Annotated in this window: 52 protein-coding genes (2 of these 52 only partly in view); 28 read left to right on the forward strand and 24 right to left on the reverse strand. The window is 69.1% G+C overall.

Annotated elements, in window-relative coordinates:
• The 8 genes from tssK to C8261_RS10285 form a co-directional block, all read left to right on the forward strand.
• Nucleotides 1–824 carry the 3' portion of a type VI secretion system baseplate subunit TssK gene (gene tssK / locus C8261_RS10250; protein WP_107493611.1) on the forward strand. It extends 520 nt beyond the left edge of the window, so the window shows 824 of its 1344 coding nt (coding positions 521–1344); its start codon lies off the left edge, out of view; the stop codon is at nt 822–824.
• Nucleotides 821–1615, forward strand: coding sequence for a type IVB secretion system protein IcmH/DotU (gene icmH, locus C8261_RS10255; protein ID WP_107493612.1), 795 nt, complete (start codon nt 821–823; stop codon nt 1613–1615). Before tssK ends, icmH begins: the two co-directional genes overlap by 4 nt.
• A 15-nt stretch (nt 1616–1630) precedes the next feature.
• Entirely contained in the window at nt 1631–4330 is a 2700-nt protein-coding gene (locus C8261_RS10260; RefSeq protein ID WP_107493613.1) for a type VI secretion system Vgr family protein, read from the forward strand.
• Nucleotides 4327–7254, forward strand: coding sequence for a T6SS effector BTH_I2691 family protein (locus C8261_RS10265; RefSeq protein WP_107493614.1), 2928 nt, complete (start codon nt 4327–4329; stop codon nt 7252–7254). The genes C8261_RS10260 and C8261_RS10265 overlap by 4 nt, the downstream gene beginning before the upstream one ends.
• Before the next feature lie 12 nt (nt 7255–7266).
• Nucleotides 7267–8154, forward strand: a complete 888-nt coding sequence (locus C8261_RS10270) for a hypothetical protein (protein WP_107493615.1) — start codon at nt 7267–7269, stop codon at nt 8152–8154.
• Nucleotides 8155–8309: 155 nt separating this feature from the next.
• A complete protein-coding gene (locus C8261_RS10275; protein ID WP_107493616.1) occupies nt 8310–9656 on the forward strand; it encodes a hypothetical protein in 1347 nt (448 codons plus the stop codon).
• On the forward strand, nt 9653–10633 hold the full coding sequence (locus C8261_RS10280) for a hypothetical protein (RefSeq protein ID WP_107493617.1): 981 nt from the start codon (nt 9653–9655) through the stop codon (nt 10631–10633). Before C8261_RS10275 ends, C8261_RS10280 begins: the two co-directional genes overlap by 4 nt.
• A 92-nt stretch (nt 10634–10725) precedes the next feature.
• Complete coding sequence (locus C8261_RS10285) at nt 10726–12936, forward strand: IgaA/UmoB family intracellular growth attenuator (RefSeq protein WP_107493618.1); 2211 nt, start codon at nt 10726–10728, stop codon at nt 12934–12936.
• 143 nt (nt 12937–13079) lie between these two features.
• Here the strand turns inward: C8261_RS10285 and C8261_RS10290 are convergent, their stop codons facing one another.
• From C8261_RS10290 to C8261_RS10305, 4 genes are read right to left on the reverse strand one after another with little or no spacing between them, the layout of a single operon-like run.
• Nucleotides 13080–14486, reverse strand: coding sequence for an MBL fold metallo-hydrolase RNA specificity domain-containing protein (locus tag C8261_RS10290; protein ID WP_107493619.1), 1407 nt, complete (start codon nt 14484–14486; stop codon nt 13080–13082).
• Nucleotides 14487–14506: 20 nt separating this feature from the next.
• Complete coding sequence (locus tag C8261_RS10295) at nt 14507–14962, reverse strand: DUF411 domain-containing protein (protein WP_107493620.1); 456 nt, start codon at nt 14960–14962, stop codon at nt 14507–14509.
• Between the two features lie 11 nt (nt 14963–14973).
• Nucleotides 14974–16395 (reverse strand): heavy metal sensor histidine kinase, encoded by a 1422-nt coding sequence (locus C8261_RS10300; protein ID WP_107493621.1) that lies wholly within the window; start codon nt 16393–16395, stop codon nt 14974–14976.
• Nucleotides 16396–16397: 2 nt separating this feature from the next.
• A complete protein-coding gene (locus C8261_RS10305) occupies nt 16398–17078 on the reverse strand; it encodes a heavy metal response regulator transcription factor (RefSeq protein ID WP_107493622.1) in 681 nt (226 codons plus the stop codon).
• A 630-nt stretch (nt 17079–17708) separates the two neighbouring features.
• Here C8261_RS10305 and C8261_RS10310 point away from each other — a divergent pair.
• Together C8261_RS10310 and cueR are read left to right on the forward strand one after the other, a co-directional pair.
• Nucleotides 17709–20204: a heavy metal translocating P-type ATPase gene (locus C8261_RS10310; protein WP_107493623.1), complete on the forward strand. Its 2496-nt coding sequence runs from the start codon at nt 17709–17711 to the stop codon at nt 20202–20204.
• The gene (gene cueR, locus C8261_RS10315) at nt 20201–20641 is read left to right on the forward strand and encodes a Cu(I)-responsive transcriptional regulator (protein ID WP_456238935.1); all 441 of its coding nucleotides are present in this window, start codon (nt 20201–20203) and stop codon (nt 20639–20641) included. The genes C8261_RS10310 and cueR overlap by 4 nt, the downstream gene beginning before the upstream one ends.
• Here cueR and C8261_RS10320 read toward each other — a convergent pair whose 3' ends face one another.
• The 5 genes from C8261_RS10320 to C8261_RS10340 all read right to left on the reverse strand — a co-directional run bounded on the left by C8261_RS10320 (nt 20642) and on the right by C8261_RS10340 (nt 22805).
• On the reverse strand, nt 20642–20941 hold the full coding sequence (locus C8261_RS10320) for a type II toxin-antitoxin system RelE/ParE family toxin (RefSeq protein WP_107493624.1): 300 nt from the start codon (nt 20939–20941) through the stop codon (nt 20642–20644).
• Nucleotides 20941–21222: a CopG family ribbon-helix-helix protein gene (locus tag C8261_RS10325; protein ID WP_107493625.1), complete on the reverse strand. Its 282-nt coding sequence runs from the start codon at nt 21220–21222 to the stop codon at nt 20941–20943. The genes C8261_RS10320 and C8261_RS10325 overlap by 1 nt, the downstream gene beginning before the upstream one ends.
• Before the next feature lie 143 nt (nt 21223–21365).
• Entirely contained in the window at nt 21366–21638 is a 273-nt protein-coding gene (locus C8261_RS10330; protein WP_107493677.1) for a CopG family ribbon-helix-helix protein, read from the reverse strand.
• Nucleotides 21639–22020: 382 nt separating this feature from the next.
• Nucleotides 22021–22518, reverse strand: coding sequence for a GNAT family N-acetyltransferase (locus C8261_RS10335; protein ID WP_107493626.1), 498 nt, complete (start codon nt 22516–22518; stop codon nt 22021–22023).
• A complete protein-coding gene (locus C8261_RS10340) occupies nt 22518–22805 on the reverse strand; it encodes a type II toxin-antitoxin system TacA family antitoxin (protein WP_107493627.1) in 288 nt (95 codons plus the stop codon). The genes C8261_RS10335 and C8261_RS10340 overlap by 1 nt, the downstream gene beginning before the upstream one ends.
• Before the next feature lie 254 nt (nt 22806–23059).
• Between C8261_RS10340 and C8261_RS10345 the strand changes: the two genes are divergently transcribed.
• The 6 genes from C8261_RS10345 to C8261_RS10370 all read left to right on the forward strand — a co-directional run bounded on the left by C8261_RS10345 (nt 23060) and on the right by C8261_RS10370 (nt 30673).
• The gene (locus C8261_RS10345) at nt 23060–23338 is read left to right on the forward strand and encodes a type II toxin-antitoxin system RelB/DinJ family antitoxin (protein ID WP_107493628.1); all 279 of its coding nucleotides are present in this window, start codon (nt 23060–23062) and stop codon (nt 23336–23338) included.
• Nucleotides 23310–23630, forward strand: a complete 321-nt coding sequence (locus C8261_RS10350) for a type II toxin-antitoxin system YafQ family toxin (protein WP_107493629.1) — start codon at nt 23310–23312, stop codon at nt 23628–23630. The genes C8261_RS10345 and C8261_RS10350 overlap by 29 nt, the downstream gene beginning before the upstream one ends.
• A 425-nt stretch (nt 23631–24055) precedes the next feature.
• Nucleotides 24056–24403: a copper-binding protein gene (locus C8261_RS10355; RefSeq protein ID WP_107493630.1), complete on the forward strand. Its 348-nt coding sequence runs from the start codon at nt 24056–24058 to the stop codon at nt 24401–24403.
• A 146-nt stretch (nt 24404–24549) separates the two neighbouring features.
• On the forward strand, nt 24550–25779 hold the full coding sequence (locus C8261_RS10360) for a TolC family protein (protein ID WP_235864892.1): 1230 nt from the start codon (nt 24550–24552) through the stop codon (nt 25777–25779).
• A gap of 95 nt (nt 25780–25874) precedes the next feature.
• Nucleotides 25875–27347, forward strand: coding sequence for an efflux RND transporter periplasmic adaptor subunit (locus tag C8261_RS10365; RefSeq protein ID WP_408003214.1), 1473 nt, complete (start codon nt 25875–25877; stop codon nt 27345–27347).
• A 161-nt stretch (nt 27348–27508) separates the two neighbouring features.
• Entirely contained in the window at nt 27509–30673 is a 3165-nt protein-coding gene (locus C8261_RS10370) for an efflux RND transporter permease subunit (protein ID WP_107493632.1), read from the forward strand.
• A gap of 16 nt (nt 30674–30689) precedes the next feature.
• Here C8261_RS10370 and C8261_RS10375 read toward each other — a convergent pair whose 3' ends face one another.
• From C8261_RS10375 to C8261_RS17180, 3 genes are all read right to left on the reverse strand, one after another.
• The gene (locus C8261_RS10375) at nt 30690–31079 is read right to left on the reverse strand and encodes a hypothetical protein (protein WP_219905185.1); all 390 of its coding nucleotides are present in this window, start codon (nt 31077–31079) and stop codon (nt 30690–30692) included.
• Nucleotides 31076–31393, reverse strand: coding sequence for a DNA polymerase III subunit beta (locus C8261_RS10380; RefSeq protein ID WP_107493633.1), 318 nt, complete (start codon nt 31391–31393; stop codon nt 31076–31078). Before C8261_RS10380 ends, C8261_RS10375 begins: the two co-directional genes overlap by 4 nt.
• Before the next feature lie 389 nt (nt 31394–31782).
• On the reverse strand, nt 31783–32715 hold the full coding sequence (locus C8261_RS17180) for a LysR family transcriptional regulator (RefSeq protein WP_146161674.1): 933 nt from the start codon (nt 32713–32715) through the stop codon (nt 31783–31785).
• 63 nt (nt 32716–32778) lie between these two features.
• On the opposite strand from C8261_RS17180, the gene C8261_RS10385 reads away from it, so the two are divergent.
• Both C8261_RS10385 and C8261_RS10390 read left to right on the forward strand, forming a co-directional pair.
• On the forward strand, nt 32779–34032 hold the full coding sequence (locus C8261_RS10385; RefSeq protein WP_181358925.1) for a YbfB/YjiJ family MFS transporter: 1254 nt from the start codon (nt 32779–32781) through the stop codon (nt 34030–34032).
• On the forward strand, nt 34029–34631 hold the full coding sequence (locus C8261_RS10390; protein ID WP_107493635.1) for a carboxymuconolactone decarboxylase family protein: 603 nt from the start codon (nt 34029–34031) through the stop codon (nt 34629–34631). The genes C8261_RS10385 and C8261_RS10390 overlap by 4 nt, the downstream gene beginning before the upstream one ends.
• A 9-nt stretch (nt 34632–34640) precedes the next feature.
• Here C8261_RS10390 and C8261_RS10395 read toward each other — a convergent pair whose 3' ends face one another.
• From C8261_RS10395 to C8261_RS10410, 4 genes are all read right to left on the reverse strand, one after another.
• Nucleotides 34641–35114, reverse strand: coding sequence for a DUF2269 family protein (locus C8261_RS10395; protein ID WP_107493636.1), 474 nt, complete (start codon nt 35112–35114; stop codon nt 34641–34643).
• Nucleotides 35111–36358, reverse strand: coding sequence for an SDR family oxidoreductase (locus tag C8261_RS10400; RefSeq protein ID WP_107493637.1), 1248 nt, complete (start codon nt 36356–36358; stop codon nt 35111–35113). Before C8261_RS10400 ends, C8261_RS10395 begins: the two co-directional genes overlap by 4 nt.
• Nucleotides 36355–36780, reverse strand: a complete 426-nt coding sequence (locus C8261_RS10405; RefSeq protein ID WP_107493638.1) for a thiol-disulfide oxidoreductase DCC family protein — start codon at nt 36778–36780, stop codon at nt 36355–36357. The genes C8261_RS10400 and C8261_RS10405 overlap by 4 nt, the downstream gene beginning before the upstream one ends.
• 93 nt (nt 36781–36873) lie before the next feature.
• On the reverse strand, nt 36874–37404 hold the full coding sequence (locus C8261_RS10410; protein ID WP_107493639.1) for a GbsR/MarR family transcriptional regulator: 531 nt from the start codon (nt 37402–37404) through the stop codon (nt 36874–36876).
• A 240-nt stretch (nt 37405–37644) separates the two neighbouring features.
• Between C8261_RS10410 and C8261_RS10415 the strand changes: the two genes are divergently transcribed.
• A complete protein-coding gene (locus C8261_RS10415) occupies nt 37645–38973 on the forward strand; it encodes a hypothetical protein (RefSeq protein ID WP_181358926.1) in 1329 nt (442 codons plus the stop codon).
• A gap of 9 nt (nt 38974–38982) precedes the next feature.
• Here C8261_RS10415 and C8261_RS10420 read toward each other — a convergent pair whose 3' ends face one another.
• From C8261_RS10420 to C8261_RS10450, 7 genes are all read right to left on the reverse strand, one after another.
• On the reverse strand, nt 38983–41046 hold the full coding sequence (locus tag C8261_RS10420; RefSeq protein WP_107493680.1) for a YgiQ family radical SAM protein: 2064 nt from the start codon (nt 41044–41046) through the stop codon (nt 38983–38985).
• A 111-nt stretch (nt 41047–41157) separates the two neighbouring features.
• Nucleotides 41158–41538 carry a DUF2784 domain-containing protein gene (locus C8261_RS10425; RefSeq protein ID WP_107493641.1) on the reverse strand — a complete coding sequence of 127 codons (381 nt, stop codon included), beginning with the start codon at nt 41536–41538 and terminating at the stop codon, nt 41158–41160.
• A 10-nt stretch (nt 41539–41548) separates the two neighbouring features.
• Nucleotides 41549–44638, reverse strand: coding sequence for an efflux RND transporter permease subunit (locus C8261_RS10430; protein ID WP_107493642.1), 3090 nt, complete (start codon nt 44636–44638; stop codon nt 41549–41551).
• The gene (locus tag C8261_RS10435; RefSeq protein WP_107493643.1) at nt 44635–45612 is read right to left on the reverse strand and encodes an efflux RND transporter periplasmic adaptor subunit; all 978 of its coding nucleotides are present in this window, start codon (nt 45610–45612) and stop codon (nt 44635–44637) included. Before C8261_RS10435 ends, C8261_RS10430 begins: the two co-directional genes overlap by 4 nt.
• 64 nt (nt 45613–45676) lie before the next feature.
• Entirely contained in the window at nt 45677–46585 is a 909-nt protein-coding gene (locus tag C8261_RS10440) for an adenylate/guanylate cyclase domain-containing protein (RefSeq protein ID WP_107493644.1), read from the reverse strand.
• A gap of 280 nt (nt 46586–46865) precedes the next feature.
• Entirely contained in the window at nt 46866–47447 is a 582-nt protein-coding gene (locus C8261_RS10445) for a DNA-3-methyladenine glycosylase I (protein ID WP_107493645.1), read from the reverse strand.
• Nucleotides 47444–47821 carry a hypothetical protein gene (locus C8261_RS10450; protein ID WP_181358927.1) on the reverse strand — a complete coding sequence of 126 codons (378 nt, stop codon included), beginning with the start codon at nt 47819–47821 and terminating at the stop codon, nt 47444–47446. Before C8261_RS10450 ends, C8261_RS10445 begins: the two co-directional genes overlap by 4 nt.
• A 191-nt stretch (nt 47822–48012) precedes the next feature.
• Between C8261_RS10450 and C8261_RS10455 the strand changes: the two genes are divergently transcribed.
• The 9 genes from C8261_RS10455 to C8261_RS10485 all read left to right on the forward strand — a co-directional run bounded on the left by C8261_RS10455 (nt 48013) and on the right by C8261_RS10485 (nt 55872).
• On the forward strand, nt 48013–48288 hold the full coding sequence (locus C8261_RS10455; RefSeq protein ID WP_107493646.1) for a phosphopantetheine-binding protein: 276 nt from the start codon (nt 48013–48015) through the stop codon (nt 48286–48288).
• On the forward strand, nt 48288–48944 hold the full coding sequence (locus C8261_RS17645) for a COG4648 family protein (protein ID WP_235864894.1): 657 nt from the start codon (nt 48288–48290) through the stop codon (nt 48942–48944). The genes C8261_RS10455 and C8261_RS17645 overlap by 1 nt, the downstream gene beginning before the upstream one ends.
• A 14-nt stretch (nt 48945–48958) precedes the next feature.
• Nucleotides 48959–50296 carry an AMP-binding protein gene (locus C8261_RS10460; protein WP_235864895.1) on the forward strand — a complete coding sequence of 446 codons (1338 nt, stop codon included), beginning with the start codon at nt 48959–48961 and terminating at the stop codon, nt 50294–50296.
• On the forward strand, nt 50296–50610 hold the full coding sequence (locus C8261_RS17480; RefSeq protein WP_219905187.1) for a hypothetical protein: 315 nt from the start codon (nt 50296–50298) through the stop codon (nt 50608–50610). The genes C8261_RS10460 and C8261_RS17480 overlap by 1 nt, the downstream gene beginning before the upstream one ends.
• Nucleotides 50607–51518, forward strand: a complete 912-nt coding sequence (locus tag C8261_RS10465) for an LpxL/LpxP family acyltransferase (RefSeq protein WP_107493647.1) — start codon at nt 50607–50609, stop codon at nt 51516–51518. Before C8261_RS17480 ends, C8261_RS10465 begins: the two co-directional genes overlap by 4 nt.
• Nucleotides 51515–52153: a LolA-related protein gene (locus C8261_RS10470; RefSeq protein WP_107493648.1), complete on the forward strand. Its 639-nt coding sequence runs from the start codon at nt 51515–51517 to the stop codon at nt 52151–52153. Before C8261_RS10465 ends, C8261_RS10470 begins: the two co-directional genes overlap by 4 nt.
• Nucleotides 52150–54486 carry an MMPL family transporter gene (locus tag C8261_RS10475; protein ID WP_107493649.1) on the forward strand — a complete coding sequence of 779 codons (2337 nt, stop codon included), beginning with the start codon at nt 52150–52152 and terminating at the stop codon, nt 54484–54486. Before C8261_RS10470 ends, C8261_RS10475 begins: the two co-directional genes overlap by 4 nt.
• Nucleotides 54483–55145 carry a hypothetical protein gene (locus C8261_RS10480; protein ID WP_107493650.1) on the forward strand — a complete coding sequence of 221 codons (663 nt, stop codon included), beginning with the start codon at nt 54483–54485 and terminating at the stop codon, nt 55143–55145. The genes C8261_RS10475 and C8261_RS10480 overlap by 4 nt, the downstream gene beginning before the upstream one ends.
• 115 nt (nt 55146–55260) lie before the next feature.
• A complete protein-coding gene (locus tag C8261_RS10485; protein WP_107493651.1) occupies nt 55261–55872 on the forward strand; it encodes a DUF502 domain-containing protein in 612 nt (203 codons plus the stop codon).
• Between the two features lie 193 nt (nt 55873–56065).
• On the opposite strand, the gene C8261_RS10490 is transcribed toward C8261_RS10485, so the two are convergent.
• A protein-coding gene (locus C8261_RS10490) for a hemolysin family protein (RefSeq protein ID WP_107493652.1) crosses the window boundary here: on the reverse strand, nt 56066–56762 show its 3' portion. The gene runs 638 nt beyond the window's last position; the window shows 697 of its 1335 coding nt (coding positions 639–1335); its start codon lies off the right edge, out of view — the gene reads right to left on this strand; its stop codon occupies nt 56066–56068.

Genomic DNA, 56762 nt, shown 5'->3' on the forward strand with positions numbered 1-56762 from the left:
CCAACGCCACCAACGCCTTCGAGCTCGACCCCCTGTTCATGCCGCCAACAGTGGCGCTGCGCAGCTCACCGGTACTGCTGCTGCGCCTGCAGCGCCTGCTCGACACCCTGCAGGCCAAGGCCGCCGCGCTGTACGGCTTTCACCGCGAACCGTCGAAGAACGTCATCGAATTCCGCTCCGGCGACATCGCCTCCTTCTGGCTGCTGCACACCGTCAGCAGCGCCTACGGCGCCCTCGTCCACATTCACCAGAACCCCGCCCTGCACCCCGAGCGCCTGTTCCAGGAACTGCTGCGCCTGGCCGGCGGGCTGATGACCTTCTCCAAGATCCTCACCCTCGACGACCTCCCCGCCTACGATCACGGCAACCCCGGCCCGAGCTTCGCACGCCTCGAACAGATCCTCCGCGACCTGCTCGAAACGGTGATCTCCACGCGCTATTTCTCCATTGCCCTCACCGAACCGCGCGCCGGCTTCCATGTCGGCCGCCTCGACAGCGACAACGTCGACGAACAGACCGCGCTCTACCTCGCCGTCTCCGCCGCCCAGCCGCTCGCCGAACTGATCGAATCGGTGCCCCTGCGCATGAAGGTCGGCGCCCCCGACGACGTCGACAAACTCGTCCTCTCGGCCATGAGCGGCGTCAAGCTCGTCCATGCCGCCCAGGTCCCGCCCGCCATCCCGGTCCGCCCCGGCGCCTGCTACTTCGCCCTTGACTCGCGCGGCCCCCTCTACGAGCGCATGCTCAAGGCGCGCAGCATCACCATCTACGCCCCCAACGGCTACCAGGACCTCAAACTCGAACTCATCGCGGTGATGCCATGACCTCCGTGCCCGCTCCCCCGCCCACCCTCTTCGGCAGCGCATCGGCGCCCCCCCAGCCCGCCACCTCTGCCGCCGACGCCGGACGCCACGCACCCTCGCTCGCCGACCTCCTCTACGACGGCTTCTACCTCGTCTTCCTGCTGCGCAGCGGCAAGGGCCCGCGCGACGCCGAAGCCTTCCGCAAGAGCATCGTCGCCCTGCTCACCGATTTCGAACGCAACGCCAAGCGCGAAGGCTTCGAGGCCGAGGACATCTACGACGCCAAGTACGCCTTCTGCGCCACCGTGGACGAAGCCATCCTGTCCTCGCGCTACGCCGTCCGCGACGACTGGGAACGCCGCCCCCTGCAGCTCTCCATGTTCGGCGACCAGCTCGCCGGCGAAGCCTTCTTCGACAAGCTCGAAGAAGCGCGCAACGTCGGCAAGCGCCGCCTGCCCGCGCTCGAAGTCTTCCACATGTGCCTGCTGCTCGGCTTCAAGGGCCGCTACATGCTCGAAGGGCAGGAAAAACACACCTACCTCACCGCCCAGCTCGGTGAGCAGATCGCCCACATCAAGGGCAAGCGCGCCCCCTTCGCCCCGCACTGGGCCGCCCCCGACCAGGTCAGCCACACCCTGCGCCGCGTGCTGCCGGTATGGGTGGTGGCCGCCACCCTGGCGCTCTTCGGCCTGCTCGCCTACATCGGCATCAAGCACCACCTCGACGACCAGACCCGCCTCGCGCTCGCCGACTACAACAACCTCGTCAGCATGCCGCCGCGCGCGCCGCACGTCGTCATCACCCTGCCGTAAGCGACCGTCGCAGCCATGGACCTCGCCGACTTCCCCGTCCTGCTCTCCCAGCACGCCCGCCTCGTCGAGCTGCACACCGCGCTGCCCGGCACCCTGCTCGCCGTCGAGACCATGCACGGCACCGAAGCCGTCTCCGCCCCCTTCAGCTTCGAACTCATCTGCGTCTCGCCCACCGTCGCCATCGACTTCCACGAACTCGTCGGCGAGGAGCTCACCCTGCGCCTGCTGCAGGCCGACGGCAGCCTGCGCAGCTGGCACGGCCACCTCACCGCCACCGCCAACCTCGGCGCCGACGGCGGCCTGGTGCGCTACCGGCTCAGCCTGCGCCCCTGGCTCGCCTGGCTCGATCTGCGCCACGACAGCCGCATCTTCCAGGACCTCGACCTGCGCGGCATCTGCGATGCCGTCTTCGCCGCCTACGGCTTCGCCCACTGGCGCTTCGACGTCAGCCAGCCCCTGCGCCAGCGCAGCATCTGCGCCCAGCACCGCGAGACCGACCTCGCCTTCATCACCCGCCTGCTCGCCGAAGAAGGCCTGTCCTGGTACTTCGAACACGACCAGCACGCCTGCGCGGGTGACGACAGCCCCCACACCCGCCACACCCTGGTCATCTTCGACCGCGACGCCGAACTGCCCGCCGGCACCCAGGCGCAGATCCGCTTCCACCGCGCCGACGCCCCGGAAGCCGACGACACCGTCCAGCGCCTCGGCGACGCCCGCCGTACCGCCCCCAACGTCCTCACCCTCGCCGGCTGGGACTACAAGCGCCTGCACGCCACCGCCGCCGAAGCCCACAGTGCCCTCGACAACGGCACCCAGCCCGAGCTCGAACTGTTCGACGCCGCCGCCCAGTACCGCTTCGAATCCGACGACGCCGCCACCCTGCGCACCGCACTCGCCCTCGGCGCCCACGAAGCGCGCTACCGCCGCCTGCGCGGCCACGGCCGCGTGCGCCAGCTCGCCGCCGGCACGCGCATCCGCATCGCCATCCACGACACCTACGACGGCACCGACGACGCCTTCACCGTGCTCAGCGTCGAACACCGCGCCGCCAACAACCTCGGCGCCCAAGCCGCCCGCCTCGACGACGCCGAGCACATCGAACCGGGCACCTACCACAACCACTTCATGCTCCAGCCCGCCGCCATCCCGGTGCTGCCGCTGCCCCTGCCCAAGCCCGTCGTCCCCGCGCAGAGCGCCCTCGTCGTCGGCCTGCCCGACACCCCGCTGGACACCGAACGCGATCACCGCATCCGCATCCAGTTCCACTGGCAGCGCGGCGAACAGCCCAACCCCGGCGGCCTGCCTGCCCCCGAACCCCACCCCCACCGCGCCCCCGGCGACCACCGCTGCGCCGCCTGGGTGCGGGTCACCGAGTGGCTCGCCGGGCCCGACTGGGGCAGCCACTTCCTGCCCCGCATCGGCTCCGAGGTCCAGGTCGCCTTCGACGGCGGCGACATCGACCGCCCGCTGGTCGTCGGCAGCCACTACAACGGCGCCGACCCGCCCCCCTTCGCCGCCGGCCAGGACAGCGCCGCCAACCACCCCGGCGTGCTCTCCGGCTGGCATTCGCACAACCACCAGGACGGCTTCAACCAGTGGGTGGTCGACGACGCCCCGGCGCAGCTGCGCACCCGCCTCACCGCCCACCCCCTGCGCAGCGAACTGGGCCTCGGCCACCTCATCCACCACAGCCCGGGCAGCGCCCAGCGCGGCGCCTGGCGCGGCAGCGGCTTCGAACTGCGCACCGACGGCTGGGCCGTGCTGCGCGCCGGTGAAGGCCTGCTGCTCTCGGGCAGCACCCGCGCCCACGGCGCCTCCACCCAGCTCGACATCGCCGAGGCGGTCGGCCAGCTCCACGCCGCTCGTGAAGCCGCCGAGCGCCTGTCCGATGCCGCCGCCGCCCACCACGCCCGCCCGCTGCAGGCCAACGCCGAACAACGCCGCTTCATCGCCGGCCTCGACCCACAGGACGAAGGACGCTACAGCGGCGAACCCGGCGGCCAGCCCGCCCTCAAGGCGCAGCCCGGCAGCCGCCAGCCCGGCGACCCCACCGAGCGCTTCGCCCAACCCGTGGTGCTCGCCGAAGTGCCCGGCGACATCGGCCTGAACAGCCGTGCGGCCACCCTCATCCACGCCACCGGGCACCTCCACGCCACCGTCCACAACGACGCCCACTTCGCCGCCGCCCACACCTGGGCCGCAGCCGTCGGCCACGCCGCAAGCTGGTTCTGCCACCGCGGCGGCATCCGCGCCGTAGCCGCCGCCGGCCCCTTCTCCGTGCACGCCCACACCGACCGCGCCGCCGCCCGCGCGCGCACCCACATCACCGTCACCAGCTCCACCGACGAGATCCACATCCACGCCAAGGACCGCATCCGCATCGCCGCCGGCAGCACCGACCTCGTCCTGCACGGCGGCAACATCACCTTCCGCTGCCCCGGCAAGTTCTGCATCAAGGGCGCCGGGCACGTCTTCAAGGCCAGGGCGAAGGAAAGCATTGCGCTCGATCAGCTGCCCGACTCGCGGGTCAAGCTCCTCGACGAAGGCTTCATCATCCGCAACCAGGAAACCGGCGAACCGATGGTCGGCGTGCACTACCGCATCCAGCGCGCCGACGGCACCTGGGAACCCGGCGTTACCGACTCCGAAGGGCGCACCCACGTCGTCATGGCCCCGGAAACGGAGCAACTCAAGATCGAACTCGACCCATGAGCGCCCAGCCTCCCACCACTCGCGCCGAATCGCCCCCGCCCATCGTCGCCCATTCGGTCACTTCGCCGATCAGTAACACGCGCCGCAAGGAAGTACTGGTTCGCGACAGCCGACACGTCGATCGCCCGCCTGCCGACCCGCACGTTGCCCTGCTCCCGGTCCGCTACGCCGTCGCACAGCGCACCGTCAGGGAGAGAGTCACGCGCTACACTGCCCCTACGCTCAAGCGCAATCTGCCTGCCATCAACCGCGCCAGCTACGTGCTGCGCCACTTGCGCGCCGGCATGGTCTACGTATTTGCGCGTGGCAAGCTGCACGACTTCGCCGTCACCGCCGGTGGCCACCTTCGCCCTCACGGCGCCGAGGCCGAGAGCAGCGGCATCCTGATCGAGTTCGCCGCACTGCTCTTTCCGCAGTCCTGGGGCGAAATTTATATCGCCTTCTCCGATCACGAGTGGAGCCCCGCTCAGCGCCGGCGCGCCATAGCCGACGTCGACGGCGCTCGTACCCGGGGCATGCAGCGCTTCAGCCTCGCCACCCCCCAAGACGATGCCTTTGGCCTAGACGCCCTTGGCACCGAGGTTGAGGAATACGCAGGTCGCGCCAGCCAATACACCTGGAGCGACCACCCTGCGGCCCCGCGCCGCACTGAAGACTACCAGCGCCTCCCAGAACTCGCCCGTGGCGGCGCCCACGTTATCGCCCTCGACGACCCCATCGGCATCAGCCACGATCTTGCGGCGCTGGTCGAAAACGCTCTCAAGGAACTGGCCGACTATGTCCAGGACCCGGATGAACCTGAGCCCGGCGAGGGCGAAGAGGCCGCCGCCAAACAAGCAGAGAGCAACAGCGCAACAGGCATCCCATCGCTGGTAACCGAAGAGCCGGCACCGAATCCCGCACTCGACGCCCGGCGTGCACGCTACCGCCGCAAGATCATCGCCGACACCATCGGCCGTCTCTACGAGAACAGCTACAGCGCGCGCAGCGACCCCGACACCCTCGCCCGGATGCGCCTCGAGCACTGGCGTGGCGAACCGGCCAACCGCGGCAAGTCCGAGCCCACTCTGGCCGAACTGCGCCGCGACGTCGTCACCGGCGCCAGCACCAACCCCGCTGCGGCGCGCCTGATCAAGCACGTCGACGAAGCGGCCCGGCGCAAATTCCTGCGTGAGTTCGATGCCGAAGTCAGTCGGCTGAACCGCGAGCTCAGCCAACACCGCCAAGATCGCCTCGCCTGGCTCCACACCTGGGCGCACACCACCCGCCCGGATACCCTCAAGGCCGCCTGGGCGCGCTTCGACATGGATGACGAACAGGACTGGAGGCAGTTCGAGCTCAGCTTTGCACGCTCGATGGCCGCACTGGGCATTTCGCCGGACGGGCGTACGGAGAACGTCTTCGATGGCGAAATGGCCCTCTTCGGCCAATGGTTGGCCACCGCCGTCGACGACAGCCCGCTATACCGCGCACTATTCGGGCATACCCCGCTGCGCCAGCATGTCATTGCATCTGCGACCAACATTGCCAGTGGTGCAGAAGGTGCGGCAAATGCCATCGAGGCCATCTACAGACTGTTCCCCGCCACCGTAGGTACCGATGAGATCGTGCACGTGATTACGGTCTACACCATCACTCGGTCCCAGCGGTGGCGCGGCGCGGTACTCGGCACCATCGACAACACACTGGATCGAATCGCTGGGAGCACGGCCCCAAAGGAGCTCGGCGGAGTGCTGCAAGGCCGCTATGGATCCCAGATCTCCGTCGAGGAACTGCCCCCACAGACACAGCGCACGCCCTACCCACAACACCGCCCCGGCCCCACACCACCCTCAACACGCTGGGATCCCCCCGCTCGAACCGGAACCCTGCATGCGGAAGGCAGGGTGCAGTACCGAGTCACAGAGGTGCATACCACCCGGCATGCACCTACAGCTCGCCCCAGCCCACTGCGGGGTTGGGGCACAGCTGGTGTCAGCGCCCTGGCAGGGCTGGTATATATGCTCAACATGAAGCGGGCTCTGGAGAGCTTTGATACAAACGATGCAGCCAGCTATGCCGATATCGGCGCTGCAGCATTCGCTGTTGGCAGTGGTATTCACGGCGGGCTGCACGCCTTCAGGGGTGCAGCCCCAGTTGCGTTTGATCGAGGCACAAGGGCCTTGGCTACACGCTATGCAATAGTTGCTGAGAGAGATCTCGTCAACAGGCTCATGGGTTTGAAAACGTACCGCTTCTTTGGTTACGGCGGCGCCTTTTTAGGTGGCGCGGTGTTCGGCATTGACAGCTATCGGCGTCTGCGTGCAGGCGACACCGATGCAGGGCTTTGGTACGCAGGAGCGGCCGTCACGGCTGTAGCCGGTGGCTCGGCCATGACGCACGGCGGCGCAATGCTGGTCGCAGCCAAAGGAATCACCGTCGCAGCCACATTGATACCTGCGGGCTGGCTTATCCTAGGCGTCGTGCTCATTGGTACGGCCTTGGTGTTTACCGTAGCAGGCGACAACGACGAAGACACCCCTGTCGAACGCTGGCTGGACAGCTCATCGTTCGGCCTCCATTCCCTGTCTGGCAGTCTCCAGCATGAGGGCCTGAGGGAGGAGCTCGACGTCCTCAGCGCAGCACTCTACGCGCCCCAGATTGTCAATAGCGAACTTTCAGGGGGCTTCGCCGCCCCCTTCCGCACCGCCCGCGCCACCGTACGCATGCCCGGCTACCACCACGGCATCAGCCACATTGCCGTTACCGTCAACGGCCACTATGTTGACCCCGAACCAGCACAACCAGGAGACAACCCGGAATTGCTGCGTTTCGCCGTGCGCCTGCCGAAGAATGGCGCCACCCAAGAGGCTCACTTCAATGTTCGCTACCAGCCTTCCGTCGAATACGATGCCATGCTTGAACTTGATTTTGTCGTCCGCTAGTCAACATCACAGATGCCCACCTCCTCGCACCAGCGCCGCGCTGCCCAGCGTATTGAGCCTGCAGCCAATAACGTCATTGAACGCGTGACCGAGTGCTGCATGGACGTAAATGTCAAAAGCGCCTATATCGCCAAGGGCCGAAGTGGGATGGCGTGGTGGCTGATTTGGGGGACGATGATGTGTGCGGTCCTCGTAGCAGGTGTCGCCGTCTTCAGCGGAGAGCCCCTTGCGGCGCTTAGCGGGGGAGTTCCGTTTTTGCTCATTGCCGCATCGGGCTTCGGCGCCACCCTCTACATCTGGCCCCTGCGCGTCTGGCGTACCCACCTGCCCCTACGTTTCAATCGCAAAAACCGAAAGGTCTATTTCCACTGGAAGGGGGAGACCTACATCGAGGACTGGGACACCCTGCAGATCCAGTTCAAGGAGCAGTTCGTTTTCTCTCCAATAGCCCCGCCGTCCGGAGAGCCGCAGATCAATGTCCGCTTTCACGACAGAACAGGCAAGCCATTTGACGTACTGATCGTCACCGAACTCCACCACCTGCCACTGACCAAGGTCGAGCAGGCTGCTGCCCTTGCCGAGTACATCCGCTGCTACATGGACGAAGGCCCCGAACACCTGCCTCCCGTGCACAGGAATCGTTTTGAAGCCGACCTGAAGCTCGCAGAAATCGTCAAAGAGTTCCGCCTGCCGAAGCTATGGAGAAGGGATCATTCATTTACCACCAACGTGCTGAACCTCTTCACCCTACCGGTCGTCATCCTGTGGGATCTCATCACCTGCCCCACCGAGATCATCTTTTACTACCTCACCCGCAACATCAGGACCGATCCGTTTCCGCCGGAAATGGAGGCGCCCTGCCGTTGTGACGGAGAACCGGCACAGCACGGCAGCGAGTAGTTGCTGCGCAGACTATTCGCGCAAGGATGGCGCCAGCCTGATGCTCGAGTTCATCGACTACGCTCTCGGACAACGCACTCAATCCACCCGTGCTCCCGGCGGATCCCGATCAACCCGATGGCCAGCGTGGCCAACAGAGCAACTAAGGATCATCAATGAGCACCGCCGAGCCCTTTCTTTACCCGGAAGAACTCGATGAGTTCATCCGGGAAACCCTTGCAGACGACAACCTTTACGTCTTTGGCGAAGAAGACGCCATGTTGGGCCTGTGCCCTTTCGTGAGCTTCTACATTTATCACGGTCCGGATGCCTACCTGGACGTGGCCGATCGCATGATCTCGGTGCACGAAGCCTTCGAGGCGCTCATCGACGAGCCCTTCCAGTTGATCTGGAAAAGCAAAACCCAGGTCTGGCTGAAGGCCGGTGACAAGCGTCTACCGACGGATCTGCGCGCAGAAGCCCGCAAACGCCTGGACGAAGGTCGGGTGTTCATGCTCGGCGCCACCGACCAGCACACCGAGACCACCTCTGCACGCTGGGCCGTCAGTGCCACCGTCGACAGCGGTATCATGCGCTACAGCCACCTCAAGCTCACCTTCCGCCTCAAGTGGTACCGGAACAACCGCGAGCGCTGGCATGCCTTCGTGCGCCACTGCCTGCACACCCTGCAGCCCGAACACTGCTACAGCGGCTTCGAGGTCGGCAACGGCGGCTTCAACATCCTCGGGGCCTACGAGGCCGACACCCTGGAACGCCAGTGCGCCGACCATCTCTATGGCATGGACGTCGACCATCCTTCCAAGATGGACTTCCACAGTTTCCGCGTTCATAAGGATGATGCGCTGTTCGTGCCGGAACTGGTCAAGGACACTCCCTCAGCCGTTGACAGGGTCGACCCATCTGACCTCGGTGCCGGTCTGCGCACCCCCACCTGGTGCTTCCTCCTCGCTCCCTTCTGGCGCCGCAAGCTCGGCCTGAGCGAGGCCCAGGTGCGTGCCGCGCTCGACGATCCGCGCATCGACATCTCCGCCATCGAATACGCCACCGGCCCCCACAACCCCGACGGCGAGCCCGCCCTGTGGATACGCCTGGGTGAGCTCGACCTGCATCCGGTCGAGCGCGGCGTGCCCGAGTTGCTCGTCAAGGCCAGCGCACTCATCCGCCCCATCCGCTGCGACGGCCTCAATCTGGTCACCTTCGCGACCTGGGACGACGACCCCAACCCGCGCTTCGATTTCGACAGCGCCCGCCGCTGGATGGCCCGCTTCGACCCCGACAGCGACTGGCCCGATGCCGCCCGCCGCAACCCCGGCGGCCCCGCCCACCGCAACAACGTCCCCGCCGGCCAGCCCTGCCCGCAGGCCGGCTGGTGGTTCTCTCCCGCCGACACCCTGCCACGGCGGAACTTCCAGTACGGCGAGATCATGCCCGAGCTCGGCAGCCGCTACGGCCACACCTTCTGGCAGTGGGCGCACGACCAGGGGCCTGGCACGGCTCAATGAGCGCTGACCTCATCCCCCAGCCGCCCCTGCCCCTGTCGCTGTGGCAGAAGCGCCAGGCGACCCTGCTCTACCACTGGATGTCGCTCGACTACCTCAAGGAACTCAAGCGCATGATCGATCGCCTCATCGACGGCGCCGACGTCCTCCTCGACCTCTCCAGGCGCCAGCAGCGCGATGCCCTGGTGAGCAGCGCGCGCTGGGGCGTGCGCGACACCTCCGCCAACTGGTCAACCTACGCCCATCCGGCACTCGCCGACTTCAGGGAGTCGACCATCAGACTGATCGCCTGGCGGGCCAACGAAGTATTCTGCGGCACCGGCGCCTATCAATGCGCCCGCATGCTCGACGAGACCTCCTCGCGCTGGATGACGGAGGAAGAGGAACAGCACTTCAAGGCCCAGTTCGAAGCAGTGTATTCCTACGCATACCGCATAAGCGAGACAACCGGAAAGAACCTCCGCGATTCGTGCATGGCGGCCTACTGGCTGGACTACGCCTCCGACTTCCCCCGCCTGCCCCGCCTGCGGGTGCGCACCGACGTGGTTGCCGAAACCGGCCGCCGCCCGCCGCGCACCGGCGTCTATGTGCCCCAGGACGACCCCTACGGCACCTTGCAGTTCGCCTGGACGGGCAATGACGAAGGCGCCCTGAGCGCGGCCCGGACCTTCAACGCCGCCGGCCTGGAGGCGGTCCACGCCCTCGGCCGGCACGCCCTGTGGCACGACGAAGCAAGGATGATGGCCTATGTGATCGAGGCCCTCAAGCAGCGCCGCCTGCAACCGGAGCATGGAATCGACTGGCAGGGCGTCGACGGCCTGATCGCCGCGCGTCTGGTCCTGGGGCCGCAGGTCTTCATCGAGCGGCCATGCAAGTGGTATTTTGTCGAGATGATTCACGGCGAGTACGATGACGCCCCGGATGACACCCCGGCAGCGCCCCCCGCCCACCGCAACAACGTCCCCGCCGGCCAGCCCTGATCCCGCAGCGCCACCGCTGCTGGACGGAGTTCGGCCTATCACTACCCGTACGGCATCACCCGCCGGACCCAGACCATACCGACGCCCATCACATGCAGACGCTGCAAACCATCATCTACCTGCTGATCCTGCTGGTCACCATTGTCAGCCTGCTCACATATCTGCTGCGACGCGCCAGGGATCGCCGCGCCTACTACCGCTTCATGAAAACGGCGGCGCCCGTGCGCACCCTGAGCGCCGCCGAGAAGACGCTCATCCAGCCCTTTCTGGTCAGCCCCAAGAAGCCGGGGGAGGTTCTGCAACTGAATGGCGAGGAGGTCTACGAGCTTCGTGGAGAATGGCGGGGGCACGGGCTGTCGACCAACAGCCAGACGGCTTCCATGCACCACCTGATCGGTGGGCTGGATGTTCTGCTGCCCTTCGATGCGGCGAGCTATCTGGTCGAGGGAGAGAACCTCGCGGAGGTCGTGCTGACCCGGCACGACTACGCCATCGTCCTGCGCCTGAACGGACAGTTCGACATCGACACCGCCCACAGGATGAGTGTGGCCCGGCAGGATGCGTTGCACCAATGGGAGTCGGGCGGCGCCGCGGCCACTGCCGGCACGGCAAACACCGCCGGGCAGGGGCTGGATGGCGCGCCCGGGCACCGGCTCGACATCGGCGATGCCGTCCTGCTCGGCCAGCGCGACGAGACGCCGGCCGAGCTCTCTGCACGCCTGCGCCCGGGGGTGGCCTTCATGCCGACTGCGCTGGGCTTCCTGCCGGGGTTGCTGTTCCTGATTGGCGCGGGCCACAGTGACTCGCCTACGGCATGGATGGTGGCCGCAGCAGCGTTCATGGCGCTGGGTGGATGGATGCTGCGCCCCCCGGACAGTCTTCCGCCACGGAGGAAGGTCAATTGCCTCGAAGGCAGAGTCGAGCAGATCGAGGTCGCCAGCCCGACCGGCACCGGCACCACCATCAAGCGCTGGTTCCTCGGTGGCAGGATCAGCATCCAGCTGCCCTACCACTGGCTGACCACGATGGAGACGCCGCCGTCACGGCCGCTGAGGGTTGACGTCTACCCCGACGACCTGGCCGTGGTCCGGCTGGGGGAACGCTTCTCCATCGACGACGAAGCCCGGCGTTTTCCGCCGATTCACTGGGGGCGCCATCTGACCCTGGTGCTGTTCGGCCTGTCGGCACTCCTGCTGGGGTGGAGCATGAACGACGATTTCGAGTCCGACCTTGCTCAACTGCGCCACGGACTGAGCGGAGGACCGGCATCATTCACCTCGGCGGAAGCGCTGCTCGCTGACCCGCCCAAGCGCGGGCAAGGCATCTACGTCCTCGCCGACAGGGCACAGTGCGACGTTTCCGGAAGACGGCCGGGCACCGTGCCATGGGTGGATTGCAGCCGCCTGCGCTGGGGCGGCGACGCCCTGGAGGTCGAGGAAGTCATTCCGGACCCACTGCTTGCAGACATCGACCAGGGCCGCCTGCCGCGGACCACCAGGAACCCGCTCATCGAACAGATCGCCTATCTCCAGGCAATCGAGCAGATGCGCGGCGCCCGGACGCCATATCCCGGCGGGGCGCCGCAGCTCCATGTCATCAGCGACTACAGCGCCTTCATCATCGGCGTCGACGCCATCTGCGCCAAGGTCAGGCACACCAGTTTCCTGGCCTGCCGGCAGTTGATCGAAGCGCTCGAGAGAGAGGACCTGAGCGCCGACACCCCATTGCCTTGGAAGACCCTGGTGGAGCAGGCCAGAAGCGGCGCCATGGCGGGCACCGATGACATGGCCATCTTCTCCGCAGGAGCCATGTTCAGACTGAAGAGCGACCTGCGCACCGTCGCCGCGCCGCTGCTCAGCGATCAGTACGCCCCTGCGGTGCGCAAGATATGGGCACAGAGGCGCGGCGGCGTCGTCATCGTCGAGCGGCGCAGCAGCGACGCCCAGCCCGAGGAGATGCACCGCCTCGTCTTTGAGGAGGATGACCTGCCGACTCCGGAAGAGGGCTGGGTCGCGCGCTGGGGGCAACTGCAGGCCCACGCCGCCAACCCCGGCCACCGCCTGCTTGAACTCAGCGGGACGGTGGCTGCCAGCGCGTTGGATCCGCACGGCGACCTGGTCATCGAGATCGACACGCGCCTCACCCCTGGAGATCTGCAACCCGCCCTCATCCGCCTGATGCCGCTGCTGCTCGGCATGCTCTTCCTGCTCTGGCAGATCCGCCCCCTGTTCGTCAGGTACCGGCAGGCACGCACGCGCAAGCTGGCCTTGCGCAGCTACCTTGCGGCACGCACGAACTACTGAGCGAAGAAAGCTGTTTCTGGAGAGCTTGTCGAAGGGCGTTCGTGTCATCCGGGCTTCGACAGGGCGACCGGATTCAATCTGTGTTTCCCGAGCGGCCGGATTGACTGGCCCATCGGCACGGCGCTGATTCCTGCCGGGGCCGCTCAGGCAATGACGCGCACCTTGCCCTCAAGAGCCTCGGTCAGTGCCTGCGCCAGGGCAAGCCGTGCTGCCGGTTCGCCATGCACCAGGCAGACCTCCGCTGGGCGGTGGCGCATGCGGGTAATGAAGCGCACGAGGTCGCGCTGGTCGGCGTGGGCGGAATAGCCGGCAAGGGTATGGATGGCGGCGCGAATGGGGATGCGCTGGCCATCCAGCTCGACGTAGCCACCGCGCGGGCCATGGCGCTGAATGGCCGCCCCCGGCGTGCCGGCAGCCTGATAGCCGACGAAGAGCACGTCGTGGCGCGGGTCGGGGAGCATGGCCTTGAGGTAGTTCACCACCCGACCGCCGGCACACATGCCGCTGGCGGCGATGACGACTGCCGGTTCGGCGCTGGCGGTCAGGCGGGCGACGTTGGCGAGATGGGCGTCATGCCCCTCGATCGCATGGAGCTGGGAGAACGCCAGCGGTTGACGGCCGGCGCGCACGCGGGCGTGGGCTTCGGCATCCCAGTGGGGCTGCAACTCGCGGTAGAGGGCGGTAAAGCGGCTGGCGAGGGGGGAGTCGAGGTAGATGGGCAGTTGCGCCCAGCGCTGTGCGTGCGGGCCGGCGGCGCGCGCCTGGCGATGCAGGATGTCTTCGAACTCGTAGAGCAGTTCCTGGGTGCGGCCAATGCTGAAGGCCGGGATGATGACGGTGCCGCCGTTGCCGAGTGCGTGTTCGACGACTGCCTGCAGGCGCTGCCGGCGGGTACGGCGGGATTCGTGCACACGGTTGCCGTAGGTGCTTTCCAGCACCACGCGGTCGGCCCGCCAGGGCGAGCCCGGGGCGGGCAGCAGGGGCGTCCACGGCGCGCCGAGGTCGCCCGAGAAGACAATGCGGTGGGCAGCGGCACCGGGCGCAAGGGCATCGCATTCGACGTAAGCCGAGCCGAGGATGTGGCCGGCGCGCTGCAGACGGATGCGACATGTTGCGCCGCCGTGGGTGGGGACCTCCGCCCACTGCTTCCACGGCAGCGGGCGCAGGCGGCTTTCCACCAGTTGCAGGTAGCGCTCGACAAAGCGGGCGTCGCGGCTGACGCCGATCTCGAAGGCGTCGGCCAGCACGGTGGGCAGCATCCGCGCCGAGGCTTCGCTGCAGTAGATCGGCCCCTTGTAGCCGGCAGCAAGCAGCCACGGCAGCCGCCCGACGTGGTCGATATGGACGTGGGTAAGGACCAGCGCACGGATGTCTGCAACCGGGAAGCCGACTGCCAGCGCATCGTCTGCGCGGCGCCCGTCTGCAGAGGTTTCCGCGCCCTGGAACAGACCGCAGTCAACCAGAATGCTGTTGGCCGGGTCAATGCGGAACTGGTGGCACGAGCCGGTAACGCCTTCGTAGCCGCCGTGGTGCATCAGTTCATATGACATGCGGGCATTCTAGCCCGCTGTCAGTGCCTCGCAAACACCGCCGTATTGCCCTGGTGATCGAAACTGATGACGTCGTAGCGCTCTGCGGGATAGGGGCCTTCCATGCCGGGGGAACCGAGGGGCATGCCGGGGGCGGAGAGGCCGGCGACGGGGGGCTTTTCGGCCAGCAGGCGCCTGATGTCGGCGGCGGGGACGTGGCCTTCGACGATGTAGCCGCCGACGGTGGCGGTGTGGCAGGAGCCGAGCGCCTGCGGCACGCCGGCCTGGCGCTTGACTGCGGCCATCTGGCGGGTGGCGATTTCCTTGACGGTGAAACCGTTCTCGCGCAGGTGCTCTGCCCAGGCGCCGCAGCAGCCGCAGTCCGGGTCCTTGTACATGACCACTTCGGGATCGCCGGCAAAGGCGGGCAGCGCGGTAATCAGGGCGAGGGCGGCAGCGCCGAAGGCGCGGCGGAGGATGGCAGGCAGGGTGTTCATGGAGCGATTCCTCATGCGGGGGTGGGGGGCGCAGCGGACCTTGTGGCGTACGCCGGCAGATGCAGGGTGAAGGTGGTTGCGCCGGCGGCCGAATGCACCTCGATGCGGCCGCCGTGGGCAACGACGATGGAGCGGGCGATGGCCAGACCGAGGCCGGTGCCTTCGCCGCCGTCGCGGCTGCGGGCAGGGTCGACGCGGTGGAAGCGTTCGAAGATGCGGCCGAGCTGGTCGGCCGGGATGGCGGTGCCGGGGTTGCGCACGCTGAGCGCGGCCTCGCCGTCTGCGGCGTGGATGTCGATGCCCACAGTGCCGCCCGCGGGCGTGTGGCGCAAGGCGTTGGAGAGCAGGTTGGAGAGGGCGCGGCGCAGCATCAGGCGGTCGCCGCGCACGCAGGCGCTGCCGTGCACCGCGATGCGGACACTGCGCGATTCCGCCAGGGCCTCGTAGAAGTCGGCCAGCGCCGCGGCCTCCTCGGCCAGCTCCACCGCTTCCGCGGGGCGCGGCAGCAGGCCGTTGTCGGCCTGGGCGAGAAACAGCATGTCGCTCACCATGCGTGCCAGGCGGTCGAACTCCTCCAGGTTGGAGACCAGCACCTCGCGGTAGGCCTCCGGCGCGCGGCTGCGCGAGAGCGCCACCTGGGTCTCGGTCATCAGGTTGGAGATCGGCGTACGCAGCTCGTGGGCGAGATCGGCGGAAAACTCCGAGAGGCGCCGGAAGGAGGCCTCCAGGCGGTCCAGCATGCCGTTGAAGGCTTCTGCCAGTTCGCGCACTTCGGCCGGCGCGTCGCGTTCGGCGATGCGCTCGCCGAGGCGTTCGGCGGACAGCCGGCGCGCCGTGGCGGTGACCCGCGCCAGCGGCGCCAGGCCCTGGCGCGCCGCCAGCCAGCCGAGCAGCGCGGCCACCGCGGCGGCCAGCGAAATGCCGATCCACAGCCGGTTGCGCACCGTGGTAAGGAAGTGGGCGTGGTGGGTGATGTCCAGCGCCACCAGCGCGGTGAGCGGCTGCGCTTCGGCCAGCGGGGCGAGCAGCGCGCGTTCGCGGCCGATGTAGTGGCGCCCGTCCAGCGTCCACGTGCGCTCGGCGGCGGCCAGCGGCGCACCGGCAAGGTGGGCAGCGTCAAAGGCCTGCGGGCGCTCGGCGAAGATCACGCTGCCGTGCGCGTCGCGCAGCAGCACGGCAACGTTCTCGTGCCCGGACAGTGCGTCGCGCAGGCGCTGCGGCAGGGCATCGAAGGCGGCCTCGCTGTCGGTGCGCGCCACCAGATTGGTGATCACGGTGAGCTTGGCGGAGAGGTCGTGGTGGTCGAGCTCGTCGAAATGCGCCTCCACCGCGCGCCCCAGCACCACCCCCACCACCAGCAGCAGGCTGGCCGCGAGCAGCGCGAACAGCACCGCCAGCCGCGCGGTGAGCGAGAGCGGGCGGCGCGCGGCCATGCTCAGCCGGCCTCCGGCACGTCGAGCACGTAGCCCATGCCGCGCAGGGTGCGGATCAGCTTGGGTTCGAAGTCGTCGTCGATCTTGGCGCGCAGGCGGCGCACCGCCACTTCCACCACGTTGGTGTCGCTGTCGAAGTTCATGTCCCACACCTGGGAGGCGATCAGCGAGCGCGGCAGCACCTCGCCGGGGCGGCGCATGAAGAGTTCCAGCAGGGCGAACTCCTTGGCGGTGAGGTCGATGCGCCGCCCGCCGCGCAACACCCGGCGGCGCAGCAGGTCGAGCTCCAGGTCGGCCGCGCGCAGCACGTCCGCCTCCTTGTTCTTGCCACGCCGCAGCAGGGTGCGCACGCGGGCGAGCAGTTCGGCAAAGGCGAAGGGTTTCACAAGGTAGTCGTCGGCACCCAGCTCCAGGCCGCGCACGCGGTCTTCCACCGCGTCGCGCGCGGTGAGGAACAGCACCGGCATCTGCCCGCCACCACGGCGCAGCCCCTGCAACACCCCCCAGCCGTCCAGCCCGGGCAGCATCACGTCGAGCACCAGCAGGTCGTAGTCGCCGCTCTGCGCCAGATGCAGGCCATCCGGCCCGCTGCGCGCCAGATCGACCACAAAGCCGGCCTCGGAGAGCCCCTGGCGCAGGTAGTCGCCGGTCTTCGGTTCGTCCTCGACGATCAGGATTTTCATGGTTGGTACGCCTTCATGCCTTGCCCGCATTGTGCCAGCGCCACCGCCGCGCGGCGCCCGGATTACGAAGATGTAATCGGGCGGCAAGCTTTGCGTTTGCCTGGCGCACCTCTGGTGCTGTGCTTCACGCAGCGTGGCACCTGGGCTGGGACGGAGAGGCGAAGCAACGACTCCTGGGGTGGGGGATGGGGGGCTGCGAGGCCCGCCTCAGAAACCCATCCCCATCCTGTCCTTCCCCTTGAAGGGGAAGGGACCTGCTAATTTGCTCTGCGCACAGTGTGGCACCCAAGTTGGTACGGCGAGGCTCCCTCCCCTTCAAGGGGGCGGAGGCGGGGTTTCGCAGAGCATCGCTCTGCGCCGCCAAAGCGGCGGAGCGAAGCAGAGACTCTCGGGCTGGGGTGGGGATGGGTTTCCTACGAGGTTCGCACATGCATCGTTTGATGCCCGCTGGCAACCCATCCCATCCTTCCCTGAGCAGTGCTCCGCGAAACCCCGCCCGCCCTCACCCCCTTGAAGAGGAGGGGACCTGCTGGCAGGCACCTGCGACAAACTCAAAGAACTCGTTGACCTTCCCACCATGTCAAAGTCTACAGTGGTACCCATGAAGATCATCGGACTGGAGCAAGGCTCATGAACACCCTGGCAGAACCGGCCGGCACCGTGCGCATCCTGCAGGTTGGCGGGATGAGTTGCGCGTCCTGCGTGGCGCATGTGGAGAAGGCCTTGCTCAAGGTGGAGGGCGTGCAGGCGGCGAGCGTGAATCTCGCCACCGAGACCGCCACCGTCACCGCGGCGTCCGCCGTCGGCTTTGCCCAACTGGCCGAGGCGGTGGCCAAGGCCGGTTACGAGGTGCGGCGCGATGCGCTGGATTTCGACATCGAAGGCATGAGCTGCGCGGCCTGCGTGGGGCGGGTGGAGAAGGTGCTCAAGCGCGTGCCCGGCGTGGTGGACGCCAGCGTGAACCTCGCCGCGCGCAGCGCGCATGTGGAAACCGCGGGCGGGGTGGCGCCGGCGGCGCTGATCGAGGCGGTGAAGAAGGCCGGCTTCGGCGCCCGCCCGCGTGCCGAGGTGAGCGAATCGCGCCGCGCCGCGGACGCCGCCGCCGAAGAGCGCCAGTTGCAGCGCGCGGTGTGGCTGGCGGTCGTGCTCACCCTGCCGGTGTTCGTGCTGGAGATGGGCTCGCACCTGATCCCGGCGATGCACGACTGGGTGATGGCCACGCTCGGCCATCAGCAGAGCTGGTGGCTGCAGTTCGCGCTCACCAGCGCGGTGCTGTTCGGCCCCGGCCTGCGCTTCTTTCAGAAAGGCGTGCCCGCCCTGCTGCGCGGCGCGCCGGACATGAACGCCCTGGTGGCGCTGGGCACCAGCGCGGCCTGGTGCTATTCGGTGGTCGCCACCTTCGCCCCCGGCCTGCTGCCGGCCGGCACGATCAACGTGTATTACGAGGCCGCCGCAGTCATCGTCACCCTGATCCTGGTCGGCCGCCTGCTCGAAGCGCGCGCGCGCGGCCGCACCAGCGAAGCCATCCAGCACCTGCTGCGCATCCAGCCGCGCACCGCGCGGGTGGTGCGCGAGGGCGGCGTGCAGGAACTGCCGATCGAGGAGGTCGCGGTCGGCGACCTGATCGAACTGCGCCCCGGCGAGAAGGTGGCGGTGGATGGCGAGGTGGTGTCCGGCAGCTCCTTCGTCGATGAATCGATGATCACCGGCGAGCCGTTGCCGGTGGAAAAGCGCACCGGCGCGCAAGTCGTGGGCGGCACGCTCAACACCCGCGGCGCGCTCACTTTCCGCGCCACCAAGGTGGGGGCGGACACCGTGCTGGCGCAGATCATCCGCATGGTGGAGACGGCGCAAGGCGCCAAGCTGCCGATCCAGGCGCTGGTGGACAAGGTCACCATGGTGTTCGTACCGGTGGTGATGGGGGTAGCGCTGCTCACCTTCCTGGTCTGGCTCGCCTTCGGCCCGGCGCCGGCGCTCACCTTCGCGCTGGTCAATGCGGTGGCGGTGCTCATCGTCGCCTGCCCGTGCGCGATGGGGCTGGCCACGCCGACCTCCATCATGGTCGCCACCGGGCGCGCCGCCCAGCTGGGCGTGCTGTTCCGCCAGGGCAGCGCGCTGCAGGTGCTGCGCGACGCCGAAGTGGTGGCGCTGGACAAGACCGGCACGCTCACCGTCGGCCGTCCCACCCTCACCGACCTGGTGCCCGCGCCCGGCTTTGCACGCGACGAGGTGCTGGCCCTGGTGGCCGCGGTGGAGCGGCGCTCCGAACACCCCATCGGCGAAGCCATCGTCGCCGCGGCGCGTGCGGCCGGCCTGACACTGGCCGAAGCGGAAGACTTCGAGGCCAGCGCCGGCCACGGCGTGCGCGCCCGCGTTGCCGGCCGCCGCGTGGACGTCGGCGCCGACCGCCTGATGCGCAGCCTGGGCCACGACCCTGCCCTCACCTCCACCTTCGCCGCCGAAGCCGAACGCCTGGGCGACGAGGGCAAGACCCCGCTCTACGCCGCCATCGACGGCCGCCTGGCCGCCATCATCGCGGTCGCCGACCCGCTCAAGCCCACCTCCGCCCAGGCCGTGCAGGCCCTGCACGCAATGGGCCTGCGGGTGGCGATGATCACCGGCGACAACGCCCGCACCGCCCACGCCATCGCCCGCCAGGCCGGCATCGACGAAGTGGTCGCCGAAGTGCTGCCGGACGGCAAGGTCGCCGCGCTGCAGAAGCTGCGCGCCGGCGGAGGGGGCAAACCGCGCCGCGTCGCCTTCGTCGGCGACGGCATCAACGACGCCCCGGCGCTGGCCGAGGCCGATATCGGCATCGCCATCGGCACCGGCACCGACGTCGCCATCGAAAGCGCCGACGTGGTGCTGATGTCCGGCGACCTCGCCGGCGTGCCGCGCGCCATCGCGCTGTCGCGCGCCACCCTGCGCAACATCCGCCAGAACCTGTTCTGGGCCTTCGCCTACAACAGCGCGCTGATCCCGCTCGCCGCCGGGGTGTTCTACCCCGCCTTCGGCGCCCTGCTGTCGCCGGTCTTCGCCGCCGCGGCAATGTCCATGTCCAGCGTCTTCGTGCTCGGCAACGCCCTGCGCCTGCGCCGCTTCCACGCCCCCGGAGGCGCCGCATGATGAACATCGGCAAGGCCGCCAGCGCCTCCGGCGTATCGGCCAAGATGATCCGCTACTACGAATCCATCGGCCTCATCACCCCCGCCCAGCGCAGCGACGCCGGCTACCGCCACTACAGCGCCGACGACATCCACGTGCTGCGCTTCATCCGCCGCGCCCGCGACCTCGGCTTCAGCGTGCATGACATCGCCGGGCTCCTGACCCTGTGGCGCGACCAGGGCCGCGCCAGCGCCGACGTCAAGCGCATCGCCACCGCCCACATCACCGCCCTGCAACGCAAGATCGACGAACTGCAAGGCATGGTCGCCACCCTGCAGACGCTCGCCGAGCACTGCCACGGCGACCAGCGCCCGGACTGCCCGATCCTGGCGGATCTGGATGCGGCGGATGGGGCCTGCGGCTGCAGCGACGGCATGTCCGTCGGCCCCCGCAGCTAGTCAGTCCGACTTGAACGAGCCCTCTCGCTGGTGCCGTACGGTCAGTATCGTGACCAACTCGCCATCGAAGCGGTAGCGAACCACATAGCCACTGCCACCAAAGTCGATCGGCCAGTCTCGGAAGCGCTCGTCCATCTCCTCGACCACCCGCCCGACCTCGGGATGTGCCCCGAGGATCCTCACACCGACGCGGATCGCCGCCACCGCCCGTTGAGCCGCAGCCGGATCAATGATCGCCAGAAATCGATACAGCCGCTGGACACTTGCAACTGCCGGCGCAGACCAGATCAGGCGCGGCATCAGGGATGAACTCGGGGCGGCTCGACATCGTTACCGGCCTCCAGTTCGGCCAGCCAGGCATCCGCTTCGGCACCGGTCAGGTGCAAACCAGTGCGCTGATAGTGATCCCACGCGTCGAGCGCTTCCTTCCGAAACGCCTCGCGCTGTTCCTCGCGAACCACATACTGCTCGATGGCCTCGCGCATCAGCCAGTGCATCGGTCGCCGATGTTGCTCGGCCAACTTGCGCACGCGCGCCTTGAGCGGTTCATCAAGACGCACCGAAACAGGCTGCGTAGCCATAAGTCGTCTCCTGTAATACAGCGCACTACAGTATGCACCCTGGCCAACGCGCTCGCCAGCGCCATGGACACGGCCGTAAGCGCGGTTCGGCATGTGGAAGCGCCGGCAGCGCTCCAAGCCGTGCGCGGCGCGTTCGGTAACGATTACTCGTGGCACTCTGGCACAGTCACTTCGTCATCGGTGCCCCAGGTGTTGAGCCAGGCGCGGGCCTCCTCAGCGGTGAAATGGCGACCTGTTTCCCTGTAGGACGCCCACGAAGCCAAAGCCTCCTGCTTGAAGCGCTCGCGGGCCTCCTCGCGCTCGACGTACTGCTGGATGGCTTCGAGCATCACCCCGTGCGGCGAGCGTCGACGCTGACTGGCCAGTTGCTGGACGCGATGCTTCAGCGCGTCGTCGATCTTGAGAGACGTTGCCATGATGGACCTCGAATCGAGCGGTAATACTTGGTGATAACGTAGTCGCTTCATTCCCCCACGTCCATCCTGGCCCGGCAGGCTACTAACCCGGCAACCAGATACCGTTCGGCCTGTCGAAGGACCCGCTTCGTGACCAACTCGCCATCGAAGCGGTAGCAAACCACATACTGCTCGATGGCCTCACGCATCAGCCACTGCCAAGGACACGGCCGAAAGCGCCAGCTACCGGCGGAACTGGGATGTCCAAGCCTTCATGATCCCGACGTTCACGATCCCCATCGTTACACCGTGAGGGGATTGGTGATGCCGCCGGTCCAGGGTTCGGCCCAGAGGCTGTCGATGCGGTTCTTGAACTCGCCGGCGATCCGGGGTGTGGTGTGCGTCAGGCGTCGCCGAGGGCGGCGCGCAGGTCGGTGAAGGTGGTCATGAGGGTCATGGAGTCGAGCGGTGAAGACTCAAGCCCGAGTTGCAGGTAGAAGGCGCGGGCGGCATCGCTCAAGGCATGCACGATGAGGCCGCGCACGCCGATGGCGTCTGCCGCATACAGGGCACGGCGGGCAGCATCCTGAAACAGGGCGCGGCCCAGCCCCTGGCCTTGATGGCTGGCAGCCACGGCGAGGCGGGCGAGTACGACAACGGGAATGGGATCGGGCATGTTGCCCCGGAAGCGCCCCGGTGCGGCAGCCGGGGCGACGGCGCTGGCGGCAAGTGCGTAGTAGCCGACCACGGCATTCCCCTCGCAGCAGACGAAGGTGCGCGATGCGCCACTGGCCTGGTTCTGCGGGGCGCGGCGGCGCAGCCATTCGTTGAGCGTGGGTTCGCCGCAGTCGAAAGCGGAGAGATTGTGTTCGGCACCGAGCAGGCAGGGCGCGCTGAGCATCAGGCCTTGGTCCAGGGAGCGGCGGTCTGCATGGTTTTGCGCAGGCGCTCGTTGGGCTGGGCCGGTGCATCGAGCCGGGCGAGAAACTCGGCGTAGGCCTCGGGGCTGACGGAGAGGATGGCGCGATCCAGCAGGGTGTCTTCCGCGGCACGGCGGGCGGCGCTGAGGATGAAGTCGGTGCGCGTTTTGCCGGCGGCTTCGGCAGCGCGGTCGATGAGGTTGCGTTCCTCGGGCGGGATACGCAGGTTGAGCGTGTCGCGGCGCGGGGCTTCGGTGGCGGCTCTCATGATGAGGACTCCTGTGTGGGTGCTGTCAGTCTAGCACCTGCGTAACGCTAATGGCGTTACGCTTTTGGCGCACCGGGATGAGCTGGCGGCTCGCCGAAGCTGCGCCCGCAGCGGGGCTTACTTCGACGCTGGCGCCCGACCGCCTGCGGGCACTGTGGCCATGCAGTCGCAACGACCACAAGCTACCGTTGGCCTGAGCTCCTTGACTGTATCGCATAAGAGATACAAAATGTCCGAAAATGGAGGATCCGGCTATGGCCCATTCCACGATGCTGCACGTCCGGGTGGACAACGAAATCAAGACGCAAGCCAGCGAGGCTCTGGCAGCCATGGGGCTGTCCGTGTCGGATGCGGTACGCATCCTGCTCAAGCGCGTGGTCAATGACCAGGCTTTCCCGTTGGAACTCAAGGTTCCGAACTCCGAAACCCGTGAAGCGATGGAAGAAGCACGCGTGATGACGAAGGCCCGCGCTACGCGCTTTAACTCTGCCGACGCACTGATCGATGAGCTCGAAAAGGCCCGCCAGCAGTAAGCGGGCCACGCCGCCCAGGGCGTGCGACTACACCAAGACCTTCCTCAAGGACTGGGATCGCCTTTCCCGCTCGGGCCGTTACGACCTCAAGCGTCTGAAGGAGGCGATGTTGCTCCTCATCGCCAACGATTCGCCTCTGGGCGCAGAGTGGCTCGATCATCCACTGAAGGGGGCTTGGGCGGATCACCGGGAATGTCACATCGGCGGCGACTTTTTGTTGATCTACAGGATGAATGGCAATGTCATCATCTTCGTGCGTGCGGGCACGCATTCCGAACTGTTCGAGGAATGATAGACGGTAGTTGCGGTGCTCGGTCGCAGTACTTTGTCAGCGCCCCCCATCTAATGCGACGTGAGCGACAAACGCGTTGTCAGTTCAGGCTCACAGGGGTAGAGAGGTTGCCGGTCGTTACAGCTTGGTGGTCGAGCGGCAAGTAACCGTCGCATTGCGGCTGCACCGGAAGCGGCTGTCGAATGACGGCTGAGGTCGACAAGGCGCCATCCATCAGCAGAGATCAATCGTTTCTCTCCCCTCTTTCATCCCCTTGTTGGCAGGCTGGCCTCAATCGCGCCCGAAGCACCTCACGCACCGACACCCCCTCGCACTCACCCAAGCACAGCCCCCACGGATTACAGATCTGTAATCCCCGCGTCAGCTTGTCGTGGGGGGCGGGCGGTCATCATTCCGGCATCCATTCACCGATACCGGAGCCTGCCATGACCAAGCTTGCCCCTGCCCTGCTCGCCTTCGCCCTGCTTACCCCCCTCGCCGTCCAGGCCCAGCATCACGGCCACCACGGCCATGCCGCGCCCGCTGCCACCGCATCGGCCGACAGCGCCAAGGGCGTGGCCGAAGGCACGGTTCGCCGCGTGGATGCGGCGCGCGGTACGGTGAGCATTGCCCACGGACCGATCCCGCACATGAACATGGCGCCGATGACGATGAGCTTCAATGCCGCGGAAGGCGTGGATCTGTCCACCCTCAAGGCGGGCGACAAGATCCGCTTCGAGGCCAGCGACCAGGGCGGCAAGCTGATGCTGCACGGGTTCGAAGCGGCCAACTGAGCGCGGCCATCATGCGTGAGCCGGTGGGGGGCATGGCGTGCGGCGTGAGGTGGGCGGCGTTTGCTGCGCCAGGGACCGGTCCCGGATTGCGCTGCGCTTCATCCGGGCTACGGAAGCTGCGGGGGTTGCGGGGAGCGCTGCTGGGGTTGGCGCTGCTCTGGCTGCCCCCGGCGAGCGCCGGCGAGCCGGGGCTGGGGGCCGATCTGGGCGGGGTGCTGGCGCATGCGCGCATGCACCATCCGGGCTTTGCCGCCGATACCCTGGAAGCTGCCGCGGCGCGCGCCGGGGCCGGGGCGGCGGGGGCCTTGCCCGATCCGCGCTTCACCATCGAGCTGATGGACGTGAACAACGCCATGAGCGGGCGCAACGATTTTTCCGTGCTGCCCGGCCAGGTCGGCGAGACGCGCTACCGGGTGGTGCAGATGCTGCCGTGGCGCGGCAAGCGCGCGCTGGAGGCGCAGGCCGCCGACGCGCTGGCGGCGGCGCGCGAAGCGGCGGTGGACGCGGGCTGGCGGGAGCTGGCCGGCAGCCTCAAGGCGGCGTGGTTGCGCTACTGGTCCGCCAGCCATGAACTGGCGCTGTACCGCGAACAGCTCGGCACCCTGGCGGCGCTGGAAGACGCCGCGCTGGCGCGCTACCGCAGCGGCGCCGGCAGCCAGCAGGCGGTGCTGCGCGCGCAGGGCGAACACACCGAATTGCGCCTGCGCATCGCCAGCGCGGAGCAGGCCCTGGCCGGCGCGCGCGCGGCGCTGAACGGCCTGCTCGACCGCCCGGCCGACGCCGCGCTGGCCGCACCGGGCGCCCTGCCCGCGCTGCCGCGCCCCGATGCTGCCGCGCTGTTCGAGCGCCTGCGCAGCGAGCACCCGGCGCTGGCCAGCCTGGGCATGCAGATCGATGCCGCCCGGCTCAGCGCCGAACGCACCCGGCTGGAGCGCTACCCGGACGTGGGCGTCGGCCTCACCTACAACCGCCCGCGCAACGGCATCACCAGCTACGACCTGATGCTGGAGATGAACATCCCGCTGCAGCGCGCCCCGCGCCACGCCCGCGAACTGGAAGCCGAGCGCATGCGCGAGGCCGCCGCCGCCCGCCGCAGCGCTGAAGAAGCCCGCCTGCGCGGTGCGCTGGGCAGCGCCCTGGCCGCACTGGAGGGCGCACGCACGCGCGAAAGCCTGACCGCCGCCAGCCTGCTGCCGCAGGTCAGCGCCGGCTTCGAGGCCGCACGCGCCGCCTATGCGGCCGGGCGCGCCGATTTCGACACCGTGCTGGAAGCCTGGCGCCGCCTGCAGGACAGCCGCCTGGCGCTGCTCGGCGCGCAGGCCGACGGCCGCATGGCACTTTTTGAACTGCAGAGCCTGGCCGGAGAAGAACTTTGAGCACAGACCATCCAAGCCAGAATCCGGATGCCGGTCAGGCAGCGCCCTTCGACAGGGCGAACGGCAGCGCTAGCCGGACCTCGAGCCCTGCGCGCATATTCCTGATCGTCGCCGCGCTGGCGCTGGCCGGCGCCGCCGGTTACTGGGCCGGCGGCCAGGGTGGCCACGGCAGCCACGAAGCGGGCGCCACCGCGGCCGCCGCGTCGACCACCGCAGGCAGCGGCGAGCGCCGCATCCTCTACTACCGCAACCCGATGGGCCAGCCCGACACCTCGCCGGTGCCGAAGAAGGACAGCATGGGGATGGACTACATCCCGGTCTATGAGGGCGAGGACAACGACGATTCCGGCGCGGTGACGGTAAGCCCGGCGCGCATGCAGGGGCTGGGCGTGCGGGTGGCCAGCGCGGAGCGGCGCGCGCTGCTGCAACCGGTGCGCGCGGTGGGCCAGGTGGCAGTGGACGAGCGCCGCATCCGCGACGTGGCGCCGCGCTTCGAAGGCTGGATCGAGACCCTGCACGTGTCCGCGGTGGGCGACCCGGTGCGCGCCGGCCAGCCGCTGTTTACCGTGTATGCGCCGGAACTGGTGTCCGCCGCGGCCGAGTTGCAGATTGCCGAAACCCTGGCCGGCAGCCTGGGCGCCGAAGCCGACGCGCAGGCGCGCGCCGGTGCCGAGCGCCTGGCCGGCGCCACCCGCGAACGCCTGGCGAACTGGGAGATGCGCGCCGGCAGCGGCGCCCGCCAGCAGTTCAGCGCGCCGATGAAGGGCGTGGTGCTGGAGCGCAACGCGGTGGCCGGGATGCGTTTTGGCGCCGGCGACACCCTGTTCCGCATCGCCGACCTGAGCACGGTGTGGGTGCTGGCCGAGGTATACGAACAGGACATCGCCCGGGTGCGCCCCGGCCAGCCCGCCACGGTGCGCCTGGACGCCTGGCCGGGCGAGGACTTCGCCGCCACGGTGGATTACCTCTACCCCACGCTGGACCCTGCCACCCGCACCACCCGGGTGCGCCTGCAACTGCCCAACCCGGACGGCCGGCTGCGCCCGGGGCAGTTCGCCCAGGTGGCGCTGGCCACCGGCGAGGCCGCGCCGGTGCTGGCGGTGCCGGATTCCGCAGTCATCGACGACGGTGAGCGCCAGCTGGTGCTGCTGGCCGAAGGCGAAGGCCGCTTCCGCCCGCAGGCGGTGCGCACCGGACGGCGCGACCCGGAGTGGATCGAGATTCTCGACGGCCTGGAAGACGGCGCCCGCGTGGTGGTGGCGGCCAACTTCCTGATCGACGCCGAAAGCCGCCTGCGTGCAGCGCTGGCCGGCTTCACCGCCGACGACGCCGCGGTGCAGGTCTACCGCACCCAGGGCGTGTTCGAGGAACTGTACGAGGACGGTGCGGTGTCGCTGACCCACGAACCGATTCCCGCCCTGCAGTGGCCGGCAATGACCATGGACTTCGACCTGGCCTCGCCCGCGCTGGTCGAAGGGCTGGCACCGGGCACGCCGATCGCGTTCGAGTTCGAGGCGCGCGGGCCGGGGGAATTCGTGGTGACCAAGGTCGAGGCGGTGGCGCGATGAGCTTCGCGCCACCTTACGCCTCCCCCTTCAAGGGGGAGGCCGGGAGAGGGATGGGTCTTTCTGTGCGCCAGTGGAAACCCATCCCCACCCCAGCCCGGCAGGGCCGGCTTTGCACAGCCAGCCCGTTCGGGCGGCAAGTCAGTCGGAAGGAATAGGCACCCATGCTCGACAGAATCATCACCTGGTCCGCCCGCAACGTCTTCCTGGTGCTGCTCGCCACCGCCTTTCTGGTGGTGGCGGGGATCTGGGCGATGCTGCGCACGCCGCTGGATGCGCTGCCCGACCTCTCCGACGTGCAGGTCATCGTCTATGCCGACTACCCCGGCCAGGCCCCGCAGGTGGTGGAAGACCAGGTCACCTACCCGCTGTCCTCGGCGCTGCTGGCGGTGCCGCGCGCGAAGGTGGTGCGCGGCATCTCGATGTTCGGCGCCTCTTACGTGTATGTGATCTTCGAGGACGGCACCGACATCTACTGGGCGCGCTCGCGGGTGCTGGAATACCTGTCCAGCGCGGCCGGGCGCATGCCGGCGGGGGTGAGCCCGCAGATCGGCCCGGACGCCACCGGGGTGGGCTGGGTGTACCAGTACGCGCTGGACGGCCCCGACCATTCGCTGGCCGAACTGCGCAGCCTGCAGGACTGGTTCGTGCGCTACCCGCTCACCCAGGCGCCGGGTGTGGCCGAGGTGGCCAGCATCGGCGGCTTCGTGCGCGAGTACCAGGTCACCGTCGACCCCTACCGCCTGGCGAGCTACGGCATTGCGCTGGAGGCGGTGAGCCAGGCCATCCGCAGCTCCAACCGCGACGTCGGCGGGCGCGTGGTGGAGATGGCGGAAACCGAATTCATGGTGCGCGGGCGCGGCTACCTGAGCAGTGCGGCGGACATCGGCGAGATCGTGCTGCGCGCCAGCGGCGGCACGCCGATCCGCGTGCGCGACGTGGCGCGGGTAGAGCTGGTGCCGGCGGAGCGGCGCGGCATTGCGGAGTTCAACGGCACCGGCGAGGTGGCCTCCGGCATCGTCATGGCGCGCTTCGGCGAGAACGCGCTGGAGGTGATCCGCGGGGTGAAGGCGAAGATCGCCGAACTCGCGCCCGGCCTGCCGCAAGGGGTGGAGATCTTCCCGGTATATGACCGCTCGGAGCTGATCGAGCGCGCCATCGCCACCCTGCGCACCACGCTGATCGAGGAAAGCCTGATCGTCGCCGCGGTGTGCATCGTCTTCCTGCTGCATGTGCGCAGCGCGCTGGTGGCCATCGTCACCCTGCCGATCGGCGTGCTGATCGCCTTCCTGGTGATGCGCCCGCTCGACATCGGCTCCAACATCATGAGCCTGGGCGGCATCGCCATCGCCATCGGGGCGATGGTGGATGGCGCCATCGTGATGATCGAGAACGCCCACAAGCACCTCGAACGCCTGGGCGAACGCGCCGCCGACGGCCGCGCGCGCGCCGCGGCGATGATCGAAGCCTGCCGCGAGGTGGGGCCGGCGATCTTCTTTTCGCTGCTGATCATCACCGTCTCCTTCCTGCCGGTGTTCGCGCTGGAAGGCCAGGAGGGGCGGCTGTTCTCGCCGCTGGCCTTCACCAAGACCTTTGCCATGGCGGGCGCGGCGCTGCTCTCCATCACGCTGATCCCGGTGCTGATGATGATCTTCATCCGCGGCAAGATCCTGCCGGAGAACCGGAACCCGGTGAACCGCGTGCTGATCGCGCTCTACCGCCCGGTGATCGCCTGGGTGATGCGCCACAAGGCGGCCACCATCGTGGTCACCGTGCTGCTGAGCCTGGTCAGTCTGTGGCCGGCGGCGCGCATCGGCAGCGAGTTCATGCCCACCCTCAACGAAGGCGCCATCTTCTACATGCCGGCGGCGCTGCCCGGCATGTCGGTGACCAAGGCCGGCGAGCTGCTCGCCACCACCAACCGCATCATCAAGAGCTTCCCGGAAGTGGCATCGGTGTACGGCAAGGCCGGACGCGCCAACACCGCCACCGACCCGGCACCGCTGGAGATGTTCGAGACGGTGATCAACCTGAAGCCGGAAACCGAATGGCGCCCCGGGGTGACGGTGGACAGCCTGATCGCCGAGATGGACGCGGCGCTGCGCTTCCCCGGCCTGGCCAACTCGTGGACCATGCCGATCAAGGCACGCATCGACATGCTCTCCACCGGCATCCGCACCCCGATCGGCGTGAAGGTGTTCGGCCCCGAGCTGGCCACCATCGAGCAGGTGGCACAGGAGGTGGAGCGCGTGGTGAAGGGCGTGCCTGGGGCGAGCAGCGTGTACGCCGAGCGGGTCACCGGCGGCTTCTACCTCGACATCGTGCCGGACGTCGAACGCCTGGCGCGCTACGGCCTCACCGTGGGCATGCTGCAGGACACCGTGGCCACCGCGCTGGGCGGCGAGCCGGTCACCGCCACGGTGGAAGGCCCGGCGCGCTACAACGTCACCGTGCGCTACCCGCGCGCGCTGCGCGAAGACCCGCAGCGCATCGCCCGCGAGGTCTATCTGCCGCTGCCCGATGGCGGCATGGTGCCGCTCGGCCAGGTCGCCAGGGTGGAGATCGTGCGCGGCGCGCCGGTGGTGCGCACCGAGAACGCACTGCCGGTGGCCTACGTGTATGTGGACCTGCACGGCCGCGACATCGGTTCCTTCGTCGCCGAGGCGCGCCAGGCGGTCGCCGCCCAGGTCGCCTTCCCGCCCGGCAGCTACGCCACCTGGAGCGGCCAGTTCGAGTACATGGAACGCGCCAGGGAACGGCTGGCGATCGTGGTGCCGGTGACCCTGGCGGTGATCTTCCTGCTGCTCTACCTCAACTTCCGCCGCCTCACCGAAACCTTCATCGTCATGCTCTCGGTGCCCTTCGCCCTGGTCGGCGGCATCTGGCTGATGTGGTGGCTGGACTACAACATGAGCGTGGCGGTGGCGGTGGGCTTCATCGCGCTGGCCGGGGTGGCGGCCGAAACCGGGGTGGTGATGCTGATTTACCTCGACCACGCCTGGCAGCGCCTGCTCGAACGCAGCCGCCAAGAAGGCCGCGCCCCCGCAGTGGGCGAACTCTACGCCGCGGTGATGGAAGGCGCGGTGGACCGCGTGCGCCCCAAGATGATGACCACCATCACGGTGATCCTGGGGCTGGCGCCGATCATGTGGAGCACAGGCACCGGCTCGGAAGTGATGCGTCGCATCGCCGCGCCGATGGTGGGCGGCATGCTGTCGTCGGCCCTGCTCACCCTGATCGTGATACCGGCGATCTATGCGCTGGTGAAGGAATGGGAGCTGCGCCGCGGGGCGCGGGGCGTGGCGGAGCGGGCTGCGCTCGGCGGCTGACGCCGCCGCGGCCCAATCAGAATGCCTCCAGGGGCTCGAGCGCCAGCCCGGGTTGATCGACGGCAAGCTGCTGTCCAACCCGGGCCAGGCAGGCATGCAGGTCGACGGCAGCCGAAGTCGCCACGTTCAGACTGGCAGCATTGCGCTCCGCACCATCCGGGTAGTCGTGCGTGAAGCGGTTGCGCACTTCGCGCAATACCTGCCAATCCTCCACGCTTCCGAGATAGCCGAGCTGCTCCAGGCGATGCAGCTTGTCCAGCATCGGCCGGGTCGAATACGGCTCCTGCAGGAACTCCAGCAGCGCGGGCTGCACCGCCCGCAGCGCATGCAGCATGTGGTGGACATGGCGGCAGGCCTGCCGCCAGGCGTCCTGCAGTCGCAACATGCCGATGTCGGCCGCGCTCAAGATACCGCCCTCAGCGGAACAGCGGTCTGGCGCGCGACATCGAGGACGGCCGGGCGGTGCTTGCGCCCCGGATAATCGATGAGGAGATCAATCTTCTGATCGCCGATGCAGCGCTTCAGGCGGGCCAGAAAGCTCAGCTCGGCTCGCACGAGCCGCTCGACATCGCGCTCCGAAACGGTGATGTAGAGATCGATGTCTCCACCTCGCTTGTCGTCGTCGGTACGCGAACCGAAGAGCCGGACTTCGGCATCGGCACCGAACACCTCGGAGGCCGTGGTGGCGATCGCCTCAATTTCCCGTTCGCTCAACCGCATTCGCATTCCTCCTTGCGGCGCCAGGTCACAGCCTGTGTTCGTCCCGCTCCGACTATAGCAAACGCACGTTCGACGCGTCCCAGCCGTTAAGGAAGCACCGCCGCGGCGTGGCAGAGCAAGCGCGGGAAACGGGTACTCCGTTCGCCCTGTCGAAGGGCACTTGATGGCAGTGCCTTCGAGCGGGCTTCGACAGGCCGAACGGTGGGGAATAAATCAGTGCTTCCCTAGCAGCCTGTCGGGCTTGAGCGATCGTCGCGAGCCAAGTGGGAAAGCGAGGCCAGATTCGGCCGTTTTCGAGGCGCATAGTGGTTCTATGCAACGAGAAAACGGTCGGATATGGACCGCTTCTCCCACTGGCGTAGCAGATCAGTCTCAAGTCCGACAGGCTGCTAGGCCTGCCGTCCGCTCACCGGGCGGCAGGCAGCATCCACCGGCGGCGGCGCCCCGTCGATTGCCGACGCAGCGCCGAGCAGCGAACGCAAGCCCTGCAGGGCAAGCGACTCCTGGCCGGGATGCCACAGCAGATGGGTGCGGTTGCGCGCCAGGTGGGCGGGTAGCGGATGCACGCGCACCGCCTCGGCTGCGCGCAGGCCGAGCAGCACCGAGCGCGGCACGATGGCCACCCCGGTACCGGCTGCGACGCAGGCGACGATGGCCGGATAGGACGCGAACTCCAGCACAGCGTCGGCCAGCATGCCGCCCTCGCCCAGCCATTCCTCCAGCCGGCGCCGGTAGGAGCAGCCGTTGGCGAAGGCGATCAGGGTGGCGCGCCCGAGGTCGGCCGGACGACGCACCACACCGACGTTGTGCCCGCTGATCAGCACCAGCTCCTCCTCGAACACCGCCTGCGCCGCCAGGCCGGGCGCGTTGAACGGTTCGGAGACGAAAGCCGCCTCGATGTCATGGCGCGACAAACGGCCGATCAGCGCGCCGGTGGTACCGGTAACCAGCTCGATGCGCACCGCCGGGTGCGCCTGGTTGTAGCGCGCCAGCACGCCCGGCAGGCGGCTGCCGGCGGTGCTTTCCAGCGAACCGAGACGGAAGGTGCCGAGCAGGCGACCGGCGCGCAGGGCCGACTCGGTCTCGTCGGCCAGCCGCAGCATGCGCTCCGCGTAGGCGGACAGCAGGCGTCCCTGCTCGGTGGGTACCAGCCCGCGGCCGCGGCGCACGAAGAGAGCGACGCCGAGGCGCGCTTCGAGCTGCTTGACGCGCGTGGTGACATTGGACGGCACGCGATGCAGGACATGCGCCGCGCGCGCCACCCCGCCATGCGCGATCACCGCATGGACGATCTCCAGATCGTCGAGATCAATATTTCTCATATTGAGAACAAACGTTCAGAACTTTTCACTGGAAGGAAAAATACTAGCCCATTACAGTGCGGCATGGACAGCACGACACCCCAACCCGACCTGCCCGCCGTTCCCGCCGCCACCGAACGCGCGGCGTGGTGGATCGCGCTGGGCGGCCTGGCTGCGCTGGCGGTGGCGATGGGCATCGGCCGCTTTGCGTTCACCCCGCAGCTGCCGCTGATGCAGGCCGATGCCGGCATCTCGCTGGCAACCGGCGGCTGGCTGGCGGGGGCGAACTACCTCGGCTATCTGCTCGGCGCCCTGCTCGCCGGGCGCCGCGGGGCCGCGCCGCAACGGTTGCTGCGCATCGGCCTGTGGGCGGTGGTGGCGAGCACCGCGGCAATGGCGCTGCCCGGCGCCACCCCGGTATGGCTTGCCGCGCGCTTCGCCGCCGGGGTGGCGAGCGCCTGGGTGCTGGTCGGTACCGCCGCGCTGGCCCTGCCGCGCCTCGCCGAGCTCGGGCGCGCCGGGCTCGGCGGCGTGGTGTTCACCGGCGTCGGCGCCGGCATTGCGCTGGCGGGCCTGCTCTGCCACGCGGTCGCCCTTGCCGATGCCGGCTCCGCCAGCGGCTGGGCCTGGCTGGCTGCGCTCGCCCTGGGCGGCACCCTGCTCGCCGGCCTTGCCGCACGGGCCGGCGCAGCAGCGATGCACGGCGCAGATCGCACGGCATCCGCGCCGACCGACGCCGCCGCCGCATCCCAGCCCCCCGTCCACCGCGTCGCACCGCGGGAGGCCCGTCGCCTGGTGCTGTGCTACGGCCTGTTCGGCCTCGGTTACATCCTGCCCGCCACCTACCTGCCCGCACAGGCCCGCATGCTGCTGGCCGACCCCGCGCTGTTCGGCTGGATCTGGCCGCTGTTCGGCCTCGCCGCGATGCTGTCCACGCTCGCTGCCGGGCTGCTCGCGCGCTGGCCGCGGCGCCGCAGCTGGGCCGTGGCGCAGGTGCTGATGGCCATCGGCGTGATCCTGCCCGCCGTGCAGCCCGGCCTGCCGGCGCTGGGCCTGGCCGCGCTGTGCGTCGGCGGTACCTTCATGCTGGTCACCCTGTTCGGGCTGCAGGAGGCACGCGCCTGCGGCGGTCACGACGCGCGCCGCCTGATGGCCGCGATGACAGCCGCCTTCGCCACCGGCCAGCTCGCCGGCCCGCTGATTGCCAACGCCATCCAGGCCCTCGGGCTCGGACTGGAGGCGGCCTTGTGGCTGGGCGCCGCGGGCCTGCTGGCAAGCAGCTCGCTGCTCCTCCACGGCAGCCCCGACCCACAACCCCAAATGGAGATCCGCTCATGACCACGACCCCGCAGGGCTTCGGCCCCGACACCCGCGAACGCCTGCCGCTGCCGCCCGCCGAGGCGATGAACGACGCCCAGCGCGCCGCTGCGCAGGCCCTGATCGACGGCCCGCGCAAGGGCGTGAAGGGCCCCTTCATCCCGCTGCTGCGCAGTCCGGTGCTGATGGAGCGCCTGGCCAGGGTAGGCGAATACCTGCGCTTCGAGTCCGCGCTGCCCACGCGCATCAACGAGTTCGTCACCGCCGTGGTGGCACGCCATGTTGGCAACCAGTTCGAATGGGCCATCCACCAGCCGCTGGCGCTGGCGGCCGGGGTCGATGCGCGGGCGCTGGATGACGTGGCGGCCGGCAGCCTGTGCCCGCGCAAGCTCGCCGAGGACGAACGCGCCGCCTGGGCTTTTGCCAGCGAACTGCTGCACACCCACGGGGTGAGCGAACCGACCTACCAGGACGCGCTGGCGCTGTGGGGCGAGCAGGGCGTGGTCGAACTCACCACCCTGATCGGCTACTTTGCCTGCGTGTCATGGGTGATGAACGTCGCCCGCACCCCGGCGCCTGCCGGCAGCGGCGTGGCACCGCTGGCGGGGCTGCCCGGCTGATGCCCGCCCTCACCACAGCGCCGGCTTGGCCACCATGAGGTAGAACACCACCATCATGGCGATGAAGGCCGGGTAGCCGAGCGCTTCCCAGATGCGTGCATAGCGCCAGTAGCGCGGTGGCAGTTCGCTGCCGCCCTGCTGGGCCGCCACGGCCATGTCGCGCAGGCGAATCTGCAGCCAGACGACCGGCAGCCAGCACAGGCCGGTGAACAGGAAGAGTGCGATCGAGGCGAGGATCCAGCCGGTTTCCAGCGTCCAGCCGGCCTGGTACATCAGCCACAGGCCGGACAGTGGCTGGAAGATCACCGCGGGGGTGGTGAACCAGGTGTCGGCGCGCACTACCAGGCGGCTGACTACGCTGATGGCGGGCAGGCTGCCGCTGCGGTTGGCAAAGAACAGGTAGAACGCGGTGCCAAAGCCGGTGCCGACCATCAGCACCGAGGAGAGGATGTGCAGGTATTTGACCACCAGATAGCTGTTCATGATGTTTCCTCCGCCCAGAGTTGAACGAGAATGGCCGCCACCGCGAGGTTCTTGAGGATGGGGCCGAAGGGGTGATGCAGGAATTCCGGCAGTTGCCAGGCGATCAGCGCGCTGTAGGCACCGATGAGCAGCAACTGCGCCTGCCACAGACGCCGCCCGGGGCGGACCACGGTGAGCACCGCCATGGCGAGGTCGAGCACGCTGGCGCCGATCAGCGCGCTCACGCCGAGTGCGCCGCTGAGGCCGAAGAGGGCGAGCATGGCGAGGCTGTCCGCCCACGGCCACACCGCGAGCGAGACCCAGGCGGTGACCAGCCAGATCAGCGCCAATACGCCTTGCAGCATGGGCCTGCGCCAGGTCGCCAGAGCCGCCTGGCGCAGCTCGGGTGATCGGGCCGCTGGAACGAAGTCCGCCGAATCGCGCAAGGGGCGCCCGAGCAGGGCGGTGGCCGGCGCCGGGTCGCCGCAGTTGCCGGCGCGCAGCATGGCCCAGGTGTCACGGGTCAGCAGACTGCCGGGAAAGCGCTCGGCGACGCCTGAGGCAAGGCTTAAGCACAGGCCGGGTATGCGAATGCGCATTGCCGGCGCGAGCCCCAGCGCCTTGCGGTAGCAGGCCAGCAGCTCGGCGAAGCTCAGCGGGCGGGGGCCGGGAAGATCGACGATGACCGGGTGCGGACGCACCGAGCGGAGGACTCTGACGATCAAGTCGACGAGGTCGTCCACATGCACCGGTTGCACGCGGCAACCGGCGGGCACGGGGTGCACCGGCAGGCTGGCGAGGGTGCGGAAAAAGCGCGCCGAGGTGCCGTGCTCGCCATAGATCAGCGCCGGGCGCAGCACTACGCCGCCACCCGGCTGCGCGAGCAGGGCGGCATCGGCGCGCGCCTTGCTGTCGAGGTAGGCGGTGCCGCCGCGCGCTGCGCCGAGGGCCGAGATCTGCACGACCTTGTCGATGCCCCGTTGCGCGCAGGCGGCAAAGAGCGCGGCCGGTGCGCGGTGGTGGATGGCATCGAAGTCGCCGGCCTGGTGTTCGCGCAGGATGCCGACCGCGTTGACCACCGCGTCGATGCCGCCAAGGCGCGGCAGCCAGGTATCGACGGAGGTGTCCTGGCGGAAGTCGATGGCGATGTCGTCGGCTGTTGCGGGGCGTCGTAGCCCGCGCACGACCAGATGCCCCTCTGCGCTCAGGGCGGTGCAGATCGCCCGGCCGAGAAAGCCGCCGGCACCGCAGACGAGTATTCTCATGGCTGCCTCCGTTCGCACGCGGCGCTGGAGCACGCGGCCGCGTCGGCAGCGCAGAAGCGCGCGAGGCGGCGCGACAGCCAGGGCCGGTGGCGGGCAAAAAGGCGGTAACCCAGTTCGAGCATCGCTGCCACCCCGGGCCAGCCCATGGCAGCGGCCACGCGGCGAAGGCCGGTGGCGGCCAGGGCGATGCGGAACACCGCCGGCCCATCGACGATGCGGCCATCGGCACAGCGCCCGTGAATGCGGGCCAGGAGCTGCGCCTGCGTGCGTCCGTAGTGGGACGGATCGAACGTGTCGGCGCGGACGTCGATAAAGCGCAGATGGCCATCGCGGTCGCGGCGCTGCAGGCGGGCGACATCGGCGCGGCACAGGGCGCAGTCACCGTCGTAGAGGAACTCGAAAGGGTAGATTCGCGGGTCCATCGAAGCCTCCTATTTTCGTTTCCGTAATTTCTGTCAAAAGAGAAACTGTTGCTGCAAAAAAATGGGCCGCAGCCCCTGCCCGACGGCTGCGCCCTACTCGGGCGCGCGGCGGATGAGCTTGCTGACCCCGGCGCCGAGCTTGAGCACCTTCATCAGCGTCCTGGGATCCTGGCGCAGCATCTCGTCGGCCCACACGGTGAGCAGAGAGATGAATTCGCGCGTCTCGGCAATGCGCTGACGGGCGCCGGCCGACTCGCGGGCGAAGTCCTCGCTTTCCAGCAGTTCGGCGAGCACGTCGAGGGTGGGCTCGATCTCGCGCTGCCGCCGCCCTTCGACGATGAGGCGGAAGAGCTCCCAAACGTCCTTCGAGGTCTCGAAGTGATCGCGGCGGTCGCCCAGCGCATGCACCATGCGCACCAGCCGCCAGGACTGCAGCTCCTTGATGCTGTTGCTGACATTGGAGCGCGCCAGGCCGAGGGTTTCGGCAATCTCGTCGGCAGCCAGCGGGCGCTCGGCGAGGTAGAGCAGCGCATGGATCTGCGCGACGCTGCGATTGACGCCCCAGCGCGCACCCATTTCTCCCCAGTGCAGGATGAATCGTTCGGAGACCGGTGTGAGTTTCATGAGCTCATGATAGCCGGCGCTTTATTTCTGTCAAGACAGAAATTTCAGAAACATTCCGCAATTGAAAAATATTCTTTCCGGATACACCGGCCGCGCAATTGGGCGTATATTCCCCGCGCACGCACGCTATCCACCGGCGACGCCGGGATGGACGCAGCGGCGCCTTTTTCCAGCCCATGCATCAGTCCGCGACAAAGGAACACCATGTCATCCGCCTCCACACGGTTCAACCGCCTGTTCATGACCAAGACCCTGGTCGCCGCCCTCGTGCTCGGCGGCTGCGCCTCCACCCCGCTGAGCGGCGTCGCCGCATCGGCCATTCCCGAAGAACTGTCGGGGGAGCTGACCACGCGCAGCGCCCTCAACGTCAACGACGGCTCGCGCTACCAGACCTTCACGCTGCAGATGCGCGCCGGCGAGATGGTACGGGTGAGCCGCGAAGGGGCCCTGTCCGGCGCCATGCTGACCCTGCTCGACGCGCAGCAGCGCGTGGTCAGCGGGCCGCGTCGCGACGTCGCCTATCTGGTAGCGCCACGCGACGGGCGCTACACGCTGACCGTGAGCGGCGTCGACGACAGCGCCTACGGCCCGTTCACGCTGACGCTGAAGACCGTCAGCGTGCGCAACGACGGCGCTCTCGGGCTCGGCGAGGAAATCTCTGGCGTACTGCCCGGACGCAGCGACGGCAACACCTACAGCTTCACGGTGAATGAGGACGGCCTCTATCTGGTGGCACTCGATTCGGAGGAGTTCGACACCGTGCTGCGCCTGCAGGGCGAAGGCTTCGACATGGAGGACGACGACGGCGCCGGCAACGGCGAGACCAACTCGCGCCTGACTGCCTACCTCGTCCCGGGCACCTACCAGGTCACCGCCACCGGCCTGAGCCGCAGCGACGCCGGCACCTACACCCTGCGCGCCGAACGCCGCGAACTGCCTCCCGGCGTGACGCTGCGCACCGAAGGCGAGATCGCCCTCGGCGAGGAAATCACCAGCTTCATCGGCAGCAATGCGCCCGCATACACGGTAACCGTGGCCGAGCGCGGCATGCTGCGCGTGCTGATGCGCTCTGCGGACGTGGACAGCTACCTCCACCTCAGCGGCCCGGGTGTGGACGTCGTCGATGACGACGGCGCCGGCCAGGAATTCGATGCGCGCATCCTCGCCCTCGTCGAGCCCGGCACCTACACCATCACGCCGTCTACGGTGGATGGCCGCAGCGGCCTGTTCACGCTGTCCACGGAACTCAGCGCGGTCTCCCCGATCGGCGGGGTGGTAGTGCCCGGACAGACCGTTACCGGCGTGCTCGCCGAGAACGCCAGCGCCACCGCGACGCTGCGCATCGCCACAGCCGGCAGCTACCGCATCGAGCTGATCTCGGCAGAGTTCGACGCCTACCTGAAGCTGGAAGGCAACGGCGTGGAAGTGGAAGACGACGACGGCACCGGCAGCACCGATGCCCGCCTGGAGCTCAACCTGCGTGCGGGCGACTACCGCCTCACCAGCAGCGCCTTCGACAACGTCGGCGGCGGCCGCTACCTGATCTCGGTGCAGCCGACCGGCAACTGACCGCCAGGCTCAGCGCCGCCCGCGCCGCACAGCCTGTCCCGCGCGCGGCGCGGGCGGCGTGGCACGGGCGGTGGCGGCGGCCAGCGGCTGCTGCCAAGGCACCAGTTGATCGGGCCGGTTGCCGATCAGCTCACGCCGCCCCATGGCCTGCAGGGCCTCGCGGATCAGCGGCCAGTTCTCCGGGTCGTGCCAGCGCAGCAGGGCCTTGTGCAGCTTGCGCGACTTGCCGGCGCGCGCGGTGTCGACGCTTTCCGAATCGGCCGTGACCTTCTTCAGCGGATTCCTGCGGCTGTGATACATGGTGGTGGCGAGCGCCATCGGCGTGGGCAGGAAGGTCTGCACCTGGTCGGGGCGGAAGCCGTTCTTCTTCAGCCAGAGGGCGAGATTGACCATGTCCGCGTCGGTGGTGCCGGGATGGGCGGCGATGAAGTAAGGCACCAGATGCTGCTTCTTGCCCGCCTCTTTCGAGTATTTGTCGAAGAGTTCGCGGAATTTCTCGTAGGTACCGATGCCCGGCTTCATCATCTTGGAGAGCGGGCCGGCCTCGGTGTGCTCGGGGGCGATCTTGAGCAGGCCGCTGACGTGGTGGGTGACCAGCTCCTTGACGTATTCGGGCGAGCGCACCGCGAGGTCGTAGCGCAGCCCTGAGCCCACGGTGACCCGCTTCACCCCCGGAATCGCGCGCGCCTTGCGGTACAGCGCAATCAGCGGACCGTGGTCGGTGCCGAGGTTCTCGCAGATGCCCGGATAGACGCAGGACAGGCGGCGGCAGGAGGCCTCGATCTGCGGGTCCTTGCAGGCCATGCGGTACATGTTGGCGGTGGGGCCGCCCAGATCGGTGATATGACCGCGAAAATCCGGCATCTTGTCGCGGATGTCCTCGATCTCGCGCAGGATGGAGGCTTCCGAGCGGCTCTGGATGATGCGCCCCTCGTGCTCGGTGATCGAGCAGAAGGTACAGCCGCCGAAGCAGCCGCGCATGATGTTGATCGAGAACCTGATCATCTCCCAGGCCGGGATGCGCGCCCCGCCGTAGGACGGGTGCGGTGCGCGGGTGTAGGGCAGGCCGTAGACGAAGTCCATCTCCGGGGTGGTGAGCGGCAGCGGCGGCGGGTTGATCCACACGTCGCGTCGCCCCGCCCCTTCGCCGTGCGCCTGGCGCAGCGCGCGGGCGTTGCCCGGGTTGGACTCCAGGTGGAAGACGCGCGAGGCGTGGGCGTAGCGCACCGGATCGGCGCTCACTTCTTCATACGACGGCAGGCGCACCACGGTGTGGGCGCGCTGCGCGCGGCGCCCGGAGAGGCGCTCGGCACGGCTGACGATGCGCACCGGCTGGGCGCCGTCCGACGGGGCCGGGTTCGCCGCGGCGGGCTCCATGGCCGGATCCATTGCATAAGGGTCGGGATGCGGAGCGATGCGTCCGGGGCGGTCGAGCGCCAGTGAGTCGATCTCCTGCCATTCGGCACCCGGCAGCCAGTCGCCGCGCACCATGAAGGCGGTGCCGCGCAGGTCGCGGATCTCGCCGATCGCCTCGCCGGCCGCCAGGCGCCGGGCCAGCGCCACCAGGGCGCGTTCGGCGTTGCCGAAGAGCAGCAGGTCGGCCTTGGAATCGGCCAGCACCGAACGGCGCACCTTGTCCGACCAGTAGTCGTAGTGCGCGATGCGGCGCAGGCTGGCCTCGATGCTGCCGATCACCACCGCGGCGTCGGGGAAGGCCTCGCGCGCGCGCTGGGCGTACACGGTGACCGCACGGTCCGGCCGCCGGCCGGCTTCGGCGTTGGGGGTGTAGGCGTCCTCGGAGCGGATCTTGCGGTCCGAGGTGTAGCGGTTCACCAGCGAATCCATGTTGCCCGCGGTGACGCCGAAGAACAGCCGCGGGCGGCCGAGGGCGCGGAAGGCTGCGGCGCTGGTCCAGTCGGGCTGGGCGATGATGCCGACGCGCAGACCGTGTGCCTCGAGCAGGCGGCCGACCAGGGCCATGCCGAAGCTGGGGTGATCGATGTAGGCGTCGCCGGTGACCAGAATGACGTCGCAGGCGTCCCAGCCCAGCGCGTCCATTTCGGCACGCGACATCGGCAGGAAGGGCGCGGCCTGCTGCGGCGCGCGCGCGCCGGCGAAGATCGGCGCGGGGGTGGAGCTATCGGGGGACACGGGGGAGGCCTGCTGCGGGGTAAGGGCGTGATTCTACTCGGAGTGTCTGCCCGCCCGGCAGTTCCGGCGCCAGGCCCACAGATAGATCCCCAGGTTGAGCACCACCACGAACACCCCCATGCCGATCTGCAACTCGCGGGTCAGCCCCGCGGGGTAGATCAGCGGCAGCAGGTAGTGCTCGATGAAACCGCCCTCGATGCCGGCCTGCCCGGCCGCGCGGCGGTAGTGGTCCTCCAGCGGCGTGAGCGGACAGAGAAAGCCGCCCAGCTCCACCGTCGCCCCCCACAGCGCCGCCGGCAGGTGCCCCCAGGCGGCGCGCGGCCAGCGCAGCGTCAGCAGACCACCCAGCACCACGAAGACGATGAAGGCCAGATGCAGCACCAGCAGGCCATCGGCGATCAGCCGCGCATCCACGGCGCGGCGCTCAGGCGGCGGCCTGCGGCGATGCGCCCATCGCCAGGCGGTAGATGAGCGGGATGGCGAACAGCGTCAGCACGGTGGAGAAGCCCAGCCCCCAGACGATGCTGGCGGCCACCGGCCCCCACATCAGCGACTTGCCGCCCAGCCCCACCGCCAGCGAGAACAGCCCGCCGATGGTGGTCACTGAGGTGATCAGGATGGGCACCACGCGCCGCCGCGCGGCGTACACCGCGGCGTGCAGCGCGCTCATGCCGGCGTTGCGGCGTTCGTTGGCGGCGGCAATGAGGACGATGGCGGAGTTGACCGCGATGCCGGTCAGCGCGATGACGCCGTAGAGGGTGTACAGCGACAGCGGATTCCCCGACACCAGCAGACCCAGCACCACGCCGGTGAAGGCCAGGGGCACGGTGGCGAGGATGATCAGGGGCTGGAAGTAGCTGCGGAACTGGGTGGCGAGGATGAGGTAGATCAGCCCCAGGCCGAGAGCGAACAGGCGCGCCATGGAGTCGAGGCTCTCGTAGATGTCGTCGAGCTCGCCGGAGAAGTCCAGCTCGACGCCGGGGAAGCGTGGCTGCAGTTCGGCCCACGCGGCCTTCAGGCGCTCGTTGGCGGCAACGGTATCGATGCGCTCGCGGTCGAGTTCAGCCTCCACGGTGATCGCGCGCTTGAACTGGTAATGGCGGATGTAACCCTTGGATACCCGCAACTCGGCATCCACCAGTTCGCCGAGCTGGATGACGCGGCCGTCGACGAGGCGCACCGGGCGCTGCAGCACTTCGGTGACGTCGACCATCTCCGCCGGCCGCGCGCGCACCACCACCTCCATCTTCTCGCCATGGTCGCGGGTCACCCCGACCACCTCGCCTTCGCCATAGAGGCGCAGCAGGCGGGCCAGCTCGGCGGCGGAGACGCCGGCGCGGGCGAGTTTCTCGCGGTTGGGCTGCAGGCGCAGCTCGCTGCGCCCGGCAACGTCGTCGTCGGTGATGTCGCGGGTGCCGTCGATGGCGGCGAGCGCGGCAATCAGCGCATCGGCGGCAGGGCGCAACTGGTCGTAGTCGTCGGCCTTGAGCTTGACGCTGATGGGCTTGGCGGTCGGCGGCCCGCCCTTCATCTCCAGGAAGGCCGGCCGCGCTTCGCCGCCCAGGGCCATGATCGCCGGACGCAGGCGCTCGATGATCTCGGCGCTGTCGGCCATGTCGCCGACACGCGGCTGCAGCGACACCAGCACCTGGCCGTACTGGTCGCCGTAGAGCGGCTCGGTCTCGGTGAACTTGATCCCCGCCGAGGCCACCACCGAACGCAGCTCGTCCGCGCCGAGCTGTTCGCGCACCACCTGCGCGGCACGCTCGCTCTGCTCCAGGGTGCGCGCCAGGGTGACGCCGGGCGGCATGTCCATGTGGATGTAGAACAGGCGGATGGAATCGAAGGCGAAGAACTGCGTGCGCACCACCCCGGTACCGACCGCCGCCAGCGCACCGGCGATCAGCACCACGACCAGCGCCAGCGCGCTGCGCGGGCGGCGCATCACCGCGATCAGCAGACGGGCATAACGTACCCGGAGGAGATGGGTGTAGTGCTCGCGCAGGCGCTGGGCGCGCCCCGGCGCCTTGCTGAAGTCGGGGCGCAGGGCGAGGACGTGGGCGGGCAGGATCCAGAAGGCTTCGAAGAGGCTGATCAGCAGGGCCACGGTGACCACGAAGGGAACCACGAACATGAAGTCGCCGAGGATGCCGTCGAGCAGCATCAGCGGCAGGAAGGCGGCGATGGTGGTGAGGATGGCCGAGAGCACCGGCGCACCGACCTCGGCAACGCCGCCGACCACCGCGGCCAGCGGCGGCTCGCCGCGCTGCAGGCGGTAGTAGATGGCTTCCACCACCACCACGGCGTCGTCGACCACCATGCCGAGAACAATCACCACGCCGAGCAGGACGGTGAGATTGAGCGTCGAGCCGATGCCATCGACGACGATGAAGGCGCCAGCGAGCGCGAACGGGATGCCGATGGCGACCAGCACCGCGATGCGGCTGCCGAGGAACAGCCAGCACATGCCGAGCACGGCGAGCAGGCCGATCAGCGCATTGGACTCCATCACCCCGATGGCGCTGCGGGTCTCGTGGGTCTGGTCGTCGAGCATCACCAGCTGCACGCCCTGGGCGCGCAGCAGCTGGTTGCGCGCCGCGGCGAAATCGCTCAGGCGCGCAACCAGCTCCAGGGTGTTGGTGCCGGCCTGCTTGTTGACCGACAGCATGATCGCCGGCATGGCGTTGTAGGCCACCAGCTGGGCGGTGCGGTCGTGCCCGCGGGCAACGCGGCCGAGTTCGCCGAGCGCCACCCGCCCCTGCGCGGTGATCACCGCAGCGTCGGCGAGCAGTTCGGGGTCGGTGGTCTTGCCTTCCAGGCGCACCAGCCACTCGCGGTCATGAACGCGGATGCGCCCGCCGAGGGTGTTGCGGAACCAGCCGGCAACGCTGTCGGCGACCTGCAGCGGCGAAAGCCCGGCGGCGGCAACGCGCTCGGGGTCGAAATCGACGTGCAGTTCGGGCTCGTCGAGACCGAGGGCGAGGACCTGGTCGACACCGGCGAGCTGCTCGATGTCCTTCTTCAGCGTGAACGCCGCACGGCGCAGGTTCTCGCCGCCTGCCGGCGCATAGACGGCGAGAATGGCGGTGGGAAAGCCGTTCGAGGAGGTGATCTCGAGCACCTGCGGGTCGGTGGCATCGAAGGGCAGCTCCGCCGCGGCCTTGTTCTGCACTTCGCGGCGCAGGTCGGCGATGCGCTTGTCGAACAGGCGCTCGCCGATCTCCTCGAAGCGCACGAGGATGGACGACACCCCCTCGCGACTCGACGAGGAGACGAACTTGACGTCCTTGATCTGCGCCAGCGCATCTTCCAGCGGCGCGGTGAGCTCGCGTTCGACGTCCTCGGCGGAGGCCCCCGGCAGGGTGGTGACGATGCTCACCCAGTTGAAGTTGATCTCCGGGTCCTGCGCCCGCGGCATGCCCAGGTAGCTGGCGATGCCGGCAATGATGACCAGGGCGAAGGCGATGTTGGCGAGCGGATGATTGGTGATCAGGCGCTCGTACCAGTTGCTCACTGCGCCGCCTCCGGCAGGCCGATGCTGAAGCGCTCGGCATCGATCAGCGCGGTGTCGGCGGGCAGATCGACGGCCACCGCGCGCCCGGCCTCGGCATGTGGCAAGGCGACGAACAGCGGACGCCCGGCGCTGAGCACCCACACCCCGGCCTCGCCGTCACGCCGCTGCACCCAGGCCGGCGGCAGATGGGGCGTGGTGCTGCGCCAGCGCAGCTCGCCGGCCAGCCCCGGCGTGAGCGCCGCGGCCGCGGTGAACACCGCCTCCTGCATCTGTCCGGCCGTGGACACCAGCGGCGACACGCGCTGCAGCGTCACCGCCACCGCCTCGCCGCCGGCATGCAGCTGCCAGCCCGCAGCGGCGCGCAGGGTTGCCATCAGGCTCACCGGCACCTGCGCATGCACCTCTGCGCCGGCACTCGCCGCCAGCACCAGCAGCGGCGTGCCGGGGGCGGCGAAATCGCCGACGCTGGCCAGGCGTTCGCCGACCACCCCGGCGTAGGGCGCGCGGATGACGGTGCGGGCAAGCTGCAGGCGGGCGCTGTCGAGGGCCTGGCGCGCGGCCCCCAGCTCACTGCCGAGCACCGCCAGTTCGGTTTCCTTGATGCGCAGGGCGTCGGCGCTGAGGAAGCCGCGCGCCGCCAGCGCGCGATGCTGGGCGAGCTGGGCCTCGGCCAGGCGCAGGCGGTTGGCGAGCAGCTCGACCTGGTTGCGCGCCCGTTCGACGTCGAGGCGGTAGCTGCGGTCGTCGATGCGCAGCAGTTCGGCGCCGCGCTCGAAACGCTGGCCGACGCGCGCCGGCAGGGCCTCGATGCGGCCGCTCACCTCGGCGGCGACGCGGGCGCGCTCGGCGGCAACGACCTGCGCCGGCGCGCGGTACTCGGGGTACTGGACGACCTCGGCGAGCGGCCGCGTCGACCACTGTCCGCCCCAGGCCAGCGCGGGGGCGATGCAGATCAGGGCAATCAGGGTTTTCATGCGCGCGGGGATCCGTTCCTGGAGCCGCCTGCCGGGGGCTGTGCAGGCAGGCCGTAGAAGGGGGTCAGTCGAGGACGCGGAAGCCCAGCGTCGGCACGGTGAAGTCGTCGGGTGCGGCGCCGAGGGCGATCTCGCCCTCGCCGTGGAGCACGAAGCCGTCCCGGCGCAGCATCAACGATTGCGGAGACCCGGCCAGCCGCACCCAGGTTCCGTTGCTGCTGAAATCGGTCAGCAGGCACTGCCCGCCGGACCATTCGATGCGCGCATGGCGGCGCGAGACGCGCGGATCGTTGACGATGAAGCCGGCTTCCTCGCCACGGCCGATGACCAGCGGCCCCTCGCTGGCCGGCAAGCGGCGCTGCAGGTCCAGCCAGATCAGCTCCAGCGCCCGCTCGCGCGGACTGCCGGCGGGTTCCTCACCAACCACGGAAGGGAAGATCAGCGTGGCCTCGGCGGTGCGCCCCCAGTCCACCCGCCACACCCGCACGGCTTCCGACTTGCCCTTGATGGCGATGCGGTCGAGGCTGTGACAGCCGGCGCGCTGGTCGTCGCGCAGGCGGGTGAACACGGCATCGCCGAGGAGGATCTCGTTGGCTTCGGCAAGGTCGGAAAGGCGCGAGGCGACATTCACCGCGTCGCCGTAACAGTCGCCATCGTGCTCGACGATGGCGCCGTACTCGACGCCGACCTTGATCGACGGCACCGCCGATCTGGCGCTGCCGTTGGACAGTTCGGCAAGCGCGGCAGGCAGGCGCACGCAGGCGTCGACAGCGGCATTGCTGTCATCGAAGAGCACCAGCACGCCGTCGCCGAGGTATTTCACCACGCGCCCGCCGGCGGAGCTGAACTGCCAGCCCATGGCCTGCATCGCGCGGGTGATGAGCTGGGTGGCAAGCATGTTGCCCAGCGCCTCGTAGAGCGCCGTGCTGCCACTGAGGTCGGCGAAGACCACCGTGCCTAGACGCTGGCGCATGCCTCTCCCCGGCCACTGCGGCAGAACGTGCACGGCGTGGCGACAGCTGCGTGTGGCTTCTGCCACCCGCAGCGCACTCGCGCACCCCTGTCGTCGTCTCCCATATTCACCCCCACGGCGCCGCGAAACCCTGGCGCGCATTTCTCACCCCGTCCCTGCTGGGTGCCGGGGTGGGAAATGCGGGCAAGCCCGGCTGTCCTCTCTCCGGTGCGCAATGCTATCACCGACCGCCGCCCGCGTCATTGCCCTGCAGCATGCAGGGCGAATGGCGGGAGCCGGCTCAGAGGGCGCGGGCGAGTTCGGCGCAGGCCTGGTGGCGGGGGCAGCCGACGAGGTGGTCGTTGACCATCCCGGTGGCCTGCATGAAGGCGTAGCAGATGGTCGGCCCGACGAAGCGGAAGCCGCGGGCGCGCAGCGCACGGCTCATGGCCTCGCTTGCGGCCGTGGTCGCGGGCACCTCGGCGAGCGTCTGCCAGGCATTGTGCAGCGGCTGGCCGCCGACGAAGCTCCACAGCCATGCCACCGGATCGATGCCCTCGGCGCGCAGGCGCAGCCAGGCGCGGGCGTTGTCCACCGCCGCGGCGACCTTGGCGCGGTTGCGGATGATGCCCGCGTCGGCGAGCAGTGCAGCCTGGCGCGCATCGTCCCAGGCGGCGATGCGCACGGGATCGAAGGCATCGAAGACCTCGCGGTAGTGCGCGCGCTTCTTCAGCACCGTGTACCAGGACAGTCCGGCCTGGGCACCTTCGAGAAGGAGGAATTCGAACAGCAGGCGCTCGTCGCGGACCGGCACGCCCCACTCCTCGTCGTGATAGGCGACGTAGAGCGGATCTTCACCGGCCCACGGACAGCGCACGCTCAGCCTTCCTGAGGCGGTTTGGCGCGCGGGGGCTTCTTGCGGAACTTGCGCGCAGGCTTGCGCGCGCCGCCGGCTTCGGCGGCGTTGCCATTGCCATTGCCGGCGCCACTGGCAAGCGCAGCGGCGGGCTGCTGCGGCCGGGGCTGCGACTGACCGCCGCCGGGCTTGCGCCGCCGCGCGGCATTGCTGCCCCCCCCGCCACTGCCACCGCCGCCCTGGCGGGCGCCGTACTCGGGGCCACCGACACGGTTGCCGGGGGCGAACATGATTTCCAGCTCGTTCAGTTCATCCCATTCGGCATCGCTGCGGTGGCTGTCCGGAATGGCGAGCAATTCCTGCAGACGGGCGCGGGGGGAAACGTTCTTCGGTTCGTTCATTGCAGCTCATTCCATCTGGGCGTCCGCAGCGTCTGCACGGCGCAGGCGATGCACGGATCAAGTGTCGTGAGTTTACGGCCAAAGACGCATTTTTTCCTACCCTCGGAAACGTAAACGGGCGAAAATTCGCCCTCCACGCTGCCGGAACTCCGGCGCGTTCCTCTTTCCCAGCCCAGAAGCACGCCAAAGAAATGACCGAAGCACCGCAGCCCGCCGCCCTCCATCGCGAAGTCGCCGAACTGATCGTCGCCGCCCTCAACCTGGAGAACGGCGCCGACACCATCGAAGCCGACGCGCCCCTCTACGGCGAAGGCCTCGGCCTCGACTCGATCGACATCCTCGAGGTCGCACTGGTGGTTTCCAAACGCTACGGCTTCTCGCTGCGCGCCGACAACGAGGACAACCTGCGCATCTTCGCCTCGCTGCGCAGCCTGTGCGAGCACATCGCCGCCAACCGGACGCAGTGATGGAAAACTGCCTGCGCTTCGGGCGCAGCGTGCTGGTCGGCAGCGCCGTGCTGCTGTGGCTGGTACTGGCCTACCTGACCACCGCCAGCGGCGAACCGAGCACCTTCGGCGCCCTCGTCGCGGTGGTGCCCTACATGGGCATCGCGCTGGCAATGGCGCTGCGCGCTCGCCACCGCATCCCCGCGCTGCTGGCGTGGGGTACGGTGGCACTGGCCATTATCTGGCAATGGGGGCACATCGAGAGCCACTTCGAATGGCTCTACTTCATCCAGCACATCGGCGTGTTCACCCTGCTCACGATCGGTTTCGGACGCACCCTGGGTGCCGGCGCGACGCCGATGATCACGCACTTCTCGCGGCTGGTGCATGGCGACCCGCTGCCCATCGAACTGCTGCGCTACACGCGCGCGGTCACCGTGGCGTGGACGCTGTTCTTCGCTGCCATGAGCGCCAGCTCGGCGGCGCTGTTCTTCTTCGGGCCGATGAGCGCGTGGTCGCTGCTGGTCACCCTGCTCACCCCGGCGCTCACCGCGGCGATGTTCGCTGCCGAGTTCATCGTCCGCCTGCTCGTCCTGCCCGGCCACATGCGCACCGGCCTGATCGACTCGATCCGCGTGGTGGCGTGCAACGGGCGCCGCAACGCCCCGCCCGCCTAGAGCGCTTCCGCACCGTGCACCTGCCGCTGATTGCCCACACCGACCCGCATGCCGTGGTGGCCTGGCGCCACGGCGCGGCGATCAGCGCCCGCCGCTTCCTGGCCGATGTCCGCACGCTGGCGGCGATGCTGCCGCCGGCTGGCCACATCCTCAACGCCTGCAGCGACCGCTACCGTTTCGCGGTGGGGTTCTGCGCCACCCTGCTGGCCGGCAAGACCAGCCTGCTGCCCTCCACCTACACCGCCGACACGCTGCGCCAGCTTGCCGACTTCGCCCCCGACTGCCACCTCCTCTGCGAAGACGACCCGGCAACGCAGGTGCTGCCGGCGATGCGCTTTCCGGCGCTCGACGATGCCGAGCCCGACGGCGCCTTCGAGGTGCCGCGGATTGCCGCCGACCACGTCGCCGCCTGGGTGTTCACCTCCGGCTCCACCGGCACCCCGGTCCCGCACCGCAAGCGCTGGGGGGCGCTGGTCGCCAATGTCCGCGCCGAGGCCGCGGCGCTCGGCTTCGACCCGGCGCACCCGGCGACACTGGTCGGCACGGTGCCGCCGCAGCACATGTACGGCTTTGAATCCACCGTCCTGCTCGCCCTCCTCAACGGCGCCGCGTTCGATGCCGGACGCCCCTTCTACCCCGCCGACATCGCCGCCGCGCTGGCGCGTGCACGCCCACCGGCGGTGCTGGTGAGCACGCCCTTCCACCTTGCCAAGGTGCTCGATGCCGGCATCGCGCTGCCACCCGCCGCGCTCCTGCTGTCAGCCACCGCGCCCCTGCCGGACGCCCTCGCCCGGCGTGCCGAAGCGGCTTTCGGGGCCGCGCTGCTGGAGATATACGGCAGCACCGAAACCGGCCAGGTGGCCACCCGGCGCCCGGCCTGCGACGAGGCCTGGACGCCCTTTCCCGGCGTGCGCCTGGAGACCCGCGAGACCCGCACCTGGGCCGGCGGCGGCCACATCGAGGAGGAGGTGGCGCTCTCCGATCTCATCGAGCACCTCGCCGACGGCCGCTTCCTGCTCCGCGGCCGCCATGCCGACCTCGTCAACATCGCCGGCAAGCGCACCTCGCTGGGCTGGCTGAACCAGCAGCTGCTGGGCATCCCCGGGGTTGTCGACGGCAGCTTCTACCTGCCCGACGACGACGGCAGCGCCATCGTCCGCCTTGCCGCCTTCGTGGTCGCCCCCGGACTCACCGAGGCCGCACTGCGCAGTGCGCTGCGCGCCCGCATGGATGCCGCCTTCCTGCCGCGCCCGCTGCTCTTCGTAGACAGCCTGCCGCGCAACGCCACCGGCAAGCTGCCGCGCGCCGCGTGCGCCGCCCTGCTCGCCGCCCACCGCCACGGAGAACGCTGATGGACGCCTGCAGCGGCCACGTCCGGTGCCATTTCGCCGCCGACCACCCGGCTTTCGCCGGCCACTTCCCGGGCCGCCCCATCGTGCCCGGGGTCGTCCTCCTCGACGCCGCCGTGCACGCCATCGCCACCGCCACCGGCCATCGCGGCGGCTGGCAGCTCGGCGCGGCGAAGTTCATCCGCGCCCTCGGCCCCGACAGCACCGTCGACATCCACTGGCAGGCGGCGGCAACCGCGGGGACGCTGAACTTCACCATCCGCTGCGGCGAGGATGCGGTCGCCAGCGGCTCCCTGAGCGCGCGCCCGCAGGCATGAGCGCGCCGCCCGCTGCCACCGCCTGGGCGCAGCGCCCGGAGCGCAGCAACATGGCCATGCTGCGCCTGATGGCGTGGCTGTCGCTGCGTCTCGGACGCCCCGCCGGGCGCGCCCTGCTGCACCTCATCGCGGCCTATTTCGTCGCCTTCTCGCCGGCCGCGCGGCGCGCCTCGCGCGACTACCTGCCGCGCGCCCTCGGCCGCCCGGCGCGACTGGCCGACGGCTACCGCCAGGTCTTCGCCTTCGCCGCCACCATCCACGACCGCCTGTACCTGCTCAAGGACCGCTTCGACCTCTTCGACATCGATGTCGACGGGGCCGAACTGCTGCCCGCTGCCGGCGCCCGGGGCGCCCTGCTGTTCGGCGCCCATTTCGGCAGCTTCGAAGTCATCCGCGCCGTCGGCCGCCACCAGCCGGGGCTGCGCATCGCGCTGGCGATGTACGAGGACAACGCCCGCCGCATCAACACCCTGCTCGCCGCCATCAACCCCGCCGCGCGTCCGGAGGTGATTCCCCTCGGCCGCCTCGACGCCATGCTGCGCATCCGCCAGTGCCTCGACGAAGGCGCGCTGGTCGGCGTGCTCGCCGACCGCTCGCTGAGCAGCGACGACCGCGTCGCCGTGCCTGTCCTGGGCAGCCCGGCGGCACTGCCCAGTGGGCCCTTCCGCATGGCGGCGATGTTGCGCGCACCGGTGATCTTCATGGCAGGCCTGTACCATGGCGGCAACCGCTACACCGTACGCTTCCGCCAGCTGGCCGATTTTTCCGCCACCACCCGCGACAGCCGTGCGCACGACATCGACGCGGCGATGCGCGCCTACGCCGCCGAGCTGGAAACCTGCTGCCGCGCGGAACCGTCGAACTGGTTCAATTTCTTTCCCTTCTGGGCCGACCCGCCACCACCATGAAACCGACCACGGCGCCAGCCTGCCAGCGCAGGCCTACATCCCGCCTGCCCCTCCCTGCACTGTGCCGCGCGCTGCTGCTGGGCGCCTGGCTGGGCCTGGGCGCCGGCGCCGCGCCGGCGTATGCCGGCCAGTGGGACGTCGCCGCGCTGATGGAGGTGCTCGCCGGCAACCCCGGCGGACGCGTGCGCTTCGTCGAGACCCGCCACATCAGCCTGCTCGACGGCACACTGGAGAGCCGCGGCGAACTCGTCTTCGTCCCCCCCGACCGCCTCGAACGCCACACCGAGGCGCCGCAGCGCGAAAGCATGGTGCTCGCCGGCGGCACCCTGAGCCTCGAACGCGGCGGGCGCAGTCACACCCTGCGGCTGCGCGACTATCCCGAGGTAGCGGCGCTGATCGACAGCATCCGCGCCACCCTGGCCGGCGACCGTGCGGCGCTGGAACGCCACTACGCGCTCTCGGTTGGCGGCAGCGCGGCGGCATGGACGCTCGACCTGCTGCCCCACGATAGCGAGCTGGCGCGCATCGTGCTGCGCATCAGCATGGCCGGCGAAGGCGCCCACGTCAGCCGCGTCGACATCCTCCAGGCCGACGGCGACCGCTCGTCGATGCGCATCTGGCCGCCCGGACAATGAGCCGTCGCCACCGCCTGTTCGCCCTCGGCGCGTGGCTGCTGCTGGTGGCGATCCTCGGCACGGTAGTCAGCCGCGCCAGCTTCACCGCCGACATGTCGGTGTTCCTGCCCGCCGAACCCACCGCCGAACAGCGCCTGCTGGTCGACCAGCTGCGCGACGGCCTGGTATCGCGCCTGATCCTCGTCGGCATCAGCGGCGGCAGCGCGCAGGGGCGTGCCGACAGCTCGCGCGCGCTCGCCGCCGCGCTGCACGAGGATGCACGCTTCGTGTCGGTGAACAACGGCGCCGCCACCCACCTCGAAGCCGACCGCCAGTGGCTGTTCGAACACCGCTATGCGCTCAGCCCCGCGGTCGATGCGCAGCGCTTCAGCGTCGACGGCCTGCGCGCCGCTCTGAGCGACACCCTGGCGCTGCTCGCTTCGCCGGTGGGCATGCTGGCGCGCCCGCTGGTCACCCGTGACCCCACCGGCGAGCTGCTCACCGTGCTCGCCACCCTCGAACGCGACCAGCAACCGCACAGCGCCGACGGCATCTGGGTCTCCGCCGACGGCGAGAGCGCCCTGCTGCTGGCCTTCACCCGCGCCCAGGGCGGCGACCTCGACGGCCAGGAAGCCGCCATCGCCGCACTGCGCAGCGCCTTCGCGGCCAGCGCCACGGACCCCGGGCTGCGCCTGGAACTGAGCGGTCCGGGCGTCTTCGCGGTGCATTCGCGCGCCGCCATCAAGGGCGACGTCACCCGCATCGCGCTCATCGGCAGCACCCTCATCGTCGCCCTGCTGCTCCTCGTCTACCGCTCCGTACCGGTGCTGCTGCTCGGCCTGCTGCCGGTGATCAGCGGCGCGCTGGCCGGCATCGCCGCGGTCAGCCTGGGCTTCGGCGTGGTCCATGGCCTCACCCTCGGCTTCGGCACCACGCTGATCGGCGAGGCGGTCGACTACGCCATCTACCTGTTCGTCCAGTCCGGCCACGAGGACGACGAGGGCAGCCGCGCCCGCGCCGCCTTCTGGCCCACCATCCGCCTCGGCCTGCTGACCTCGCTGTGCGGCTTCTGCGCCCTGCTCGCCTCGGGCTTTCCGGGGCTCGCGCAGCTCGGCCTGTACTCCATCGCCGGGCTGGCCACGGCAGCGCTGGTGACCCGCTTCCTGCTCCCCGCGCTGCTCCCCGCCGGATTCGCCCTGCGCGATCTGCGCCCGCTCGGCGAACGCCTCGGCGGCGCCCTTGCCCATGCCCGCCGCCTGCGCTGGGCGGTGGTGGTGCTGGCAGCGGCCGCCGCCGCGGTGCTCGCCAGCCAGCGCGGGCAGTTGTGGAACGACGAGCTGCTGGCGCTGAGTCCGGTGCCCGCCGCCGATCAGGCCCTCGACCTGCGCCTGCGCGCCGAGCTCGGCGCGCCCGACGTGCGCTACCTGATCGTCGTCGACGGTGCCGACGCCGAAGCGGCGCTGCAGGCCGCCGAAGCCCTCGCCCCCACCCTTGAGCAGCTGGTCGCGGAAGGCGTCCTCGCCGGCTGGGATGGCCCCAACCGCTACCTGCCCAGCCTCGCCACCCAGCGCCAGCGCCTCGCCGCGCTGCCTGCCCGCGACCAACTGGCCGAGCGCCTGCATGCCGCCACCGCCGGCCTGCCCTTGCGCGCCGAACGCCTGGGCGAGTTCCTCGACGAGGTCGACGCCGCCCGCCAGCGCCCGCCGCAGGGGCCTGCCGAGCTCGCCGGCACCTCGCTGGCGCTGGCCGTCGAAGGCCTGCTGCTGGCCACCGACCACGGCTGGCGCGCGCTGCTGCCGCTGCGCGCGCCAGAGGACGGCGCCCACCACATCGACGCCGACGCCGTCCGCGCCGCCCTCGCCGGCAGCGCACAGAGCGCCCTGTTCATCGACCTGAAGCACGAGTCCGACGCCCTCTACGGCGGCTACCTCGACGAAGCGCTGCGCCTGTCGCTCGGCGGCGTGGCGGTGATCACCGTCCTCCTCGCCTTCTTCCTGCGCAGCACGCGCGCGCTGGTGCAGGTCATGCTGCCGCTGGCCGCCGCGGTGCTGGTGGTCAGCGCGGCGCTGGTACTCGCCGGCCGCCAGCTCATCCTGCTCCACCTCGTCGGCATGCTGCTGGTGGTCGCGGTGGGCTCCAACTACGCCCTCTTCTTTGCCCGCAGCGGCGGCACCCCGGCGCCGCGCACACTCGCCTCGCTGCTCTTCGCCACCCTCACGACGATGACCGGCTTCGGCCTGCTGGCCTTCTCGCAAGTGCCGGTACTGCAGGCCATCGGCATCACCGTCGGCCCTGGCGCCCTGCTCGCGCTGCTGTTCTCAGCAGCACTCAGCGACGGCAAGACGGCGCGATGATTCCGCCACTTCCTCCTGCCTGCAGCGGCACGCTGAACACGCTGACCATTGGCAACGGCCACGCCGACACCCTGCTGGTGCTGCTGGCCGGCGCCTGCGACCGCCCGCAGGATTTCGTCAGCGCCGGCTTCATCGATGCCCTGCACGCCAGCGCACGCGACATCGATCTGATCCTGGTCGAAAGCGATCTCGCCGCGGTGTGCGACGGCAGCCTGCCGGCCCGCCTCGAAGCAGAGGTCCTCGCCCCCGCACGCAGCCGCGGCTACCGCCGCGTGCTCAGCGGCGGCATCTCCATCGGCGCGCTCACCGCACTGATGCACGCCGACACCTTCCCGGCGGGCAGCGACGGCCTCGTGCTGCTCGCCCCCTACCCCGGCGACCGCACAGTCACCGGCGAGATCGCCGCCGCCGGCGGAGTGGGCGCTTGGGCGGGCGACGGCGACTATGCCGCCAATGACGAACGGCGCGGCTGGCGCGCCCTCAAGCGCCTCGGCGCCGACGGCCAGCCGCCATGGCTGGGCTACGGCAGCGCCGACCGCTTCGCCAGCGGCCACGCCCTGATGGCCGCCGCGCTCCCCCCCGGCGCGACATGCGTGCCGCCCGGCGGGCACGACTGGCCGACCTGGCTGGCACTGTGGCAGCACTGGCTGAAACAATGACAATGGCAAAAGGCAATAGCCAGCGCACCCGGGCCTCCGCATGCTCGTCAAAGCGTCGACTGCACTGCTCACGATCATGTCAGACTCCACCTGCTCACCGTCACCTGGAGACTGAATGATGAAATCAATAGGCAGGGTATTCGTTACGGGTCTGCTCACCGTGATCCCCGTCCTTGCCACCGTATTTCTGATCGTATGGTTCGTCGAGGCGGCCGAAGGCCTGGTCGGCGCACAGGTACGGCAGCTGATTCCCGACATCTACTACGTTGCCGGAATGGGCATCGCAGTGGTCTGCCTCATGATCTTCCTGGTCGGGCTGCTGATGCGCGCCTGGCTGTTCCGCGAGCTGACCGCGCGCGCCGAGCGCCTCCTGCTCGCCATTCCGCTGGTACGTTCGATCTACGCCGCGGTGCGCGACTTGCTCGGCCTGATTGTGGAGCGCGACGAGGAAGCGCGGATGCAGGTCGTCGCGGTGGAGTTGCCCGGTACCGGCATGCGCCTGATTGGTTTCGTGACCCGCAGCGACTTCTCCGATCTGCCCCGGGGGGTAGGGCACGAAGGCGAAGTGGCGGTCTATCTGCCGATGAGTTACATGGTAGGTGGTTATACAGTCTTCGTTCCGCGCGAGGCGGTAACAACGCTGGCCTGGTCTCGGGAAGAGGCGATGAAGTTCATCCTCATCGCGGGCATTCGGGCAATGCGCCCTGCGCCCGGCGGGCGAACATGAGGAACTGCCGGCATTGCGCCTGATCTGCTGCGCCAGAAGGGCAGTCGACACTGCCATCAGCACCGCGAGGACAACCCTCCGCACCAGGCATTCGGCAACCTGACCGACCATCACACGAAGACCCGGCAGATCGCGGTCTTGCCACACTCAGCGCGGCAATGCGCACGCAAGCGCATCAGCCTCACTGGGGAAATCAGCCCTCTGCCGGGGTGTCCGACTGGTCTTCTCTCACGAGCCCGGCATCCGGTTCCGGCAGAGGAACCGCCAGCACCTTGTCGATGCGCTTGCCGTCGAGGTCGACCACCTCCAGGCGCCAGCCTTCCCATGTGGCAATGTCGCCCGTACCGGGCAGGCGGCCGAGCAGCCACATCATCATCCCCGACAAGGTATGGTAACGGCCCTTGTCTTCTTCGGGCACCTGCTTGAAGCCGAGCCGGTCCTTCATCTCGACGACGGGGATGAGCCCGTCAAGCAGCCAGGAGCCGTCCTCGCGCTGGACGGCCCAGGCGTCCTCGTCACCTTCGGTCACGAACTCACCTGTAACCGACTCAATCACGTCATGGAGGGTGACCATGCCAAGGACCTCGCCATACTCGTCGATCACGAACACAAAGTAGGTGCCCGAGGTCCTGAAGCGGTCGAGCAATTCCATGCCAGTCAGCGACTCTGGCACGTACACCGCCTCCTGAAGATCCTTGGTGAGGTCAACCGGGTCTCCACGGAGCATCTGCGCGAAGAGCTTCTTTGAGCTTGCCACCCCCGTGATGTCGTCAAGACTGCCGCGGCAGACCGGGAAGCTCGAATGCGCCGATTCGGCAACCAGGGCAAGGTTCTCTTCGACGGGGCGGTTGACGTCAAGATAAACCACTTCCGAACGCGGCACCATCAAC

The sequence above is a fragment of the Pseudothauera lacus genome, assembly GCF_003034845.1.
Classification (GTDB): Bacteria; Pseudomonadota; Gammaproteobacteria; order Burkholderiales; family Rhodocyclaceae; genus Pseudothauera; species Pseudothauera lacus.

Coding starts and splice junctions, on each gene's coding strand:
- icmH (WP_107493612.1), top strand. CDS start 821: ATGACCTCCGTGCCCGCTCCCCCGCCCACCCTCTTCGGCAGCGCATCG.
- C8261_RS10260 (WP_107493613.1), top strand. CDS start 1,631: ATGGACCTCGCCGACTTCCCCGTCCTGCTCTCCCAGCACGCCCGCCTC.
- C8261_RS10265 (WP_107493614.1), top strand. CDS start 4,327: ATGAGCGCCCAGCCTCCCACCACTCGCGCCGAATCGCCCCCGCCCATC.
- C8261_RS10270 (WP_107493615.1), top strand. CDS start 7,267: ATGCCCACCTCCTCGCACCAGCGCCGCGCTGCCCAGCGTATTGAGCCT.
- C8261_RS10275 (WP_107493616.1), top strand. CDS start 8,310: ATGAGCACCGCCGAGCCCTTTCTTTACCCGGAAGAACTCGATGAGTTC.
- C8261_RS10280 (WP_107493617.1), top strand. CDS start 9,653: ATGAGCGCTGACCTCATCCCCCAGCCGCCCCTGCCCCTGTCGCTGTGG.
- C8261_RS10285 (WP_107493618.1), top strand. CDS start 10,726: ATGCAGACGCTGCAAACCATCATCTACCTGCTGATCCTGCTGGTCACC.
- C8261_RS10290 (WP_107493619.1), bottom strand. CDS start 14,486: ATGTCATATGAACTGATGCACCACGGCGGCTACGAAGGCGTTACCGGC.
- C8261_RS10295 (WP_107493620.1), bottom strand. CDS start 14,962: ATGAACACCCTGCCTGCCATCCTCCGCCGCGCCTTCGGCGCTGCCGCC.
- C8261_RS10300 (WP_107493621.1), bottom strand. CDS start 16,395: ATGGCCGCGCGCCGCCCGCTCTCGCTCACCGCGCGGCTGGCGGTGCTG.
- C8261_RS10305 (WP_107493622.1), bottom strand. CDS start 17,078: ATGAAAATCCTGATCGTCGAGGACGAACCGAAGACCGGCGACTACCTG.
- C8261_RS10310 (WP_107493623.1), top strand. CDS start 17,709: ATGAACACCCTGGCAGAACCGGCCGGCACCGTGCGCATCCTGCAGGTT.
- cueR (WP_456238935.1), top strand. CDS start 20,201: ATGATGAACATCGGCAAGGCCGCCAGCGCCTCCGGCGTATCGGCCAAG.
- C8261_RS10320 (WP_107493624.1), bottom strand. CDS start 20,941: ATGCCGCGCCTGATCTGGTCTGCGCCGGCAGTTGCAAGTGTCCAGCGG.
- C8261_RS10325 (WP_107493625.1), bottom strand. CDS start 21,222: ATGGCTACGCAGCCTGTTTCGGTGCGTCTTGATGAACCGCTCAAGGCG.
- C8261_RS10330 (WP_107493677.1), bottom strand. CDS start 21,638: ATGGCAACGTCTCTCAAGATCGACGACGCGCTGAAGCATCGCGTCCAG.
- C8261_RS10335 (WP_107493626.1), bottom strand. CDS start 22,518: ATGCTCAGCGCGCCCTGCCTGCTCGGTGCCGAACACAATCTCTCCGCT.
- C8261_RS10340 (WP_107493627.1), bottom strand. CDS start 22,805: ATGAGAGCCGCCACCGAAGCCCCGCGCCGCGACACGCTCAACCTGCGT.
- C8261_RS10345 (WP_107493628.1), top strand. CDS start 23,060: ATGGCCCATTCCACGATGCTGCACGTCCGGGTGGACAACGAAATCAAG.
- C8261_RS10350 (WP_107493629.1), top strand. CDS start 23,310: ATGAGCTCGAAAAGGCCCGCCAGCAGTAAGCGGGCCACGCCGCCCAGG.
- C8261_RS10355 (WP_107493630.1), top strand. CDS start 24,056: ATGACCAAGCTTGCCCCTGCCCTGCTCGCCTTCGCCCTGCTTACCCCC.
- C8261_RS10370 (WP_107493632.1), top strand. CDS start 27,509: ATGCTCGACAGAATCATCACCTGGTCCGCCCGCAACGTCTTCCTGGTG.
- C8261_RS10380 (WP_107493633.1), bottom strand. CDS start 31,393: ATGCGGTTGAGCGAACGGGAAATTGAGGCGATCGCCACCACGGCCTCC.
- C8261_RS17180 (WP_146161674.1), bottom strand. CDS start 32,715: ATGAGAAATATTGATCTCGACGATCTGGAGATCGTCCATGCGGTGATC.
- C8261_RS10385 (WP_181358925.1), top strand. CDS start 32,779: ATGGACAGCACGACACCCCAACCCGACCTGCCCGCCGTTCCCGCCGCC.
- C8261_RS10390 (WP_107493635.1), top strand. CDS start 34,029: ATGACCACGACCCCGCAGGGCTTCGGCCCCGACACCCGCGAACGCCTG.
- C8261_RS10395 (WP_107493636.1), bottom strand. CDS start 35,114: ATGAACAGCTATCTGGTGGTCAAATACCTGCACATCCTCTCCTCGGTG.
- C8261_RS10400 (WP_107493637.1), bottom strand. CDS start 36,358: ATGAGAATACTCGTCTGCGGTGCCGGCGGCTTTCTCGGCCGGGCGATC.
- C8261_RS10405 (WP_107493638.1), bottom strand. CDS start 36,780: ATGGACCCGCGAATCTACCCTTTCGAGTTCCTCTACGACGGTGACTGC.
- C8261_RS10410 (WP_107493639.1), bottom strand. CDS start 37,404: ATGAAACTCACACCGGTCTCCGAACGATTCATCCTGCACTGGGGAGAA.
- C8261_RS10415 (WP_181358926.1), top strand. CDS start 37,645: ATGACCAAGACCCTGGTCGCCGCCCTCGTGCTCGGCGGCTGCGCCTCC.
- C8261_RS10420 (WP_107493680.1), bottom strand. CDS start 41,046: ATGTCGCGTGCCGAAATGGACGCGCTGGGCTGGGACGCCTGCGACGTC.
- C8261_RS10435 (WP_107493643.1), bottom strand. CDS start 45,612: ATGAAAACCCTGATTGCCCTGATCTGCATCGCCCCCGCGCTGGCCTGG.
- C8261_RS10440 (WP_107493644.1), bottom strand. CDS start 46,585: ATGCGCCAGCGTCTAGGCACGGTGGTCTTCGCCGACCTCAGTGGCAGC.
- C8261_RS10450 (WP_181358927.1), bottom strand. CDS start 47,821: ATGAACGAACCGAAGAACGTTTCCCCCCGCGCCCGTCTGCAGGAATTG.
- C8261_RS10455 (WP_107493646.1), top strand. CDS start 48,013: ATGACCGAAGCACCGCAGCCCGCCGCCCTCCATCGCGAAGTCGCCGAA.
- C8261_RS17645 (WP_235864894.1), top strand. CDS start 48,288: ATGGAAAACTGCCTGCGCTTCGGGCGCAGCGTGCTGGTCGGCAGCGCC.
- C8261_RS17480 (WP_219905187.1), top strand. CDS start 50,296: ATGGACGCCTGCAGCGGCCACGTCCGGTGCCATTTCGCCGCCGACCAC.
- C8261_RS10465 (WP_107493647.1), top strand. CDS start 50,607: ATGAGCGCGCCGCCCGCTGCCACCGCCTGGGCGCAGCGCCCGGAGCGC.
- C8261_RS10470 (WP_107493648.1), top strand. CDS start 51,515: ATGAAACCGACCACGGCGCCAGCCTGCCAGCGCAGGCCTACATCCCGC.
- C8261_RS10475 (WP_107493649.1), top strand. CDS start 52,150: ATGAGCCGTCGCCACCGCCTGTTCGCCCTCGGCGCGTGGCTGCTGCTG.
- C8261_RS10480 (WP_107493650.1), top strand. CDS start 54,483: ATGATTCCGCCACTTCCTCCTGCCTGCAGCGGCACGCTGAACACGCTG.
- C8261_RS10485 (WP_107493651.1), top strand. CDS start 55,261: ATGATGAAATCAATAGGCAGGGTATTCGTTACGGGTCTGCTCACCGTG.